Origin of the sequence: Pseudanabaena sp. FACHB-2040 (genome assembly GCF_014696715.1) — a bacterium.
Classification (GTDB): domain Bacteria; phylum Cyanobacteriota; class Cyanobacteriia; order Phormidesmidales; family Phormidesmidaceae; genus JACVSF01.
Map to the genome: position 1 here is coordinate 55658 of NZ_JACJQO010000007.1, position 54596 is coordinate 110253.

Consider the following 54596-nt stretch of genomic DNA (forward strand, 5'->3'; position numbering starts at 1 on the left):
TACCTCCTAATCAGGAAAGCCCAGACAGGAAAGCTATGATAAATAAACCTAAGGCAGGTCAGTGCTGGCCCATCTGGTCTACCTTCTTGATGTGTTTCCCTGACAAGGTTGCTTTCATGCTGGAATCCGTTTCCTCCCCTTTTCAGATCCCTGCTCAAAATGCAATTGAGATCTTGCAGGTGCATCAAATGGCTCAAGACTTCCGCAGGGAAGTGGAGTGCCGGGAGCAGTTTGCCGCCTATTGTGATTGGTACGACCGGACTGCCCTGCAGCATCAGCAGGAATGGGCTGCTATGCAGAAAGATGTGCAGCTGCGGGGCTATTTTAGGAGAAACCGCTCCTAAAGGCTGTGGTTAAACCCTAAGACTCAACAGCTTCTAGCTCGTCTTTTCGCAGGTGCGCCTTGAAAGGTCGTTTGGCCCCTTCTACCTGAAACTCAACATGAACGGGAAAGTTGGCGCTGATAGGGCGGCCTTGATAATCAGAGAGAATTTTCACAATCACTCCCTCCATACCCTTAGCATCAAAGGCTTGGTTCCGATGGAGCGGGTGGTGGTAGAAAACAACAGAGTCTTTAACGCGGACGCGATCGCCAATATTCATATTCACACAGTCGCCTCAGAAGGCCCCACCTGAGTCTGGGTGAGCAGGCCAAATTTTCTAAAATTTTGCAACCCTACTATCTTTGCATAGGTTGGTCCCTGCTCTGCATCGGAACCCCTGAGGTTGGCTATGGAGAGGCGATGAATAGGTTGTGTAGAGGCTAACTTAGGGCAGCAGGCACAGAGACAATCCTTAGATTGACTCTATTTTGACAAGCTGGCCTAGAAAGTACCTAGCGGAGTTTAAAAAGCGCGCAGCACTAGCTGATCTACTCTTTGCCCGCCTAGAGCCTGCACCCGGTAAGTAACGTACCCCTGAGGGTCGGTAGGAGCAGCGGCTAGGTGCCCCTGCCATCTGAGGTAGTGAATGCGGCTAAAGGGCGCTGAGACGATCCGGTAACAGTGAGACCATCCCGGCATATAAATCACATCATTGGGTTCGAGTAGGGCACCGGCCCGATGGGGAGAAAAGGGTTTCATTGTCGTGAGTGACTGGATAACCAGCCTTGAGCGTTTGATTAAACTGTCTGATCAAACTGTAGCTTCAGATACAGAAGAAAGTCAGTCCCTATGGTCAGGGTTTCAAGGCTTTCTTGCGAAGCGTAAACAGAGATTTGATCAGATCTATTTCTATAGTGCGTATTCAGCACCTGCCCTGCCTCTGTCGGGCGGTGTCTGCCATTTGAGAGGTTTGTCTTCTCGAATGCAGTTTGCGGGGAGGGCCTCTGAGGCAGGACTAGGCGGCATACGGCCTGTTGAATCTGATTGGCCTGCACGTGTTCTATAGCTAGACACAAGCCTTAAGACGCAGGCAAAAGCTGAGCAACAAACGGCAGTCGCTAGGTTGAAACCCCTAAGAATCAAGGCTGGCAGGGTGGCGTAAACAAACCCTTAGTCTTCTTCAATCAGCTCGCTCACTTTGGCATACATAGCGGCGATGGTCGGATCGTGCTGCACGGCGATATGGTAGCGCTCTCGCAGGGCGGTGCCGGTGGCTGAGGTCTGGAGCAGGCTGCGCGCTTCTTGCAGGAGCTCTGTCGCTTTTTCAGGGGGTTGAGGCTTTTTTGACATCAGCACTTCATCGATCTGGACGATGAACTGGGAAATGGGCCTGAGCCAGTTGAACCACTCATGGCTAATTACTAGCTGGAAGTACTCTCCCTTGGTTCGGATAGGGCCATTGGTTTGCTCATAGCTCTCGCGCTCAGCTTCAAGCAGTGCTTTATGGAGCTTCAGCAGAATGGGTCTGAGTTCTTGGAGGCGTCGAAAAGCCAAATCGGACGAAAAGTTACCGGCTGTCATTCACAAATATTCGCAAACTCTCCTCTCACCTTTCCATTTTTTTTGGCCCTTTTCAAGCAGGCTCTACTCGTTTAAGGCAACTCTACTTGCTGCCAGGAATTAAGAGATGCGTATATTGGGGAGAGGACTGCTGCCAGCCGCTTTAAGGCTTCAGGGTTAGCGCAGACGCCAGCGCATCAGCCCGCCTAACGAGAGCGCTTCGAGCGCAAACTGGAGTTCGACGGGGGAAATGGCAAAGCCCCAGGCAAATGCGATCGCACCCGTCGAAATTAAGGCAATCTGATAAACCTCTTCGGCAATTTTGAAGCCCAGCCAGATAATCACAACCCCCAGGCCAATCAGAATCAGATGAGAAAGAATCATGGCGTGTTCCCTATCAGCTTGAAGATATCTGTAATTAGAAATATCGAACACTGTCGATATACTTGGCCAGGATATTTAATAAGTATAAATACATATTAGACGTAAAACCTACAGAACGGGCTCAGATTTATAAATGCCTTAGAGGTCGTGAGCCAATCGATCGGCCAGATCAGAGAATGCCTGATCAATCCGACGGTAGTAGGTCCACTGACCGTGGCGGGTAGATTTGACCAGCCCGGCCTCTTCCAGCATGGTCAGGTAGTGGGAAATCGTGGACTGAGCCAAACCAGCCTTCTTCTGAATCAGGCTGACACAAACGCCTTCGGCTTCACTGTAGCCTTCCCCCGGTGCCGAGAAGTGAGTGCCCGGATCTTTAAGCCACTGAAGAATTTGCAGTCGAGTTTCGTTTGCGAGAACTTTGAAGATGTCTTTGGTATCCATATTTAAACACTATATCGATAAAAACCGATATGGTGCCTTGCACCCCCTGTACTGCTACCGCAAAGGTCTTTAGTCGCAAGAAACTCAGCTCCACCGCACTTACCTGATCCCCAAGCTGCGCGGCTACCCGGCTGCGATCGCAAGCCGCCGCCAAAACCCGATGTCCTTTGGCCGCTAGTCCCAGCGCTGCAGGCCGATTGACAATTAGTGGCCCCAATAACCAGAAAGGTCTGAGGCTTCACGCCGCTTTGCAAATCACTCTTCAATCCGATAGCCGAAGTCGTTTAGCTGATTGCGAGACTGCCGCCATTTGGGCACGACTTTGACAAAGACTTCTAGATAAACCTTGCCCATGATCAGCTTTTGAATCTGCTCTCGGGCAGCGGCCCCAATGGTCTTCATCATGCTGCCCTGCTTGCCGATCAAAATCCCTTTTTGGGAATCGCGCTCGACGTGAACCGTGGAGAGAATGCGGGTGATGGTCTTATCTTCTTCTACCCGATCAATGGAAATGGCAACGGAGTGGGGTACCTCTTGCCGGGTGTGCAGCAAGATCTGCTCTCGAATCAGCTCACCCATAATAAAGCGCTCGGGCTGATCGGTGACTAGATCAGGTGGGTAGTAGTAGGGACCTGGCTCAAGCCGCTCAATCAAACCCTGAAGAAGCGGCTCCAGCCCTTCTCCAGTGAGTGCCGAGAACTTAAACAGGGGCCAGCCCTGCTCTGCGGCCAAAACCTCATAGCTCTGGTTAAGCGCCTCGGCCTGCTCTGACTGCTGATCGGTCTTGTTGATGCCTAAGACGACGTTGGCTCGATTGTGCCTCAGCAATTCGACAATAAACTCGTCGCCTCGTCCAGCGGTGACGGAACCATCGACAACGAGGAGGGTGAGATCGACAGATGCGATCGCAACCCGCGCATTTTGCACCAAAATTTTGCCCAGCTCATGCTGCGGCTTGTGAATGCCCGGCGTATCAACAAAAATAATCTGCGCTTGAGGCGTCGAGAGAATGCCCCGCAACCGGTTGCGAGTGGTCTGGGCGACAGGCGAAGTAATGGCAATTTTCTGGCCGATCAGCGCATTCATCAGCGTCGATTTGCCCACATTGGGCCGCCCCACAATGCCCACAAAGCCCGAGCGAAACCCTTCCGGTGGAGTGGGGATAGCGTCAAATCCGATGACGTTAAGTTCGTCAGCCATTCTAATAACCAGTCACGTGGACAACGACTTCTCTGGCCGATCCACGCGCCCTGTGTTCCCAGAGATAAAGCCCTTGCCAGGTACCAAGAGCTAGCCTGCCGTCCACTACGGGAATACTTTCTGAAGTGTGGGTGAGTACCGAGCGGATGTGGGCTGGCATGTCGTCGGGGCCTTCCGTGCTGTGAATGTATGAATTGTCTTCAGGCACCAGTCGAGACAGAAAATTCTCCAGGTCTTTCAAAACATCCGGATCAGCATTCTCCTGAATGATTAGGCTGGCAGAGGTGTGGCGGATAAAGACCGTACACAGCCCCGTTTGAACGCCCGACTCACTCACCACCTCCTGCACCTTGTTGGTAAAGCGGCCCAGCGATTTGCCCTGCGTCTGAATCTTCAAAATCTTCTGGTGGTGCTGTGGAGTTGCCGGGGCAGCGTTGGCGCTACGGGTGTTGGTAGGGGTCATCAAATTGCCTCAGAAGTGCGGAGCGGAGCGTGTGAGATTCCTGTGGGAAATTCCTATTGTCGCAGATTGTCGCAGACGGCCTGTAATGAGGCAGCTTTGCCCAAGCTTTGCCCAAGCTTCGTTTAAGCTTTAACGACCGATCGCAAGCAAAATCTGCGAATTTGGGCATTTTAAATTCAAGTTTACCGAGGCGCTCTTAGAGCCACATGTGCAATCCGGAGCATCTTACTGTGCTACGCCAGGGTGTGACTGCCTGGAACCATTGGCGAGACGCGGCCATTGGCACTAACGATACGCCCGTCTCAAACCCCAAGATTGACCTGCGAGAAGCCAGCCTAGATCACATCCAGCTGCCTCAGATTGACCTAAGGGCAGCAGATTGCTGCATGGCCGACCTGCGCCATGCTGATCTTAAAGGGGCCAATCTGCGGGAAGCTCTGCTCTATACAGCTGATCTAAGCGGTGTAAATCTGAGTCAAGCCATCCTGACTGGGGCCGATCTCCGCGAAGCCCAACTGCAGCAGGCCCAGTTAGATGGAACAGTTTTGGACGCAGCCACCCTGGTGATGGCCAACCTAGAGCAGGCCAGCCTGCGGGAGGCCCATCTATGCGGTGCCGACCTGAGAGAAGCCTGCTTGCGCCAGGTAGACGGCTGCATGGCTGTTCTGCAGAATGCTCACCTCAATCAGGCTGATATGCGAGGCATTGTGCTCTATACCGCTGATCTCAATCAGGCCAACCTCAAACAGGCACAGCTCTATCAAGCCGACTTGCGGGAGGCCAACTTTAACCGAGCCAATCTACAAGACGCTGACCTGCGAGAAGCAAACCTGAGCGCCGCTTCATTCTGCGTGGCTAACCTGGTAGGTGTATCTCTCCATAAAGCCAACCTAGAAAATACAGTCCTCAGTTTGGCTAATTTGTGCATGGCTAATATGAGCCAAACCCAACTTAGTCATGCTGTTTTGATCGGGGCAATTTTGATCAGTGCCAACCTCTACGAGGCCGATGCACGACAGGCCAACCTGTCAGAAGGCGACCTGCGAGAGGCGAGCCTGAACAAAGCCAATTTATCCGGCGCAAATCTACAGCGGTGCAACCTGCAGCGGGCCAACCTGCAAGAGGCGAATCTAGAGGGCGCGAATTTGCAGCAGGCCAACCTACAACAGGCAAATCTGTGGAATGCCAACCTTCAGGGAGCCAACCTCACAGGAGCCATCATGCCCAACGGCAAGATTCATGACTAGAGGCGAGGAAGCCTGCCCTCTGCCCTCTGCCTTTCCACACAACCTCTACTCAAAAGAAAAAGGCTCTAAGGAAAAACCTCAGAGCCTCGGAATCAGGGTGCATCTACCAATCCACCATCCCAGCGAAAATCTTGCCTTCCGGGAAACCGATAAGACTTCATCGAGACTTGAAACTGAGCGTTTAAGATTGGGGTTTGTGTAAGTTTTTGGTTTAGCCCATGACCGTAAGGTTTTCTCCTGATTCTCTGACTGTGCCTGTTTCAGAGAGTCCTCTAGCGCCAGCAGTCTATATCGTTGGGGCTGGGCCTGGGGATCCTGAGCTGCTAACTCTCAAGGCCTACCGTCTCCTGAGTCGGGCAGATGTGATTCTTTATGCAAACTCTCTGGTGCCGGAGCAGGTTTTGAGCTGGATTCGGCCTGAGGCCGAGCGCATTGGCACCGCCAATAAAACGCTGGAAGACATTTTGCCGTTGATGGTAGAGCGAGTGCGGGCTGGGCAGTCAGTGGTGCGCCTGCAGTCAGGTGACCCGAGTCTTTACAGCGCGATTCATGAACAGATGCAGGCGCTAGCCGAGGCCGAAATTCCCTTCGAGGTGGTGCCCGGCATCAGTGCTTACCAGGCAGCAGCGGCCAAGCTCAACGTAGAGCTGACCGTGCCTGGTCTGGTGCAGTCGATCATCCTTACCCGCATCAGTGGCCGCACTCAGGTTCCTGAGAGCGAAGATCTAGCCTCTCTAGCAGCTCATAAAACAAGCCTCTGCCTGTACCTCAGTGCCCGCCATGTAGAGGAGTCGCAGGCAAAACTGCTGCTGCACTACCCGCCCGACACGCCTGTGGCCATTTGCTTTCGTCTGGGCTGGCCGGATGAGCAGATCTGGCTGGTGCCGCTCTCAGAAATGGCTGAGGTAACCCAGCGGGAGAACCTAATTCGCACGACTTTATATGTAGTAAGTCCGGCTCTGGCAGGGGGAAAAGTTCGCTCTCAACTCTACAACCCTAGCCACACTCACCTGTTCCGGCCCCGTTCTGCTACCTAATGGAAACATTGGGCTATTGCTGAGCGAAATTTATAATCAGCAGCGGAGTAGGAGGGGCAAAGCCAGGCATGCCCATCAATCGGTTTTCGTTTCAGAGTTGAGTCGATTCCTGAACAGGCGATAATGGAAGACAGACAACCTTCGATGTCTGGACGTTACTGTAAGCATCATGGACTATCTCGTAGCTGTCCTTCCCGATCGCATCAAAGCCGAAGCTGCCTACTCAGCCCTGGAAAAAGCAGAGCTGTCAATGCAGAATGTTGCCATCTTGGGCAAGGGCTACAAAAGCGCCAATGAATATGGCCTGATTGATCCTGCCGACGAGGCTTGGAAGCAAATCCGGCTGATGATGGTTTGGCTGGTGCCCTTTGGCTTTGTAGCTGGTTTTTGTTTTAACGCCATCACTGGACTAGACACCTTTCCTTGGGCCGGAGCGATCGGTAACGAGGTCATCGGCGGAATTTTGGGCGCAGGCTCGGCTGCGATGGGAGCCTTTTTTGTCGGCGGTGGCGTAGGCGTGACTCTTGGCAGTGGCGACGCCCTGTCTTACCGCAACCGACTCAACGCAGGTAAATATCTCGTGGTGGTTCGAGGCCCTGAAAGCCTAATCCGGCAAGCAACCCCGATTCTGCGTGATTTTCGCCCAGAGAATATTCAGGGGTACTCGGCAAACGGGTAGGTCTTTTTAAGGAGTAACCCTTGACCAAAAAACGCTTCATCATCGAAATGGGTATGGGGATTGACCAGCACGGTCAATCCCCGACAGTGGCAGCGGCGCGGGCGGTGCGCAATGCGATCGCAAACAATGCCCTACTAGGAATTTGGGAGGTAGCTGGACTGAGCCACCCTAATGAAATGATTGTGGATGTGCAGGTGGCAGTCCCCTACCCCGAACAGGTGCAGCAGGAGGAGGTGCTAGCGGTGCTGCCCTTCGGGCAAAAAACGCTGACGCTGGAGCCGGGCGGCATGGTGGTAGCCGGGCGGGCGATCCCTGAGCTGGAAGATAAGAACGACGATATGTATATTGCTGTGGCTGCCGTGACGGTTTCAATTGAAGCCGATTGATTTTCCGGTTCTGATGTCAGGGGCAAATGTTCGTTACAGATGTCGGGCTCCGCGATAGCGCATTTTGCTTTTTATCAGGTGGCGCTGCATGAACTGAGGCATATCGCCTTGGTGACCCATCAGGATAATCGTGTCACCCTGGGCCAGATAGCTGTCGCGGCTGGGGTGAATCAGCACTTCGCCATTGGCCCGACGCAGTGCCACAGTGATAAACGTGCCTTTGCCCCGCACTTCAATGTCACCCACGGTGCCGCCGATTAAAGAGGAGTCGGGCTGCACGATTAGCTCGCTGAGCTGAATGTCGAGTTCGGCCAGCATTTCGTTGAGGCTGTGGTGGCCGTCGGTTTGGGAGAGAAAATCGACGGCAGCCGGATGGATAATCATGTGGGCTATTCGCAGGGCGCTGATGGTGGCGGGCAGCACAACGTGATTGGCCCCAGCTAGCCGAAGCTTGCGCTCGGTTGAGGGCATTTCCCCGCGCGCCAGAATCATCAGGGTAGGGCTGAGTTCGCGGGCGGTGAGGGTAATGAAGACATTGGCTGCATCATCAGGCAACACTGTGGCCAGGGACCGGGCGCGACTGATTTGCACATCGCAGAGCACCTGCTCGTCGGTGGCGTTGCCCTGGTACACCAAATAGCCCTGCTCCCGAGCCTGCTCTAGCCGCTCGCTATTGTTGTCGATCACGACGAAGGGTTGGCGCTCATCGGCCAGCCGTCGGGCCACCATCTGCCCAATGCGGCCATAGCCACAGATAATGACGTGCTTTTCTAGATGGGCAATTTCTTGGGTCATGCGCTGAATGTTAAGTGCTCGATGAATCTCTCCCTCGGTGATCAGCTGCACCACACCAGAGACAATGTAAGTCAGAGAGAAGAACCCAGCGACTATCACTAGCATGGTGAAGGCTTTAAGTTCGGGGGTGGTCAGGGCACGCACCTCGCCATAGCCCACCCCAAACACGGTGATGACCACCATATAGACTGCGTCAATTAGATCCCAACCGGCAAGGACATAGCCTGTAACAGCAGTGAGAACCGTCAGCAGAAAAGTGACGACGCCCGTAGTGATTCGCCTAAGGGAAGATTGCATCAATCTTTAATTGGAAAAAAGACTGAGTAAAGCCCCATTAGATTGAGCCTATGTATCTGAAAGCCCCTTGTTACAAGGGTAGGCCAGATATTGCTCAAAGGGCAGGCCAAGGGGTTTCGAATTTGAGCAATCAAGGTATACTGAATAAAAGCAAACTCGAAACGAGTATGACTTTGTAGGTATTTCTTCAAGTGTCTCTTTGGCGTGGCTTGAAACATTCCCACAGTTTGGGTGCTGACTTAGCCGGGTATAGCCGGATCAAGGCGCTAACCCTTCCTATCTCTACAAAGATCGGGGGAGCCGTTGGCACGGTTTTGACGAAGTGGCGCTGAGGGAAAACATTTCACCCATCAGACCTATGAATCCCTGATTGATGACTCGCTAAGCTAAAAATCTCTACTCTACAGAAGCAATATGACTGCGATCGCATCCCCAAATCCTCTCCTGATTGGGAAAGGTTTGCCCCCCTTCGAAGCTATCAAGCCGGAGCACATTGTCCCTGGCATGACGCAGCTGATTGAGGAGCTGGAGCAGGCATTGACTGATCTAGAAGCAAACGTTCAGCCAACCTGGGCCGGGCTGGTTGAACCCCTAACCAAGATTGAAGAACGCCTGCGCTGGAGCTGGGGCATTATCGGCCATCTCATGGGCGTGAAAAACAGCCCAGAACTGCGGGAGGCCTACGAAGCAGTGCAGCCGCCTCTGGTGCAGCTTGCCAGCCGCATGGGACAGAGCAAGCCGGTTTACGAAGCATTTAAGCAAATTCGCGGCGGGGCTGACTGGCCCAGTTTGGATCTAGCCCAGCAGCGGATCGTGGAGTCGGCCATCCGGGAGGCTGAGCTGTCGGGGGTAGGGCTAGAGGGCGCTGCGAAGGAGCGCTTCAATGAAATTCAGCAAGAACTGGCAGAGCTATCCACCAAGTTCTCGAACAACGTTTTGGATGCGACCAAAGCCTTTAGCCTCACGTTGACCACACCTGAAGAGGTGGCGGGGCTGCCCCCCAGTCTGCTAGCCCTCTCGGCCCAGGCCGCTCGCGAAGCAGGGGAAACCGACGCTACTGCCGAAGCAGGACCGTGGCGAATCACGCTAGATCACCCTAGCTTTGGACCTTTCCTGCAGCACAGCCGCCGCCGGGATCTGCGGGAGCAGATCTACCGAGCTTTTATCACCCGGGCCTCTCAGGGTGAACTCGACAACACACCTAACATCGAGCAGATTCTGGCGCTACGCCAGGAAATGTCTCAGCTATTGGGCTACCCCACCTACGCTGAGTTGAGCATCGCCCGCAAGATGGCTCCCTCAGTAGAAGCCATTGAGCAGCTGATGGAAGAGCTGCGAAGTGCCAGCTACGATGCTGCCGTCTCGGAACTAGACACGCTCAAGACCTTTGCCCAAGAGAAAGGGGCAGCAGAGGCAAATGATCTCAAGCAGTGGGACATGTCTTTCTGGTCTGAGCGAATGCGGGAAGAAAAGTATGGCCTTAATGATGAGGAACTGCGGCCCTACTTCCCGCTGCCTCAGGTGCTCGGTGGCTTGTTCTCGTTGGCTCAGCGGCTCTTTAGCATTACCATTACTCCGGCAGACGGTGAAGCGCCTGTCTGGCATCCTGACGTGCGCTACTTCCGGGTTGCTAACGAAGCGGGAGATTCGATTGCTCACTTCTACCTTGATCCCTACAGCCGTCCCGCTGAAAAACGGGGCGGGGCCTGGATGGATGAGTGTGTGAACCGGGGCAAACTGGGCAATTCAGTGCGCCTGCCAGTCGCTTACCTGGTGTGCAACCAGGCTCCTCCTGTCGATGGCAAACCCAGCCTGATGACCTTCCGCGATGTAGAAACCCTGTTCCACGAGTTTGGTCACGGCCTGCAGCACATGCTGACGACAGTGGACTATCCCGGTGCTTCGGGTATCAACAATGTTGAGTGGGATGCGGTAGAGCTGCCCAGCCAATTCATGGAAAACTGGTGCTACCACCGCGACACACTGCTGCAGCTAGCGCGGCACTACGAGACTGGCGAACCCTTGCCCGAAGACCTGTATCAAAAGATCGTGGCAGCCCGCGCCTTCATGACCGGCAGCGCCATTTTGCGGCAGGTTAACTTTGGCTGGCTTGATATTGAGCTGCACTACCGCTATCAGCCGGGAGGCGCTGAGACGATTCAGTCGGTGCGCGATCGCATCTCTGCTAAGACTACGGTCCTCAAGCCCCTGCCCGAAGACGCCTTTCTCTGCGCCTTTGGCCACATTTTCGCGGGAGGCTATGCGGCAGGCTACTACAGCTACTTCTGGGCCGAAGTGCTCAGTGCCGATGCTTTCTCTGCCTTTGAAGAGGTGGGTCTGGAGAATGATAGTGCGATCGCAGAAACTGGGCGCAAGTTCCGCGATACGGTGCTGTCGCTAGGCGGCAGTCGCCATCCGATGGAAGTCTTCAAATCCTTCCGGGGTCGTGAACCTAGCACCGAAGCCTTGCTGCGCCATCGGGGTCTAGTAACAGCAGCTTAGGGCCACTGGCTCGACTCTACTCAGTATGCAATAGCCTTACTGTAGAGACAGGCACGCCTTCAACTAGCTCAATTCAATCAGTTCAATTAGGAGGAAGATCAGCGGTGTATCTTCCTCTTTTGCATCTGAGCAGGCCAGCAAAATCTATCTTCTACAATGAGGTGCGGGTGAGTTGCTTAAACAACTCGGGGCTGCTGCCCCTAAAATCAGTTGTGAAGTTTGCCCAGTCATCCAACACTTCAAGTAAGGACAGGTTGAGTCTATGACCAAGCGCAAGCCATTTTGGAAGCTGTCAACTCAGCAGTCCCCACCCAACCAGGATGACCCAGGGAACCGCCAGCACGTGCGAGAAACACTGCTGACAGCTGTCGATACTCAGATTCGCGATAATGCTCCGCCTGAAACTCGGCTAACCTTTGAGCGTCTGGTGCGAGAGGGGCAGTCTGAAGATGATGCTCGTCGTCTGATTGCCCGTGTATTGGTTACAGAAATGAATACGCTGGTTCAAGCGCAGGAGCTTTATAGCGAAGAGCGGTATATTGCAGCTCTGCAGCGGCTGCCTCAACGGCCCGGTACGAGTAGTTGAAAGAACAGTTCAACTTTAGCTACCCCTAGCTAGATCCTGTCTTAGGCGGCGCTTCTTAGCTACGCAGCCTTTCATTGATGTAATGATTAAATTCCTGCTTAACCAACCGATAGCAGTCACAGGCTGTAGCCTCTAGCCCTTTTCGGTCAAGAATCGTGATTTTGCCGCGAGTAGCGCTGATGAGCCCGGCTGACTGCAGCTCTCCTGTCACCAAACTAACCGTTGGGCGGCCCGAGCCGATCATCTGGGCTAAGACGTCTCGGGTTAGCAACAGCTCTGAGGTCTCTGTGCAGTCTTGGGCTGCCAACAGCCAGCGGCACAGCCTTTCTTCTACCCGGTGAAAGCGGTTGCAGAGGACTGACTGCGACAGCTGCACGATTTTGAGATAAGTAAAAGCAGCCACGCGTTTTTGCAGCGTGGCAGATTGGTTTAAAATTTCAAGAAACGTGTCAGCCTCCAACCTCAAGGCCTGGCCCTTAATCTGCACCTGCACTTGCCAAGGTGCACCTCCCTCATTGAGGAACAGCGGAATTCCAGCCATCCCCTCATTCCCCGTCACGCCCATTTCAATCTCCTCTCCCAAGGGTGTTACGTTGACCCAAGACAACAGGCCCGCTGTTGGAAAGTAAACCTCTGTGATGGGTTCTCTAATGCCGTGAAGAATGGCTGCATGCGGCAGCTCAACTTCCTCTAATTTGGGCCAAAGAAGCTTATAGTCCCGCAATGGGAGCGAATCTAGAAGGTAATTGTGGAAAATTTCACGTTTTTCTGGGTTAGACATCCTCCTCCTCCTATTTGTTTCGCCTAGGGCGAAATTTCTGCCTAGTTTCATTAGACTCCCTGTGGGGCAATCTCTTCCGTTCGCCAGCGAACGGACTTCCGGCTCATTCAGTCCCTAAACTGTCAACAGTCAAATTTTGGGCTTGCGCCAAAGTTGAGAATGTGTGGTCTCTTTGGCTAAACCGCGAATTCTGTGTGTTGATAGCTCAGCCGATGACTGCGAGCTGCTTCGTTTTGTTTTGAGTGATGCAGGGTATGAGGTTGAGGCGGTGCAAACTTTGGCGGAGGGTGTTCAAGTTGCTCTCAGCAGCCTGCCGGATCTGTATCTATTAGACGTGTACCTACCGGATGGCACTGGATTTGATCTGGTAAAACGCATTCGAACTCTGACCCCAGTTGCTCCGGTGATTATCTGCTCTGCAGACGTCCGTGAAACAACCCGGCAACAGGCGACTGCTGTTGGGGTGCAGGCTTTTATGGCAAAACCTGTAAATCTAGACGTATTGACCGAAACGGTTGCTCGGCTCTTGCCGGGCCATTAAAGCAGGTGTTATCTACAGCTAGAAAGCCTTTGCCATCGGATGCTCATACCGAACGAACAGAACTGACAAAATCCTAATAAAAAAAGACGGGCTGTGAACCCGTCTTTTGCAAGAGTAGATGGTTAAAGCTGTTGGTGCAGATGAGGCTTTGTTTAGAAGGCCGTTAAAACAGCGTCAGGACGTAGATCAAGATGAATAGAACAATCCAGACGATGTCAACGAAGTGCCAGTAGATCTCGGCCATCTCTACGCCAACATGCTTTTCGGCAGAGTAATGACCAGGGCGGCGAGAGCGCCACAGCACGCCCAAGATCAGCAGTAGGCCGATAAAGACGTGGGCTCCGTGAAAGCCGGTTGTGAGGTAGAAACAGTTGCTAAAGAGATTGGTTCGTAAGCCATAGCCCAGGTTCATGTATTCATACACCTGTCCGGCTAGGAAAACGGCTCCCATTGCGGCGGTGACCATGTACCACTTGCGTAGGCCAGCCACATCGCCTTTCTTGATAGCTTCGTCGCCCAGGTGGATTACAAAACTGGATGCCACCAGAATGACGGTGTTAATTGCTGGCAGCAGCAGTTCGACTTCGGTGCCTTCAGGAGGCCACTCGGCAATCGTGCTGCGGAAGACGAGGTAGACCGCAAAGAAGCCTGCGAACATCAAAAATTCGGAGGAGAGGAAAGTAATGAGCCCCCAGACTCGCAGGTCGGGGTGTTCCCCGTGGTGGGCATCTCCGAGGCCAGCCTCATGGGCGGCGGCGGTTTGGCTGTTTTCGAGTGCGCCTTGCATGGTGGTACCGTGAATGAAAAATAGTTGTTGCAGGGGCGTAGAGATGTGGCTAACCACATCTCTACGGGAGGGGGTTATTTGGGCATTGCGATCGCATCTGACAGATCCGGCCTCTCAGCAGGCGGGATCTCCTCGACATGCCCGTAAGCATAAGGACCGCGCGTAATCACCGGCAGCACCGCCCAGTTCTCAATCGGCGGCGGTGAAGAGGTGGTCCACTCCAGAGTCATGGCGTTCCAGGGGTTGCCACTGGCCTTTTCGCCCTTGACCAGGCTCCAGAGAATATTGACGATCAGCGGCAGGACCGAGACTGCCAGGATGTAGGCCCCAATCGTGGCCAGCTGATTACCGTGGGTAAACTGCGGGTCATACATTGCTACCCGACGAGGCATGCCATGACCGCCCAGCCAGTGCATCGGCATAAAGGTGAGGTTGCCGCCAATGAAGTTGAGCAAGAAGTGAACTCGGCCCAAGGGCTCGTTCATCATGCGCCCGGTTATCTTAGGGAACCAGTGATAGATCCCAGCATAGAGGCCCGAAACTGAGCCACCAAACAGTACATAGTGGAAGTGACCCACCACGTAGTAGGTATCGTGGACATGGATGTCAAAAGGCGCTGTGCCCAGAGTCACCCCGCTGATGCCGCCAAAGACAAACATCGACAGCAGGCTGATGGCAAAGAGCATGGCACTGGTGTAGCGGATCTTGCCGCCCCAGAGGGTCGCCACCCAGCTAAAGATTTTCACGCCCGTAGGCACCGCCACAATCAAGGTCGAAACGGTGAAGAAAATCCGCATCCAGGGTGGGGTGCCGCTGGTAAACATGTGGTGCACCCAGACAAACAGGCCAACTACGCAGATCGCCAGCGAAGAGTAGGCAATAGCCTTGTAGCCAAAAATTGGCTTACGGGCATGCACCGGGATCACCTCCGACATAATGCCGAAGATAGGCAAAATCATCAGATACACTGCCGGGTGGGAGTAGAACCAGAACAAGTGCTGGTACACCACCACATTGCCCCCGCCATCGGGCCGAAAGAAAGAGGTGCCAAAGTTGATATCAAATAGCAGCAGGATCATTGCTGCGGCCAGCACCGGAGTGGCAAACAGAGCCAGCAGAGAAGTCGCCATCATGGCCCAGCAAAACAGGGGCAGCTGGTCCCACTTCATGCTGGGCACTCGCATATTGATGATGGTCACAATGAAGTTGACCGATCCCAAAATGCTTGAGGTACCAGCCAAGATCAGGGCCACAATCCACATGCTCTGGGCCACGTTGGAGGTTACCAGGCTGAGGGGTGGGTAGGAGGTCCAGCCCGCCTGAGCGCCGCCAAAAAGGAAGCTGGTAAAGATGAGCAGCGCGGCAGGCACCGTAATCCAGAAGGCTAGGGCGTTGAGCTTAGGAAAAGCCATGTCCCGCGCCCCAATCATCAGCGGCACCAGGTAGTTACCAAAGCCGCCAATCGCGGCAGGCACGATCCACAGGAAGATCATGATCGTCCCGTGATTGGTGATAAAGGCGTTGTAGAGCGTGGGGTTGAGGAAGTCTGAGTCAGGAGTAGCCAGTTCCGTGCGCATCGCCACGGCCATCATCCCGCCTACCAGATAGAAGATGAAGGTCGTGACCAAATACTGAATTCCAATCACCTTGTGGTCAATGTTGAAGGTGAAATAGTCGTACCACTTCCACTGTTTTTGGGGGAAGGAGTAGTCCGTCAGGGCGCTGAGGGAGAGCTTGGCATCGGTAGGGGCTTCTGTCGCTTGAACCATAGCTGAGAGATTACTGCGAGGGATTATTAATGCGGGGAGTGAGCCAGTTGAGAAACCAGTTGAGCGTCTAGATCAAGCCCCTGGCTATAAGCTGCTAAATAGTCGGCGTCGGATCGTTCAGCCGGATTGATAGCAACCGTTTGGCTACTTTGGGGGCTCGTGGCTGTGCGGCTTTCTAGCCAGTGAGAAAAGTCTTCTTCAGTGTGAACGATAACCTGAGTCCGCATGGCACCGTGATAGGCACCGCAAAGTTCGGCGCAGACGATAGAGTAGGTGCCGGGCTTAGTAGGGACAAAGCGCAGCTCAGCAGTTTGCCCCGGCATGGCGTCTTGCTTAAGCCGAAATTGGGGGATCCAGAAGGAGTGAATCACATCCTGGGCAGTAAGGTTAACCTGCACATCTTTGCCAACGGGCACATGAAGTTCCCCATCGGTAATGCCAGAATCAGGATAGGTAAACACCCAGGCAAACTGAAGCCCAGTCACGTTGACAGCCAGATCAGGTGCGTTGCCCTCTTCTTCAGGCGAAGCGCCAAAGCCATAGACCGGAATCTTCTGTCCGCCAATATCACCTTCAGTGATCATCGGCGATCCCACATCCGTAACGATGGCTGCTGGGGCTTGAGCCATCAAAGTCCCGTGGCCGTGGGCATGGTCACCAGGGGCAAAGCCGCCCATCTCCTGAAACACAAAGACGCTGTAAACGCCCAAGGCAATGCAGATAACGGCGGGAATGGCCGTCCAAAAGGCTTCTAGAGGCAGGTTGCCCTCAATGGGTAGACCATCGGTTTCGTCGCCTTTCGGCTGACGAAACTTGATCATGGAGAACACAATAGCGCCCTCGACCATCAGGAAAAGCGCTGTGCCGATCATCACCATGACGTTGAAGAAGTTGTCCACCAGCGGGGCTGTACTTGAAGCCTGCTCGGTAGGCAAGATGTGATGGTTATAGCCGGCCCAGATGCTCACCAGGGTAACCACTACCCCAATCACAAGAGTCCAAATGGGCGCAGGGATCTGTTTCATGACAGTTCTCCCCTAGGGGAGTTTGTACGGTAGGTATTTTTGCTGGCGGCAAAAAAATCATTTGCCAGCACTCTCTCGGATCCTAGAAGTGAGAATCGGAATTTGCGGGGAAACTTTCGATTTGTTTCATCTAAAGGGAGGTTTTCAGGGTGATCCCGTTGAGTTTTGTAAACTCTTGGGCCTGATCCTGGTGAGCGGGGGGTTTGGGTGCTGCAGTTAACGCTATCTGCTACGTCTAGATATTTGAGCAAATACCTGCTCAGACCGAGACTGCGCTGCCTCTGGTTGGGCAAATTAAGGGGTAACCATTTGAGCCAAAGCTCAGGCATGCCTGAATGCTCAATCTTGAAGAGGAGACTGATTTTTATGCCATTTCCATTAGAGCCCAGCCAGGAGGATGTCCGCAAGCAGGCCCTGCTGGCATTGACGGCCCACTTCGTTAAACAGGGACACCCGACTCAGTACGCGCCACAGATGGCGGCGGCTTCCATTTTTCAGGCTGATCTGGAGCTGCGAAATGCCCAGTTTAGCCGCTTGTTGGTCTGGCTGCGGGAGCAGCACCCAGATCTGTACCAAGAGGCTGTGGCTCTCTCGGAATCCGTGCGGCAAGAGTTTGAGAAGCGGGTCAAGGCCGATTACTGAGACGCGCTTTCGAACTGGCAAAGCTAAAGCTGTAGGTTGAGTCAGGGCCTTGGAAGCCCAAGAGTCCTTTGCTGAGGCGGGTTACCACTTCGTACTGCTCAACCTACGAAATACTCCATTCAACGATGTCGTACCACTCCCTATTTGTTGCGCTACCCGCTGGCCGCTACGAACGGCCCCTTCCATATAGCCTACAAAATTGTCGGTATGCTCTCCAGCAAAAAACAGACGTCTGTGGGGCTGGCGTAGAGCAGGCCAGAAGCGAGCAAACTGCCCTGGCCCGTAGTTGGAGTAAGACCCGCCGGTATAGCGCTCTTGGGGCCAAACCGCAGTTTGCGCCGTTTTAACATGGCTGCGACAGCCGGGATAAATCATTTCGTATTGGTCTAAAACGTTCTGGATACGGGCTTCGTTGTTGAGAGGCAGCAGTGCCTCGCCATACTGACCAGAAATATAGGCCGTAAGAATGCCCGATTGTCCAGATTGTCGCGCGGTGGCGTCGGTTGCAAAGCCAATGGGCAAGTCGGTGATGGTTAGCCCAGTGCTCTGGTAGCGGGTGCGCCAGATGCGTTCATCGAACTGGATCATGACCTTGATGTGGGAGCCATAGTTGAGATGTGCGATCGCATCTCTCACCATCTCTGGCAGCTCGGGTGAAAAGCGCACCTGGCGCAGCGGCGGTAGTGGCGTGGCAATGACAACATAATCTGCCGTCACGCTGCCCTGCTCATGGGTCACCTGCACCCCCTGCTCACTTTGCTCAATGGCTATAACTGGGCAGTTGAGCAAAACGGCATCCCCTAGGGCACGAGCAATGGCGGCAGGTAATTGCCCGTTGCCCCCCTGAATCCGGTACATCTCTAGCCGCTGGTCGGGCACTTTGTCGTAGAGGGCGGCCTGCTCCATCAAAAACATCATTGAGAGCTGATCAGGCTCGTCCATCTCGCCCCGCAGGTACTGCTCTGTTAGCTCACGGGCCAGAGGGTCTAAGGCCAGCGTATCCATCCACTGCGCCACGCTCTGCTGATCCCACTGGGCTGCTGCCGTCAGCCAATCTGTTTTTCTAAAGGCACCTCTGGCCAGCAGCTCCAGCGTAATCCAGAAGCGATCGATCTCGTCTACAACACCCTGCCCAAAGCTGTTGGCCAGGGCTGTGTCAGAAAAATCACACCGCTGCTGCCGCACAAAGTAAATCCCCTCCGTGGGCTCAGAGTGTACTGGAGCCAGCCTCAACCCAAAGGTTTGCACATAGTGGTGCATCTGCCGGTGCACGTTAAAGCTGTCGATATACTCACCGCCAGCCTCAGCATACTGATCGTTTGCAAACCCCTCTCGCAGGGTGTAGACCCGGCCCCCCACCCGATCTCGCGCTTCTAGTACCGTTACCTGGTGGCCCTCCCTTTGCAGCTCATAGGCAGCCACTAGTCCAGCTAGCCCTGCCCCGATCACCACGACCTGTTTTTCGGAGGGGCCTGCTAGAGCGGCTGTAGGGGCTATAGTGCCTGCAGCTACCGAGGCCATCAACAGCCGTAAAAATGCTTGGCGTGAAAGTGTAGAACCGACCATAAAAGGGCTCAGCAGAGTCTCAAAATGCAGTACTTAGTAGAGGTTGGATTGCGTCAATAACCAACCTCTACCGGCAATCAGCATAGCTCGCTGAGTCTGGCTGTGTGTACTTTAATGAATGGCCTGCTTTTAAGCTGGAGTAAGTTGAAGATCGCTTGCTTAAAAGTTTTTTAATTTGCCCCACGCCTGAAGGCCGAATTATTCCTCTGACCCACTGCTCTTTAAAAATAAAAAGCCCGGGTTAGACGACTACGTAAGGAGCGAACTCATTAAGTAGCTTGTTTGCCTAACCCGGCCTGAGCTTTGGAGCACACGCGAGTCTACAGGATGAATCAATCATCTGTCATAGCCTCGGGGACGCCAATACATAAAAGTTCAGAAAAGTTCAGGTGATAGTTCAGGACTTGTCAAAGGGGCTGAACTGTTCCACTTATGGAGCTGCCTTAGAAGGGCTTGTTGGGCCGTTTAGATCTGGAGAATTCACTCTTTAATTCCAGATTTTTAAGTTCGGGTTATTGGGATTGCGATCGCAACTAACGCCCCACTCATCTCCCTACTTATTTCAGCCTGCCCCCAATAAAGCGGTTTGCTGTCTTCCTGGCAAAAATTCTTGCGAATTGGCATCGTCGCTTCAATCAGCAGTCAAGTTTTCATGAATCCGGTTGTGGGATACAGCAAAACTAGCCAGGGAGGAGACGTATTTCCGGGCCGTCGTCGCGGTGGGGGGTCTCACTGGGCGCAGTTCGGTTCGAGCCCTGTTTGAGTGACCTATAAGCCTGATCCGGATAGGCTAGGCGACAGCTTGTAATCGGTAATAAAGCCCTCTGGGCTGGCTCAGGGACCATTTACTGCTCATGTGCAAATGCTGTGCCTTACCGACGCATTTTTCCGAGGTTGACTGCATTCAAGGCCAGAGCCAAAGCTTTAGTTGAACGCCTGCCTTGGTCGGCAACGATGGGGGCGCGCTCGGTTTTAGTAGCGACTCTAATAACGACAACTCTAGTCACAGGGGCCAAGAAATTTGGCCTCTTGCAGCCTTTTGAGCTAAATAGCTTTGATACTCTAACTCGGCTGCAGCCTGATCGGGGCACTGACCCAAGACTGCTGATTATCGCGGTGTCAGAAGCCGAGTTACAAGCTTATGGCTGGCCCCTTTCAGATGGAGTCATTGCAGCAACCTTACAGGCTGTGCAGCAGCATCAGCCCCGGGTGATCGGGCTAGACCTGTATCGCAGCACGCCGCAACCTCCTGGCAATGCTGAACTGGTTCAGCAGCTTGAAGCTGACAACCTGATCGGCATCTGGAATGTGGGCAATAACCCTGCGGGTGACGAGGTGCCTGGTCCTCCTGCAGTGCCTGCAGAACGGCTAGGATTTAACGATCTAGCTCTCGATCCGGATGGCGTGTTGCGGCGTAGCCTGCTGTTCGTAGGTTCCTCAGATCAGGCTTATTACTCCTTCGGCCTGCGGGTAGCCCAGCGCTATTTGGGCCAGGATGTTGCTCTGCGCTTTGATGAAGAAGCCTTGTATTTGAGCAGCTTGACTCTACCCCGTCTGCAAGAGTGGAGCGGTGGCTATCAGGCTGTTGACAACGGCGGCTACCAAATTTTGACCCGCTACCGTTCCCGGGAGATGCCGGCCCAACAGCTGACAGTCGCCCAAGTGCTTAAAGGCCAGTATGACCCCGCCTGGATACGAGACCGGGTGGTTTTAATTGGCTCTACGGCTGCTAGCCTAAAGGACGAATTTTACACCCCTTATACGGCTACTCAGCAGCAGGAGCTAACCCAGTCAGGAGTGGTTGTGCACGCCCAGATCATCAGCCAACTGCTAGAGGGTCTGGCGGGTGAACAGGCACTTTATCGGTTTCTGCCAGCTTGGGGCGAGTTTCTGTGGCTTGTGGGTTGGACCCTGGCAGCGGGTGTGGTGGCTTCGAATCTGAGACGACCTCTGGTGCTGCTTCTGGGCGTCGGCTTTGTGGTGGCACTGCTTTGGGGAATTGGCTGGGTTAGCCTGTTCTCTTCGCTCTGGGTGCCGGTTTTTGAGCCGCTAGTGGGGCTGCTAGTGGCGGGGGGATTGGTTTTGATGCAGCAGGGGCTGTACCGCAGCACCCATGACTGGGTCACCGATCTACCTGGCCGAGAGCTGTTTCTAGAACAGGTTCGACGAGCCCTGCAGCTTGAGGGGTCGGAGCGGGTTATGGTGGCTTTTTTAGACATTAACCGCTTCAAGCTGATTAACCAGAGTTTAGGGTACTCGATTGGCGATCGCGTTTTGCTGATGATGGCTAAGCGACTGCGCCAGACTTTGCCAGAGGACACGTTGTTGGCTAGGGTTGGGGGGGATGAGTTTGCACTGCTGTTTCAGCAGCGCCCGCAGGCCGAGGTAGAAGGCAGCCTGAAAAACCTGCAAAAAGCTTTGGCTGCTCCGTTTTGCTTGAATCAGCAACGGCTAGCCATTACTGCCAGCCTGGGGCTAGCTATTACCCAAGGGGGCACTGACTACAAAGCTGAAGATCTGCTGCGCGATGCCCATACCGCAATGTATCGAGCCAAAGCGCTAGATCAGTTTAGCTATGAGGTGTTTTCGCGCAGTATGCAGGAGGCGGCGGCACAGCGCCTGCAGCTAGAGAGTCACTTGCTAGAGGCGCTAGAAAAGCAGGAATTTGTGCTCTATTACCAGCCCATCGTAGCGCTAGAAACCGGCCGCATCACGGGGTTTGAAGCGCTGGTGCGGTGGCGGCATCCCGATCAGGGGTTTGTGGCTCCTAATGCGTTTATCCCGATAGCGGAAGAGACTGGGCTGATCCTGGAGTTGGGTCAGTGGATCTTCCGCGAGGCTTGCCAGCAGCTTGAGCGCTGGCAGCGCCAGGTGCCCCGCTCCGCTTTAAAGATGAGCATTAATCTCTCGCGGCGGCAGTTTGTCCAGTCGGATTTGGTGCAGCAGATTGCGGCCAGCCTCAGAGATAGTGGCGTGTCTGGTCAGCAGATCCAGCTAGAAATTACAGAGAGCATGATTATGCGCGATGTTGAAACCTCGCGGGAGCTGATGCTGCGCTTAAAGGAACTGGGGCTGCAGCTGGCAATCGACGACTTTGGCACGGGCTATTCTTCCCTGAGCTATCTGCACCGCTTCCCTACCGATACGCTTAAGATTGATCGCTCCTTTGTTAGTCGCATGGAGCATAGCCAGGAGGACCGGGAGATTGTCCACACTATTATCACGCTGGGCCATAAGCTGAACCTAACCTTGGTGGCCGAAGGCATTGAGACGGTGGAGCAGATGGTGCTGCTGCGGCAGATGGGCTGTCAGTTTGGTCAGGGATTTTTGTTTTCTAAGCCAGTGACCGGGGAGGATGCGATCGCACTGCTCACCCAACCCCCCTCCTGGCTCAACGGTTCCCTGTCTGGAAGTGCCTAACCCAGTTCGAGGCACAATGGGAGACTAAACCTAAACTAGAGCCTCATGACGCCTTCCTCGCCCCCTGCCGACGATACCCTGCGGCAACTCCTCACCACAGCCCGCACCATTGCCGTGGTGGGTCACTCCAACAAGTTGGATCGGCCCAGCTACCAAATTGCCAAATATCTACGTCGCGTGGGCTACCGGGTTTACCCCGTTAACCCTGCGATCGCAACTATTGATGGGGAGCCCTGCTATCCCTCTCTGTTAGAAGTGCCGGAACCAATTGATATCGTCAACGTGTTTCGCCGTTCCGAGTACTTGCCCGCTACTGTCGATGAAGCCACAGGTGCAGGCGCAAAATCTGTTTGGGCTCAGCTTCGCGTAAAGCACCCAGATGCTGTAGTCAAAGCCGAAGCTGCCGGAATTCTGCTGGTCATGGATCTGTGCATCAAAATTGAGCACCGACGCCTGTCCATCCCGTCAACACTCCAGTAAAGTGCTACGGTGCGAGGCTTCTACAGAATTGTTTACACTTGAGGCGACCTCTCATCCCTTTGCCCCATGATCGTAGACAGCACCCTGCTCGAAACCCTCTTTACAGGTGCAAACCTATTTGTGCTGCCCTTTTGGACCCTAATGGTGCTGGTGCCCAACACTAAGCTGACGCGCTGGGTGATGGGGTCTTATCTGCCCTACGCTGCCCTAGCGGGCCTTTACCTCTTTCTATTTATCACCAGCTTCAACAATGTCGAAGGCATTGAAGCGCTCTCAGACCCCAACCTGAAGCTGCCTGACCTAGCAGCGCTGTTTGCCAATCCGCATGTAACAGCGACAGGTTGGGTGCACTATCTGGTATTTGACCTGTTTGTAGGCCGCTGGATCTACTGGCAGGGCCAGGAAAGTGGCGTGTTTACCCGTCATTCTTTAGCCCTGTGCCTCTTTGCTGGACCGTTGGGCCTGCTGTCTCACCTGCTGACCGATGCCGTGTGGAAGCGGTTTGCCAAAGGCAATGTCAGTGAAGCCTCGGTAGAGGGAGCCTAGATTTAAGTTTAGAAACCCAGTTTCTCCAAGAAACCGGGTTTCTTTAAGAGGGGGTTCTCCGCTAATTGCGGTCAGCTACTCGGGCGTAGCGCCTAGCGTATCGGCCCACTGCTTTGACAAATAATCCTAGGTGAATCAGGGAGGGCAGCATCGCTGACATGCCCATGACCACACCAAAGTAGATATTTCTCAGGCTGTCGCCATCAGTGGGATCGGTCAATGCCTCCTCAAACCGGCTACCGTACTTGGCGGTGCGATCGACCAGCGCTTCCGGACTTTCTAACACCAGACTAATGAGCCAGCCGGAAAACGAAAACACAAAAAGCACCCAGAAGGTCGCAACGATCGCAATAGCGACATCGACACTGAGGTGAGCGACATAGCTGGCTAGAGAAGTTGTTTTTAGCGCCCGCCGAGCAATAAAGACGGTAATGAAAAACGAGGCAGTATCAAAAACAGCCCCCAAAATCCCCACCGGAAAAGACAGCAAGAAGTAGTTTAGGCGATCTGCGCCAAAGGCATTTTCGGGATAGGCGGTAGTGATTGCCAGCCAGTAAGCGCCAAAGTTGAGCAGGGCAAAGAAGGCAAAGAGTTTAGGCAAAAAGCTGATGAAGGAGCCTCGGTTGCGATCGTAATGATCGAGCAACCGAGACAGATACTGTTTCCAGATGGCAATCACAGCCTCGCCTGATCTGGGAGACGGGCTAGGTGCTGATGGAGACATAAAGCTTCTGAAATAGAGTGTTCAATCGACTCTTGGTTAACCCTAAACAAATTCCCTGGGGGTTGCCGTTCGTTGGAGACGCCTTTTCATAGGATTTCTGGGAACCCGAACAGAAATTGTAGAAGGGCTTTTTCCCTAGTGGGGCTCGTCTAGGTGTTCAGAGACTTCCTGATATAGGTTAACGATGTGGTCGTCTTGCAGGCGATAGACCACATTTCGACCCTGCCGCTCGTGGCTAACCATCCGCATGACTCGCAGCGTCCGCAGCTGATGAGAGACGGCTGATTCGCTCATGCCGACAATCTCTGCCAGTTCACCCACCCGCATTTCTTGAACTGCTAGGGCCGAGAGGATGCGCCAGCGGTTGGTGTCGCCCAAGACCCCAAAAAACTCTGCCATTCGCTGGGCTTTTTCCAAGCTCAAAATTTGGCGCTTTACTGCCTCTATTTGGCCACTATCCATGCACTTCGAGATTCCAACCGTTTCCGCAAGTTTAAAGATTATCCGATCTAAATACCTGAATAACTGTTCAAATGTTATGGTTGATGTATGAACACCTGTTCAGGTGTCGTGTTCCTTCTAAGTCATTATGGAGATTACCCATGACTACTGTTACCCAAATGAAATGTGCCTGTAGCTCTTGCCTTTGCGTTATGGACGTGGGTACGGCAATTGAAAAAGATGGCCAGTACTACTGCAGCGAAGCCTGCTCTACTAACCATGAGTCGGGTGCTGGCTGCGGTCACCACGGCTGTTCCTGCCACTCCTAGACCAGAGTCGCTCAAACAAAAAAAGACCACAGAGGCTGAGCTTGCCCTTAAATGAGGCAGCTTGAGAGCAGTTCTGTGGTCTTTAGCGTTTTGGCTAGGAAGCTCTAAAAAACTGGCTGTCAGCGCACTGCTTAAATTGGGGCAGAGGTGACATCACAGGTGCCCTTGAGGGCATTGACGATATTGCAGGTGTTGGCAACCAGCATCGCCTGCACCGTTTCGGCCTCAGAACCCGGCCCACCAGGTCCCGCATCATAGAGAGGCTGATCCACCACAGTAACGCCCGCATCCCTAGCGACTGCCTCTATCAGCTTGGGACTAGTTGTTGCTTCAGCAAAAACGGCGGGTACTTCGGCTGCTCTAATATCCTTGACCAGGCTTGTCAATGTCGAGGCAGAGGGAGTCTCTGCCGTACTCAAGCCGGACAGCACCCCGCCTACCTCAAAGCCATATGCCTGAGCGAAATAACGAAAGGAATCGTGGGTAGTAACCAGCGAGCGATTGGCCTCTGGTACGGTTGTTGTCTGCGCTTGAATCCATTGGTCTAGCTGGACAAACTGAGCCTGAAGCTCGTTGCCCCTTTGTCTGTATTGCTCGGCATTGTCTGGAGCTAGTGTGTTCAGGTGCTCTACTAGCACGGAGACAATAGCCGCATTATTGGCAGCGTTTTGCCAGATGTGAGGGTCGGGCATTAGGGCCGCTGTTTCTTCGTGGGTGTGCTCTGCCTCGTGATCGTGGTTGTGGTCTGCTTCGCTGTGGTCATCATGGGCGTGCTCTGCGTCGCTGTGATCGTGGCTGTGGCCCTGAGCCATGATCGGCTCTGGTACGGCCTCTTCATAGACTGGGATTTTAGGAGCCGGGTTGGCAGTCGCTTGAATTAGGCCGATCACGGCAGGCTCAAACTCGTAGCCGCCGTAGAGAATCAGATCTGCATCGTCAATCGCCGCTCTATCAGAGGGCGAGGGCCTGTAAACGTGAGGATCTTGGCCGTAGTCCAGCAAACAGGTCAGGGCAACGGTATCGCCAGCAAGCTGCTGGGTCAGGTCGCACAGCACAGTGTTAGTCGCTACCACGCTGGGCAGTGTGGCGGTGTTGGCAGGTGTGGCATTGTCCTGATCTGATGGGCCGCTGCTTTGGGCACAGCTAATGGTAGTAAGGGCCAGAGCACCCCAGGCAACTCCCCGAGGCAAAGCCATTTTCATTCTTAGAGTGAGCTTGGAGTTAAGCATTGGGAACGTTCCCTACTTCAAAAAGGGTCTGCTATCATGAAGCTGAGAATGATTATCATTGCTGACTATGCTAGAGACCCAACGGCTATCTGTCAATTACCGGGGAATTCCGGCTCTACAAGAGGTGTCTCTGGTGCTAGAAGCAGGACAGATGGTAGGTCTGATTGGCCCTAACGGAGCTGGCAAGAGTACCTTAATAAAGGCAGTTTTGGGCCTAGTGCCAGGCCGGGGTCAGGTGCTTTTTCGGGGGGCTCCACTGAAGCGTCAGCGTCAGCGGTTGGCCTATGTGCCCCAGCGCAGCCAGATCGACTGGGACTATCCCACTACTGCCTGGAATGTGGTGATGATGTCCCAAACGGTTGCAGCTGGCTGGTTTCACCCCCCTACTCTTCGGCATAAGCACGCTGTTAAAGCGGCCCTAGAGCAGGTGGGCATGCTAGATCTGGCCCATCGCCAAATAGGCCAGCTATCAGGTGGCCAGCAGCAGCGCATTTTCCTAGCTCGGGCGCTGGCTCAGGGAGCAGATTTGTATTTGCTAGACGAACCGTTCACTGGAGTGGACAAGAAGACTGAAGCTCTACTGCTGCGTATTTTTGATGAATTGAGATCTCAGGGTAAAACGCTGTTAGTGAGCTGCCATGAGTGGGGAGAGGCGCTAGATCGCTACGATCGCCTGCTGCTGCTGAACCAAAAGGTCCTAGCCGATGGTCCCCCTGAGGCTGTGATGACGCTAGATAATCTTCAAAAGGCTTATGGCAGCGGTCTGCAGCCTCCTAAGAACAGCCAGTTTCCCTACCTAATAGCGGGTTGATCGCCGGATATCCGGTGAGGTATTTCAGGGCACAGAAAATTTAGTGCATTGCGATCGCAGTTCTCAGTACAAGCGAAGCAATCCCCCCTGAGGCGTTAGCTCTTACTTTTGTTGAGACGCAGCATTACGCGTCAAAATGCCCTGACTGGGGCTGACCATCAGAGCAACTAGAAATAAGGCAAAGACTGCCAGCGCAATGGTTGGGCCGGAAGGAATGTCGAGGTAATAGCTCAGATAAATGCCGATGATGCTGGCAACTGCACCCAGAGCTGCGCCCACAATCATCATCCAGTGCAACTCCTTGACCAGTAGAAAGGCAGTCAGGGCAGGGCCAACCATTAGCGCGATAACCAGAATTACGCCGACAGCCTTCATACCGGTGACGATGGTGAGGGTGACGGCTGCCGTTAGCCCCCAGTTGATCACGGTGACTGGCAGACCCATCGCTTCGGCCCCTGATGGATCAAAGGTAAAAAAGAGTAGCTCTTTGTAAAACAGCTTGACAGTAGCCAGTAGCCCCAGAGTAATTAGCCCCATATGCCAGAGGTCGGCTCGGGTGACGCTGAGCAGATCGCCAAACAGCAGGCTTTCTAGGTCTAGGGTGCTGCGTAGAATAGTGAGCAGCGCCACGCCTAGGGCGAAGAAAGCGGCCAGGGTAAGGGCCATAATGGCATCAGCTTTGATGCGAGACTGAGCTTTGACCCAGGTGATTACGCCTGTGCTGAGCATCCCAAAGATGAAGGCTCCGATGAGCAAGTCCCATCTGAGAAAATGAGCGATCGCAAGTCCTGGCAGCACCGAGTGAGACAGGACATTGCCCAAGAGGGACATGCGCTGCACAATCAGGTAGGTGCCGACGACCGGGCATAGCACCCCCGCCAAAATACCGGCAATCATAGCGTTGCGGATAAATTCGTAGGCTAGAGGGTCAAAAAGCCAGTCCATAGGAATGTGCTGTAGAGGAGCAATTTCTCATTTTGGCTTACTGAGGTGGGGGCTTGGGTAAGTTAGAGTGGGATCAACTTTTTAACAACCGCTGGCGTCGGAGCATCCTAACCCAGTCTCTTGCCGGCCCTACTGAGGCACCCAGAACCCTATGGGAGTCGTTTTGTACTTTTTACGCCACGGTCAAACGGCCTATAGCCTCACGGGGGGCTATTGCGGCACGTCTGCAAACGACCCCGGATTGACCGAGGCGGGTCTAGAAATGGCGCAGGAGTTTGCCCATGCCTATGCCCATTTTCCCTGGACAGCAGTTTACGCCAGCCCGCTCAGGAGAGCCATTGAGACTGCCCGGCCGCTATGCCAGCGAACGGGCCTAGAGATGCGGGTACGCGATGGCCTGCGAGAGGTGATGTATGGCCGCTGGGAAGGCATGCGCCCGGTGGAGGTGGACAAAGAGTACCATGACGAGTACGTGGCCTGGCTTACCGATCCCGCCTGGTACGCGCCTGTGGGCGGAGAGCGAGCAGTGGACATTGCCCGCCGCTCATCTCAGGTGCTCGACGAAATTGAACGAACCCATCAAGAAGGCCACATTCTGCTGGTTTCTCACAAAGCGACCATCCGCATTATGCTGAGTACGCTAATGGGGATTGACGTGGGGCGCTACCGCGATCGCATGGATATGCCCGTAGCGGCAGTCAGCATTGTGGAGCTGGCCTCGCGAGGACCGCTGTTTCACACCATTGCCGATCGCTCCCACTTGGGAGAGCGGCTGCGCTCTCTGCCCAGTACGTGAGGTGAGGCGAGGCCCATGACCCTGAAACTCTATCTCCTTCGCAATGCAGAAACCTACTTTTGCAGCACCGGACGCTACTGCAGCCGCGACGGGGTGCCCCTCACTGAGCGCGGTCAGCAAATGGCCGACTATTTTGCCCGTCACTACCGAGATGTGCCCTGGAAAGCGGTGCTGTGTAGTCCGCTAAATCATGCGATCGCAACCGTCAGCCCCCTCTGCGAAGCAACCGGCCTATCTGTAGACTGTCGCAATGAGCTGCACGAACTTTCCTTTGGAGCCTGGGAGGGCATGTCGCCCCAAGAGGTCAACCAACAGTACCACGATGACTATATCCGGTGGTTGGCCGACCCTGCTTGGAATGCGCCCACCGATGGCGAGAAAGGCATCCGCGTTGCCCGCCGCAGCTCTGCCGTGCTCGAAGAAATCGAAGAAACTTATCCAGAGGGCCATGTGCTGGTGGTCTCCCACAAAGCCACCCTGCGAATTATGCTCTGTACCCTACTCGGCATCGACATTGGCCGCTACCGCGACCGTCTAGCCATGCCAGTTAGCGCCGTGACCCTAGTTGAGGTGCCGCAATATGGCCCCTTTGTGCGGATGCTAAACGACTGCTCTCACCTGCCCCTGCATCTGCGGCCCAAACTAATGGGCAACGGTTCGGACAGTTAATTCGGACAATTAATCAGACAGGGAATCAGATAGCTGAGGATCAGCAGCGGGAGAGCGATTGACCTGGGGTTGCGGGTTGCCCTGTTCATCCAGATAACCTAGGCGAGTCAAAAAACTCTGCAGCGCTGCCGGAAAGTCTTTGAATTCAGACGCAACATTGCCCTCTGAATCGTAATTTACCAGGCCCCAGTCGTTGGCCCGATCGTAGTGGGCCAGCATAAAGTTCCAGCCTTCCTGATACTCACCCAGCCGAATTTTTTGAGCCACATATCCCGCCAACAGACCGTTAAGAGCTGGAGGAGTATCTGCCTGCTCTTGGTAAACGGTATACATGCGCCAGGCCGTTGATCTGAGGTAGTCTCGGAACTGGGGCGTCGTATCGACATACTGACCGTTTTGAAAGCTCAAGATCACGTTAGGAGGAAATGACCCGGCGTAGGAACCGAAGGTGTAGAAAAAGGCATTATCTAAGGTGATAAATTCGATCTGCCCATCCTGATTCAGGTCCCGAAACTCCCCGCCCCCGCCATCTAGAGGGGCAAAGGGAATGGCCTGAAAGCCGCTGCCGTCCCAGGTATAGGTAGTGTAGGCTAGGCAGCAGTGAGCCCCCCCTGTAAAAGCCCCAAGAACAACCTCTGGAACACCGTTGTTATCAAGGTCGATCAGCTCTACGCTGCCAAAATAATAGGTCGTTGCTGCTGTCGTTATATAGGGAGTGCCGTTATAGAAAATCTCAAGCTGAAGGTTGTTTTCCTGATCAGACGGTCGTTCAACTGCCTGATAGCTAACCTGTACGCTAACTGGCCCTAGGGAGAGTTTGTGGTTTTGCAGCTCGGCGGTTTCTCCTGTCACGTCTAAGCGAGTCTCGGCGGCAAGGGTCAAAGGCCGATCCCCAGATGCGGCGATCAAAGATCGGGCCTGTGGAGCCACGGCAACGCCCAAAATTCCCAATATTGCTAAGCCTGCAGCTACTGCAGGGCTCAAAGCTAGCTTTATGTTCATGCTTTCCCGTCTTTTCAGACAGCCTATTTGAACCTGTCATACTCCAAATCAGCTGGGATATCGGAAAAGCTTTTCAGAACTTTAGGGATCAGAGCTTTAGAAGCGGTAGGGCTCAATAGCGCCAGTAGCGTTTGCCTCGAAAAAAAACGCCTAGGGCTGCTCCCACAATTTGGGTGTAGCTAAGGCCCACTAGAAAGGACACATCCCAGGGAAGCACATCCCTAATAAACAGCACTATTCCAATGCAGGCAATCAGCGCCCAAAGGATGCCAGCATCTAGAAAAACGCTGCGGAAAACTTGCTCCATCAACACTACCGACATCGCCCCAACGCCCATCATTGCCAGAAAGGGCAACACCAAAAATAGCAGTGTGAAAAAAGCCGAGAGTCTGCCCCCTAAAAGCGCCGAAGGCAATTGGGAAAATGCTTGAAGTAGAAGGAAATCGAGAATTGTGGCAATCAGGATAGTGAGAGCAGCATTTTGCAGCAGAATCACCCAGGGAAGAGTTTTAAGCCGCCATAAGGGATTACGCATTAGGTTTGAAAAATATCTCTATTGCTACTGCTGATGCATTTAAAGGTAGCGTACTGCCGGGGCGCTCGGTTGGCTTCGGCCTTTAAACGGCATTTGATCTTGAATTCAGACAAAAGAGCGTTGCTGCTGGCCTTTGAAAACAGCAAACCTATAAATTTCAGTACTTTTTTGGTACTTTGACCAACTGGCATGACTAATCCTTTCAAGGCATGGCTCAACCGCTGGCTACCCGATCTAGACCATCGCATCTGGATTCTGGCCGGAGGGCGATTGCTCTCCCAAATCGGGATCGGCTTCACGTTGTTTTATGCCCCGATTTTCTTTGTTGATCAGGTGGGGTTGACGGCGACTCAAGTCGGTCTGGGCCTGGGCATTGGCTCGCTAGCTGGAATGTTGGGCCGCTTCTTGGGTGGGTCAATGGCTGATTCACCTCGCTGGGGCCGCCGCCCGATCTTGCTTGGCTCGGCGTTGGTCTCAGCGCTGGCGGATTTAGGGCTGGTGCTGGCCAATGACTTTCCGATTTTTGTCTTGGGAAATGTGTTGATGGGTTTCGGCATTGGCCTCTACTGGCCTTCTACTGAGGCCGTGGTGGCTGATATTACGCCTGAGGCTAGCCATAGCGAGGCGTTTGCCCTAGTACGCCTAGCCGATAGCTTAGGGCTGGGCGTGGGCGTTATCTTCGGGGGCTGGCTGATTGCGGCGACAGGAGCTTACCGGGCTCTGTTCGTAATTGATGGGGTGACCTACCTGCTGTTCTTTGCCCTAGTCTATTTCACGATTGCTGAAACCTTGGCGGTGCAGGTTGATCGGCCTTCGATCTGGCGGGGGTGGGGGCAGGCTTTATCCAATGCCAGTCTCTTGATTTATGTGCTGGTAAATGTGCTCTTTACGACTTACCTAGCCCAAGTACAGAGCACATTGCCTGTTTACTTCCATCAGTTTGTGGGCAACGACGCAGCGCGGCAGGGGCTCTCAGAGGCAACGCTGAGCCTGCTGTTTACCTGGCATGTGGTGTTGGCGGCAGGGCTTCAGATGCCGGTGGCTCGACGACTCACTGCTCTGAGCCAGACTCGGGGGCTGATGATCTCGGCCTGTCTCTGGGGAATGGGCTTTACCCTAGTGGGGCTAGCCGGTATTTCGGGCACTTTTCCGGTAGCTTGGGCAGCGGCCGCCCTCAGTATTATGGCGCTGGCGATGGTGGCTTATACCCCGATTGCGTCTGCTCTAGTGGTGATGCTGGCCCCTAAATCGCAGCGGGGCATCTACTTATCTATTAATTCGATGTGCTGGGCTGTGGGGTACGCTGTCGGGCCGCCACTGGGAGGCTGGGCGCTTGATCAAGGAGCTGCGATCGCAAACGGCTTCTGGATCACCATGGCCCTCACTGTTGTTCCCGCCTTAGGCATCCTGCACTTTTTGGAACAGCGCCTAGACCAGCGTTTGGAGTAGATGAAGATGGACTACGAGAGGTTCCTTTGCGAGAAGCGCTTTCATGTAAACTTCAGCACCAAGCTGCCTCTACGTAAAATTAATCGGATACGGTGAGATTTGCTTGAAATGGGAATCAGGGTGCTCCTTCGATTAACTCGAGGTTGGCTGTTGTTGCATCTTTGGAAAAATTCCCATGTTTACCGGAATCGACCTGATTGTCATTGCCCTAGTGGGACTGGCCGCTCTTTGCGCCTCAGGCTCCGGCTCAGGCTCAAAGGAGTTTAAGGTCGATCTTGATCCTCTTACCTTTCTGGCGGTAGGGGTGGTTATGCTGGTGTTTGTCTTTACAGCCCTATGATCGTGCCCAGGGTATCTTTGAGGATCGACAGGGGGGCCAATAGGCTAGCGAGCTGATTGTAGGCATCTTCAATGCGATCGCCTTCTAAAACAACCTCGCGAGTTGGATACCGCTCCAGCACTTCCAACAGCGTGATCTGTCCATCTTCTGCTGCTGACAGCACCAGAGCAGAGCGTAGCGCCTGGCGATTAGCCTGATCTGACGGCGGACGAATGGCTGTCCCAACCTGATCTAAAACCAGTTCTCCTGGCCAGCTATTTAAAGCTTGGCTTAGCAGGTTGGGATCGACAGTTAAAGTGCGGGTTAAGACGTCCTGTAGGCCAGCCGGATCTTGATTGGCCGTACGCAATAGCCCACTGACAGAGGCAGGGGCTTCGCCTGTTTCCGCCAAAGTGGCCAAGTCGGCTACAGGTACAGCTCGGCCAAAGCCTCGGTAGCGCAGTAGAACGGTTTCAGCTGCGATCGCATCGCCGCCCGCCAGTCCCACTAGCGCCGAAGTACTCAGTACGGCCAAAGCCACTTTTGCTGCGTGTCTTTTCATAATGTCTACACTTAGGAACCACAACTGATCAGGATGACGCAGGCTCTGCAAGTCAAAATTTTGCAATGTGCCACTTTACTCAATGGTTCCATTGTGCAATGCGAACCTAGGCGATCTAGAGAACGGGCAAAATCTCATTCCCAAGAGAGACGCTGTTGCGGCCTAATTTGTTGAATGCGTTGCCGTTAGCTAGATCAGCAAAAACAAAAGGGGCACCGCCTTAGCAATGCCCCCATATCAAAGCAATAAGTCGATGGGTGACCGCAATCGCCCTAGCGGCGAACTGCTGCTCGCTGCACTGTCTGCAGCGCTTCTACTAGCTGTCGCACCACGGCAATCATCGCCAATTCATTGTCTAGCCGATTTACAGCCGAACCTACGCCAATACCAGCGGCACCCGAAGCGATCGCCAGAGGAGCTGTTACATCCGATAGACCTGAGGCACACAGTACAGGAACGTTCACAGCGCGGGAAATCTCACGGGCAGCGGCTAGGGTGGGAGCAGCCTTTTCAATCAAACCCAGCGTACCGGGGTGAGTGGGTTGGCTGGAGGTTCCTCCCTCCGTTTGAATGATGTCGGCTCCGGCAGCGACTAGGTCTTCGGCCAGCTGCACCTGCTCATCAAGAGCCAGGATGTGCGGCACGGTCACCGATAGGGTGATGTGAGGCAGCAGTTCTCGGGTGCGACGGGTCAGCGCCAATACTTCGGGAGCTTCAAACCGACGGCCTTCGGCGTAAAACGCATCAAAGTTACCGATTTCAATTAAGTCAGCCCCTGCTGCTACGGGCGCTAAAAAGGCTTCGGCTTCAACGGCAGAGACGCAAATAGGCAGGTCTGTCAGCGACTTGGCCAAGCGAACCAGCTCGGCATCGGCGGCAATATCGACCAGAGTGGCCCCACCCTTGTCCGCAGCACTGACAACAGCAGCGACCCGCGCTGAGTCAAAGTTGGTCAGACCGCTGATAATTTTGAGTGCGCGGCCTTGGTTAAAGGCTTGCTTGAGGTTAGACATAGTCATCTCGTCTTGATTGCTGAATCAGTGCGATCATTTTCTCACTCTGGGCGGCAACTTGGGTAAGTTCTGCTATCGATGGCTGACCTTAATGGGCAGTCCTAAGCACAACGACGCCAAATCTGCTTGCCGTATCAGAGTCTGTCGTAATAGAATTAAAGACTGTGTCGAAATTATTGTTGAATTGTCATGCCAAAGCTAAAATCTCGCAAAGCAGCGGCTAAGCGCTTCCGCCTCAGCGGCAGCGGTAAAATTATGCGCCGCAAAGCCTTCAAAAATCACCTGCTGCAGCACAAAGGCCCTGATCGCAGGAGTCGTCTTTCCAAGATCGCGACGGTCTCTGAGGCTGATGCACCCAACGTTGATCTGATGCTGCCCTACCTCTAGGCTCAGCCTGCAGGTTTACAGCTGACCAGTTTTGATTTCATTGTTTTAATTTATTAGCCGCTGAGGATAGCAAGTCATGGCACGTGTCAAGCGCGGCAATGTCGCCCGCAAGCGCCGCAACAAAATTCTGAAGCTCGCCAAGGGCTTCCGGGGTTCTCACTCCAAACTGTTCCGCACCGCCAACCAACAGGTTATGAAGGCCCTGCGGAGCGCCTACCGAGATCGTCGTCGCCGTAAGCGCGACTTTCGCCGTCTTTGGATCACGCGTATTAATGCTGCTGCTCGTCAAGAGGGCATCAGCTATAGCCGTTTGATCGGTCAGCTGAAGAGGGCCAATATCGAAATCAACCGCAAAATGTTGGCTCAGATGGCGGTTCTCGATCCTCAAAGCTTTAGCAAAGTAGTTGAAGTTGCTATCAAGGCTTAACAGCCCCTGTCGACACCGCTACTAGCGCTTCCGTCTCTTCGACACCTATGAGACTTGCTCTGCTTGGATTTGGCATGATTTTGGGGGTGCAGCTCGCTGCGCCCCCAATTGCTGTATCAGCTGACTTAGCAACGATTCGAGCGCGGGGCTACTTAGTCGTCGCAGTCAAAGACAACTGGCGACCTTTAGGCTTTCGGGATGCGGCGGGAGAACTCGTTGGGTTAGAAGTCGATGTGGCGCGGCAGTTGGCCCAAGAAATCTTGGGTGATCCAGAGGCCGTTGTCCTGCAGCCGGTGCCCAATGCTGAACGTCTGTCTGCAGTGTTGGAGGATCGGGTGGATGTTGCGATCGCAGGAGTTTCCATCACGCCCGCTCGCATGCGCCTGGTTAACTTCAGCGTGCCCTATTACCTTGATGGCACTGCCCTGATTACCCGCCAGGCTTCGGTACAGGAACTGGGGCACCTCGCTCGGGGCAGGATAGCGGTGTTAGACAATTCCAGTACTGTGGCAACCGTCCGCTATATTCTTCCAGGCTCAACCTTGGTAGGGGTCACCTCCTACGAAAGGGCGCTAGCGGCCCTACAGGCTGGCGAAGTCGATGCCTTTGCTGGAGATGTTACGGTGCTCAGCGGCTGGGTGCAGGAATATCCGACCTACCGCCTCTTGCCTAGCCTACTGTCTACAGCACCGCTGGCCGTCGTGCTGCCCAAAGGTCGGCAGTACACCGAACTACGCCGATCCATCGACGAAGTTCTAAACCGCTGGCATACAACAGGTTGGCTAGAAGAACGGGCAACCTACTGGGGACTGCCCTAACTCGTGTCAAGATGGAACTGGACCGGATAAGAAACTTCTTTTTGATTAGCTGATGGAGAATAGCAATCTACTCCTAATTTACCTGGCAACGCTGCTAGCCCTGTTGGGGGTCGCTTCGTTTTTTGTTCTGCGCCAGGTGTTTAAGACGCGGCGTATCGAAAACACGCTGTCTCGTTTACAGACCAAGCTCACTAAGGAAAAGGGCACATCTCAGGAATACTATGAGCTAGGCAGTTTGCTCCTCGACAAAAAGCTCTTCACTCAGTCCACAATCTACCTGCAGCAGGCGCTCAAGAACCTGGATAAAGAAGAAACTGAGAATGCAGCCCTGATCCACAATGCTTTGGGGTACACCTACTTTGCCCAAGAGCAGTACGATCTGGCTATCCGCAACTACAAAGAAGCGCTTAAGATCGCGCCCGACTATGTCACGGCCTTGAACAACCTTGGTCACAGCTATGAAAAAAAGCAGCTGACCAGCCAAGCGCTAGAGATGTACGAAGAAGCTATGAAGCTAGACCCCAAAAATACAACTGCTAAGCGCCGGTACGAGTCCTTGAAAAAGCGAATTGTCGCGGCCGAAAAGTAGAAACGTGGCTCGCTAGCTCTTCTCTAGCGCGTTTGGCTAAGCAGTAATAAAGCAGGGGGCGTCCGGAGTTACCGGACGCCCCCTGCTTTATTTAGAGTAATTGGGTGGAGGAGATGCGATCGCACTCCCAAAAGCCCACTTACTGCGCTCCCTTAAACAGCCGCTAGCTGAGCCTCGCTGCTGGCTTGACCGTTGCTGGCAGGCTCAGTGCAGTACACCTCAGCCGAATTGTTAGGGCTTTCAATCAGCTTCACCTTATGCAGCTTGGCTCCAATCTCTTGAATCGGCTGCCGCAGCAAGTCCCGAATGTGGACAGCAATATTTTCAGCCGTAGGTACAACCTCAGCAAAGTAAGGAATGTCCTTATTTAAGAACGTGTGGTCAAAGGGCTCTACTACGTAGTCATCAACCGCCTTTTGCAGCTGCACCAAATCAGCAATCATGCCTGTGCGCGGGTCGATCTCGCCCTGGATTGTGACCTCCAGATGGTAGTTATGACCGTGGCCGTTGGGTCGGGCACATTTGCCATAGATTTCGCAATTTTCCTCAAAGCTGAGGTTGGGCAGCGCTAGTCTGTGAGCGGCGCTGAAGTGGGTGCTGATTGTGAGATACGCTTCCATACCATTACCTGTATATTCGGCCCAAAGCTCTGGATGTTCGAATAGCTGAATTTTGACGATGGGGAGGTGGGGAGCCAGACGGTGCCAGATTGCCCTGGCTATGTGCTCAGTAGTCGGTAGCGTTGTCTGAAACTCAGGCCACGCCTGATTGAGATAAGAGAAATCGAGTTGGCTGGTAACTTCTCGCTTTATGACGTGCTTAACGTCCGAAAGATTGAGAACCATGCCGTACTGATCCAGATCTCCGACCATCGACACGTATAAAACATAGTTGTGTCCATGACCCGGTGCTTGGGCACACAGCCCAAACTGTTGGGCGTTTTCGGCCTCGCTTAACTCTGGCAGCCAGTAGCGATGGCTTGCAGAGAACTGGGCCCGGCGGTTAATAATACACTTCATGAAATGCTAACGAATCCTGCGAAACGTTAAGTAAAGTAAATAGCTTCTCATCCCAGCATAGTCGAATTTGATAGCCAATGGGCCTGTGTTTCTGGGCGTTTTGACTCTGAAAAAGAACTAGAAAAATTACCCCAGAGAACAGGCGAAGTCATCGAAAGAGTGAACTTTTCATACAAATAGAATTGACGAGGATGGCTGAACTGCTCTGTCAGTAAGGGTTTTAGCAGGAAAGGCTGGATTTTGGCCTTAAACTCATGAGTTGCTGACAAAGATGTGGAATAGTAAAATTAGATACAGAACCAAAGATTACCGTTCATCCTGTAGGTGATTATCAGCTTCAGCAAGCAGCTATCCTCAGGACGGAAGTAGGGAAGTACTCTCCCGAAGGAACGCACCCCACTTACCCCATTTATTTAAACGGTTGGTTGGCAGGAGCGAAAAATGAGACTTACCTATCGCGGCGTTACATATGACCACAATCCGCCCTCACTAGAAGTGAGCGAAAGCGAGATTTTGGGTCATTACAGAGGACAATCCCACCGGCTTTCCTATGTTCGGCACATTCCGATTCCTCAGCCTGTGGCTGATCTGAAGTACCGAGGGATTTCCTATCACACCAATTCTAATGGCCAAGTAGAGACAATGCCGCGCCAAATCAAAGAAGCACGGCCTGCTCACCAGATTTCTGCTCGGCCTGCGAATGCAATGGCAGCAGCTCGGCGTGAGCTGCTGGCTGAGGCAGCTCAGACCCATCGTGACAGCATTCAGCGCTCTTTAGAGCATCGGATAGCGGTTGCTCGGGCTCAGGGCAATGAGTCGCTGATTCAGCAGCTAGAAGCAGAAAAGCATCAGTTAGTTGTTTAGAATTTGCACTGTTAGCCGCGGCCTATGGGGCAGGTAAGCCTAAAGCGTTTACGCCCAGTTTTAGAGCCAAAGTTCAAAAATTCAAGTTGTGCTGTAGCTGGAGCAGTTTGGGTGCATTTGTTATCAAATGCACCCTTTTTTTGCGCCTATATCAAACAGCCTGCAGCTGTGGCTGCAGCGCTGCATCGGAACGAATCCATAGAATGGGTGCGCTTTGAATCTCTTTCCCGGAAGGGGCAGCCCAGCAGATCTGGCGGCTTCCTGGCGGCAGCTGACCTTTTGGTTTGAGCTGAGGCGTTAGCCAGAGGATAGGTGCTGCTGGGAGGCCAGAGAGGGGGGGCGGCTGAGCGGGGACAGCAGTTAGGGCCTGATTTCTCGGTAGGATCTCAGCCAGCACAGTGAGCACTGCTAACTTGTTGCGAGTCAACTTGTTTTCAGGAGTCCACAGCGCTGTGGAAAAGCCCCGACGCAGCGCATAGATATAAAGTGAGGCCGCTGCCACCACAGCCTGCTCAAAGGCTTCGCTGTCCCAAGCACTGGCGGTATCTAGGGCAATAACGACCTGCTGACCGGCGGTGATTTTTTCCAGTTCTCGCACTCGTAGCTCGCCATAGCGGGCACTGCTGCGCCAGTGGATTAGGCGGGTAGAGTCGCCCCAGCGGTAGGGTCGCATAGACCGGGTGATGCCCTCAGTAGCAAGCTGTACAGCATTTTCAGCATGCCACTGCTGGCCGCTGTCTTGACCTGCTGTATCGACTAGGGCGCACTGATTTAGGGGCAGAATTTGCGGGTAGACCGTAGCCATTGCGGAAACGGTTTGAGATCGCCGACACCAAAATAGCCCTAGCGGCGCTGCGGTTCTTAGGGCAACGGTTTGCCAACGGTAGAGCCCCCGGCGCTGGGTAGGAACTTCGTAGGTCCAGCGATGCGAGCGGCCGGGTGCGATCGCAGCAACAGCGGTTCGCTGCGGTGGGGCTAGGGCTGCAGGCAGACCGTCCCAAACCTGCAGGAGGGCTTTGGCCTGTCGAGTGCTGTTGGTCAGGGTCAAATCTATCAGCAGGGCTTCCCCTGCTGATACGGGTCGAATAGGCTGGCGCTCAATCTCCAGCCCTGAGAGGTTACGCGGCGGTAGGATGGCTGCGATCGCAAGCAGCCCTAGTAAAACTCCACTCATGACATAAAGCCATCCGGCCAGGGTATTGGTGGCCGCAGCAAAAAAGAAGGCTGCCAGCCCCATCAAGACCCAACCAACGTAGGCCGGAGCAACCCAGTGGGTCTCAAGCCAGTCTGCAATTTTGGCAGGAACAAACACTCCGCTACCCCCGACACTGCTAAGGCCATAATACCCAGTCCAGGCAAAGGGACTGTTGAAATAGCAATGGGCACCCCTGAGAGGTGCCCATTGCTATTCTTAGCGGCAAAACCTACCGGCAAAGCTTACCGCTTTGCCAACTTCTTAGTGATTTTGCGAAGACGAATGGATTCGGGAGTGACCTCCACCATTTCATCAGGGCCAATATATTCCAGTGCCCGCTCCAGGCTCATATCTACAGGAGTTTGAAGCTGCACCAGTTCATCGCCAGTTGCCGCCCGGTGGTTGGTGAGCTGCTTAGTCTTACAGACGTTCAGCTCTAGATCCTGGGCTCGGTTATGCTCTCCCACAATCATGCCTCGGTAGACCTTAGTCCCGGGGTTGATGAAGAACACGCCCCGATCCTCGGCGTTCTTCATGGCATAGAAGGTGGAAACGCCTTCTTCAAAGGAAATCAGCACACCGTTGCGGCGGGTTTCGAGGTCACCGGACATGGGTCGGTAGTCAAGGAAGCTGTGGTTCATGATGCCTTCCCCGCGGGTCAGACGCATGAACTCGCCCCGGAAGCCAATTAGGCCCCGCGCCGGGATCACAAATTCCAAGGTGGCGCGACCGTCGCCCATCACTCGCATGTCCTGCATTTCGCCCCGGCGTTGGCCCAAGCGCTCCATGCAGCCGCCTACTCCATCTTCAGGCACGTCTAGCACCAGCAACTCATAGGGCTCACAGGGATGACCGCTGACCTCACGGTAGATTACCTGAGGCTGGGATACCTGGAACTCATAGCCCTCCCGGCGCATGGTCTCGATCAGAATGCCTAGGTGAAGTTCACCCCGGCCCGAAACCGCGAATTTGTCGGGGGAGTCGGTTTCTTCGACCCGCAGCGCCACGTTGGTTTCTAGTTCACGCATCAGCCGATCGCGAATCTGGCGGGAGGTGACGAAGCTACCTTCCTGCCCAGCGAAAGGTGAGTCGTTGACGGCAAAGGTCATCTGCAGGGTGGGCTCGTCTACCTTGATGAGGGGTAGGGCCAAAGGCTCATCGGGGCAAGCGACGGTTTCACCAATGTTGGCGTCGGCAAAGCCTGAGATCGCAACAATGTTTCCAGCAGAAGCTTGCTCAATTTCAATCCGGCGCAGACCTTCAAAGCCTAGCAGCTTGGTGATCTTGCCCCTGGTAAGGCTGCCGTCTTCTTTGATCAGCGTAGCCTGCTGACCCATGCGGATGACACCATTGTGAATCTTGCCAATCACAATCCGGCCCAGGTACTCAGAATAGTCCAGGGTCGTTACCTGCAGCTGCAGCGGCTTAGCAGGATCGCCAACAGGTGGGGGAACGTGGTCCAAAATCGCTTCAAAGAGCGGCTGCATGTCACTGCTCTCGTCTTCCACGCTGTTCTTAGCAAACCCAGCTAAGCCGGAGGCAAAGAGATAAGGAAACTCGCACTGATCGTCGTCAGCGCCTAGTTCCAGAAACAGATCCAGCACCTTGTCTACGGCACCGAAGGGATCAGCTTGAGGACGGTCAATCTTGTTGACCACCACAATCGGCCGCAGGCCTTTTTCCAGCGCCTTCTTCAGCACAAAGCGGGTCTGAGGCATGGGGCCTTCGTTGGCATCGACAATCAAAATACAGCCATCAACCATGCCCAGCACCCGCTCAACCTCACCACCAAAGTCGGCGTGGCCAGGGGTGTCTACGATGTTGATCAGCATGTCTCTGTAGCGGACAGCTGTGTTCTTAGAGAGAATTGTGATGCCACGCTCTCGCTCCAGGTCGTTTGAGTCCATGACGCAGTCAGGAACGTCCTCTCCCTCCCGGAAGATACCGGATTGTTTTAAGAGTGCATCTACAAGGGTGGTTTTACCGTGGTCAACGTGGGCAATGATTGCAACGTTGCGAATGGGGAGAGTCATGGTAATCACAGGAGTTTGAGCGTTGGGAAAGTCTGATTTTTAACTGATAAGAGAAAATTATTGAGCCTTGGCCAGACCTGTAAGAAGTCTTAACAATTGTAGCTTAATTAACCACACGACTGTGGGTTGTCAGCATAACAGCCTGGCAGCAATTTCCTTTGATTGAAAGGATGCCCAAACTAAATCAGGCGTTACGATGATTAAGGCCAAATGTTGCCTGAATGTCACTGCTCAATGCTGCATCCCCCATCGCCCCACAGTTTATTGCCTATTATTGGGTGGCGAGAATGGGTCGCGCTGCCTGAACTGGGGATTACTGGAATTAAGGCCAAGATTGACACCGGAGCTAGATCGTCGGCAATTCATGCCTTTGACGTTGAGACGTTTCAATCTCAGGGGCAGAGCATGGTCCGGTTCAAAGTTCACCCCCTACAGCGGGACAGTGTTTACGTAGTAACGGCAGAAGTGCCTCTCCTAGATGAAAGGGTCGTCCGCGATTCTGGGGGGCATAGCCAGCTGCGCGCCGTAATCGAAACGCCTGTGGATCTCGATGGTCAGCTCTGGCCCATCGAGCTGACCTTGACCAACCGGGATGTAATGGGCTTTCGGATGCTGCTGGGGCGGCAGGCGATTCGACACCGTTTCTTGGTAGATTCAGGTCGCTCCTATTTGCAAAGTTCAAAGCGTCTGCACGGACCTAAAGTCTAAGAATTTCCCATCAATATGAAAATTGCTATTCTCTCAAGAGATCAGACGCTGTACTCAACTCGGCGGCTGAAGGAAGCCGGGGAGGGCCGAGGGCATGACATGCAGGTGATTGACCACCTGCGCTGCTACATGAACATTACCTCCCACAAACCAATCGTGATGTACCAGGGCAAGCCGCTGGAAGACATGGATGCAGTGATCCCACGCATCGGAGCCTCGAATACATTTTATGGAACGGCGGTCGTGCGCCAGTTTGAGGTGATGGGAGTGTTTACGGCCAACGAATCTCAGGCGATCTCGCGTGCTCGGGACAAGTTGCGCTGTCTACAAATCCTGGCGCGTCAAGGGATCGGTCTGCCGGTTACAGGCTTTGCCCACTCAACCAAGGATATTGAGGGCCTGATTGACATCGTTGGTGGGGCTCCCCTGGTGATCAAGCTGCTGGAAGGAACCCAGGGCATTGGTGTGGTGCTGGCCGAGACTCAGCAGGCTGCTAAGTCTGTGATTGAGGCGTTTAGAGGACTAGACGCCAATATTCTGGTGCAGGAATTTATTAAGGAAGCGGGTGGCGCAGACATTCGCTGCTTTGTGATTGGTGAAAAAGTGGTGGCGGCAATGAAGCGCCAGGGAGGGGCGGGCGAATTTCGCTCCAACCTGCATCGAGGGGGGACTGCCAGCAAGATCCGCCTGACTCCAGAGGAACGCAGCACTGCGATTCGGGCGGCCAAGGCAATGGGGCTGCGGGTCGCTGGAGTGGATTTGCTGCGCTCAAACCACGGCCCAGTAGTGATGGAGGTTAACTCTTCTCCTGGCCTAGAGGGTATCGAGACGGCTACAGGTATTGATGTGGCGGCCAAGATTATCGAGTTTATTGAGAAGAATACTGGTCCCAATAAGCCGGAGAAGGGGCGCGATCGCATCAAATACTAATCCCTGAATACCGAGCAAAATCACAAGGACTACCGGCGTCACAATCTTGACAAAGTAGAGCCACTCTCCTGTCACAAGGGCTGTTTATCTTGATGAATACATCAGCCAAAGTCATTGCAGAGGTGAGTCGAATGGTCAAACCTGTGTCACGGGATTCGCGTACCAACCGCTTCAGTAAGGTCGGGAAATCCCTGGCATTAGTCATGTTAGGGGCTGGGGTAGCGACCGCCAGCACCGAAGGGGTACGCGTGTTCAACAGCCAGAAGGCTCCCGAGTCTCAAAACCAGCCTGCGGCAGTCGAAGCCGTATTTCCAGGTCAGGGGCTGCTGAACCGAGAAACCCCTGCTCCGGTTCAGAACAGCACACCGATTGTTCCCGAAGACTCTAATTTTATTGCCAGTATCGTTAACCAGGTTGGGCCTGCCGTAGTACGAATCGACGCTGCCCGCACTGTGCGAGGGGGCCGCTTGTCTGCGTCGCCGTCAGGGCAAGTCGAGCGAGGTACAGGTTCAGGCTTCATCACCACAGCTGACGGTCAAATCATTACTAATGCCCACGTTATTGATGGGGCCGACACTGTGCAGGTGACCCTGAAAGATGGTCGTCAGCTAGATGGTCGGGTGCTGGGCACAGACCCAGTCACTGACGTAGCAGTTATCAAGATCGATGCCAATGATTTACCGGTCGTGCGCTTCAGCAACTCTGATGCGCTGCAGCCAGGAGAATGGGCGATCGCAATTGGCAACCCTCTAGGCCTAGACAACACTGTTACTGCGGGCATCATTAGTGCTACTGGGCGCTCCAGCAACCAGGTTGGCGTACCCGACAAGCGCGTAGAGTTTATCCAGACTGATGCAGCTATTAATCCTGGTAACTCTGGCGGCCCCCTGCTGAACGTTCGCGGTGAAGTGATTGGGGTCAACACAGCCATTTTGAGTGGAGCCCAGGGTTTAGGGTTCGCCATTCCCATCAATACAGTTCAGCGCATTGCCGATCAGCTCGCTGCCAACGGTAAGGTAGACCACCCCTACCTAGGCGTTCAGATGCTGACGCTGTCACCCCAAACTAAGGAAGATCTCAACCGCAACCCCAACAGCAATCTCACAGTCAGCGAAGACAAAGGGGTACTGATTGCTCAGGTAGTTCCGAATTCTCCTGCGGCTCGGGCAGGGCTCAGAGCGGGTGATGTTATCCGCAGCATTGAGGGACAGGCGGTTACTGAAAGTGCTCAAGTGCAACGAGCTGTTGAAGCCTCTCAAGTTGGGCAACCCCTCTCCCTAGAGATTTTGCGGAGCGGGCAGCAACAGACCGTAAGCCTGCGGCCTGCAGCCCTGCCTGCTGCCCAATAAACCAAGTTTGACTGGAGTTCCTTTAAGTTCAGTGAAGCCGTAGCGTTGCTGCGGCTCTTTTCTTGATCGGTTTTGCTTAGCAAACAATCCTTGCAAAATCGCTTGATCCAGGCAGTTGATCCTTAGCATTAAAGACATCCATCGCAAGACCGCCGGGGGCTGCCATGAATCGTAATCCTTCACCGTTGCCGCTTCCTATTTCTATTCAAGAAAGCAGTCCTCCAGAGTTGCCCAAGGAAGCTGCGGCTCATGCAATCCACAGGTCTTCCCGAAAGGTCGTTCCTTTAATGAGGAAGCAGATTGGCTATTGGGAGGATTTGCTGGGAGATGGTTAGGGCAGAGGGTAGAAGGCAGAAGATTCCAAAGTTCCCTTATCTCCGTTAACCTCCCAACTTCCCCAACTCTCGAACTCCTGACCCAGTAAAATAACGAAGACCCAATCCCTTAGCAGTACGCAAGCATGAGCGGTGACACTCTTTTCGGCAAAATCATTCGCAGAGAGATTCCGGCCAATATCGTTTACGAAGACGACCTGTGCTTGGCTTTTACCGACATCAACCCCCAAGCCCCAACCCACATTCTCGTAATCCCCAAAAAGCCGATTCCGAGCCTCTCAGAGGCTGAAGCAGAAGACAAAGAATTGTTGGGTCACATGTTGCTAACTATTAAGGAAATAGCCCAACAGTCGGGCCTGCAGGAGAATGGTTATCGCGTCGTCATCAACACTGGAAATGATGGCGGGCAAACCGTTTTCCATCTTCACATGCATATCCTTGGAGGACGTCCGCTGCAGTGGCCTCCTGGATAGCTATTTACTTTTGTTCAATGAATTAAAGCTTTGTGTCTTAGGGTTGGGTTTAAGCCTCAAGAAACTTTATTTTATTCTCAGGTGAGTAACCATAAATTCATTCCTGTTATTCATCTGATTGACTGTTTATTCATTTGGCAATCATCACTATGACTACTTCCCTTCGTACCCGCGACAGTGTGGGCGCATGGGAGCGGTTTTGCCAGTGGGTGACCAGCACCGACAACCGCCTTTATGTAGGCTGGTTTGGTGTGCTGATGATTCCCACACTGCTTTCCGCTACTGTGTGCTTCGTTATTGCCTTTATCGGTGCTCCCGCTGTAGACATCGACGGTATCCGTGAGCCTGTTGCTGGCTCTCTGATGTACGGCAACAACATCATCTCTGGTGCTGTTGTGCCTTCTTCTAACGCCATCGGCCTGCACTTCTACCCCATCTGGGAAGCGGCTTCGATGGATGAGTGGCTCTACAACGGTGGCCCTTACCAACTGATCATCTTCCACTTCCTCATCGGCATCTTTGCTTACATGGGGCGTCAGTGGGAACTGAGCTACCGCCTCGGCATGCGCCCCTGGATCTGCGTTGCTTACAGCGCACCTCTGGCGGCTGCAACCTCTGTCTTCCTGATCTATCCTCTGGGTCAAGGCTCCTTCTCTGACGGCATGCCTCTAGGTATCTCGGGCACCTTCAACTTCATGCTCGTGTTCCAGGCTGAGCACAACATTCTGATGCACCCCTTCCATATGCTGGGTGTGGCAGCAGTCTTCGGCGGCTCTCTGTTCTCCGCGATGCACGGTTCTTTGGTGACTTCTTCTCTGGTGCGTGAGACCACCGAGACTGAGTCTCAGAACTACGGCTACAAGTTCGGTCAAGAAGAAGAGACCTACAACATCGTTGCAGCCCACGGCTACTTCGGTCGTTTGATCTTCCAATACGCTTCTTTCAACAACAGCCGTTCTCTGCACTTCTTCTTAGGTGCATGGCCGGTTGTTGGCATCTGGTTTACTGCCTTGGGCATCAGCACGATGGCGTTCAACCTGAACGGGTTCAACTTCAACCAGTCCGTGCTTGACTCACAGGGTCGTGTGATTGCCACCTGGGCTGACGTGATCAACCGGGCCAACCTGGGTATGGAAGTGATGCACGAGCGTAATGCTCACAACTTCCCCCTTGACCTGGCTGCTGGTGAGCCCACCCCTGTGGCGTTAACTGCTCCTGTCATCAACGGTTAATCTAAGGATTAATCCTTGAAAGAAAAGCGTCCTCAAGAGGGGGCGCTTTTTTATTGGCAAGTTTCCGAGGATAGTCGGTGAAAGCCCAGGAATGCACCCTACATCCCTGGGCTATTAGGCTGAGGGCTACTCAATCATCAGGTGTTTGATCAAAACCACCATCCACTGGCAGTCTTTGCCGCTGGGGATGGGGTCGCTCCACTCATTGGGGTCTGCGTAGTGCAGGGTATGGAGATACTTGGTCATGCGGTCGAGGGCTTCGAGGCTGCCGTACAGTACGTTGGTGACTTTCTGGCGGTTGGGTTTGGCCTTGCTCGATTGGGCAGGCGGAACGGTGGGCGGTTGAGCGCCCATTTCGGTTGATTGAAACATGGTGGTTCTGGGTTCCTATTGCGATGTGGATGTAGGAAACCAGAACTCACTTTCCTAGCAGCCCCGTCGGTGTGTGCGGTCGGGGCGGCTGGGGAGGTAAACTAACCTCCAAGCCTCCGAACTGCTTAGGTCAGCTTCGGGGGACTAGTCGCCTGTTTGTGCTGGTAACACTTGCAGGCGGCGCTAAGTCGATGAGTTCCGGGATCGGCTGCCAGTCGCGACAGCTTAATGAATGAGAATACGGTGTGCGCTCAGCAAACGTCAACCGTATAGAGGGATTTTTTTGAGCTGGGGGAGCAGCGAGAGCGCAGGACAAAACTCCCAATCACTACTTACCTTGCTCGAAAGGCTTTCACAAAGCTCCGGCTTATACAATGGCATAAACAGATGATGGATAAGTTCAGAGTCAGGGGTGTTTATCCATTAAAAGCGCCGGATAATGCCCCTAATCCTCAGAATTAGACATCAAAACTGCTGAATGACACCTCGAATAAGCAGAATTAGGCATCAAATGTTCTATTTAACTCCTTAAAACTAGGGCGTTATCCAGCAGATCTGACGCTCAATTACTAGTTCGACGTACACTCTTAGGATACGAATCAACCCTGTAAGCTGACACAGAAACTAATTCCTGAGAAGCAAAATCAATTAAATGAAAACTCAGCTACTTGAAAGCCTGCTTTACGAAGAAGAAAGCCCAACGCTTGACTTTAAAAAAGAGCAATATCCATTCTCGAAGGCAACTGAGGAAGAGAAGTCTGAACTTGTTAAGGACATTTTAGGATTCGCGAATGCATGGCGAAGATCCGAGGCGTACATCTTGATTGGAGTAGAGGAAATACGCGGAGGGAAAAGTAAAGTAATAGGAATACAAAATCATCTCGATGATCACACACTTCAGCAATTTATTAACAGCCTCAGTAATCAGCCAGTTCAGTTTCATTACGAAGCTGTAGCTATTGAGGGCGAGCAAGTAGGTGTTATTCGAATTGAGCAACAGACAAGACCAATATATCTTAAGAAGAAATATGGAAAGCTGGATAAAGAGCGAGTCTACGTGAGGAGAGGGAGCTCAACCGATCCAACAAAACCGGCTACTTTGGAAGAAATTGCACAAATGAGGGTGGAACCTCAAGAGATTGACGCTAATCTTTCGGTTGTATTTTCAAACCCAGATACTGGGAAACTAATTGGCTCACACTTATCAATTAAAGCTGAATTATACAACTTGCCGTCATCTCATAGCATTCCATCTTTGCCTGATCCGCCCAAAAATCCCTATGGACTTGATCTAATATCAAGCTATAGAACAAATCATCAATATTATCGTGAGTTAGCTCACTATATCTACATATACAAGCTATTCCGTCCGGCCCAACTATCTATCTCAAATATTGGGCGTGTCGCTGCACGGAATGTTAGAGTCGAGTTTTCAATTAACTCTTTAATGCAGATAGATTTGGTTGAAAAGGAAGAGCTTCCTAAAATGCCAGAAAAGCAATCTTTAGGACCTGATCTAAGTGGAATGAGGTTTAACAGACCTCAAACACCAGGTAGTGTGTGCGTCAATCAAACTGCTGGCCGATTAACTGTTGAGATTGATTGTGGAGATTTACAGCCAGGAAGGAGAGTATTCTCTGATGTCTTCTACATTGGCAAGGAAACCGAAAATCGCGATAATCTTATTGGAGCAGTTTATGCCGACAATCTTCCTTGCCCCTCTGAGTTGACTCTTACAATATCTGCTTCACTAAGCGAGTCTTCTCTGACAGTAGAAGATTTGATATCTATGGGACAGACTAAATTTTTCAAAATCTAGAGTCAGACCAACGTTGAACAATGCCCATGCACTTGACCGTTGAAAGACGTCGCTTGTATGCAAGATTTATCTGCGGCAGGTGATGGGTAATGTTAGGCTGCCCGACTCCTGGTTGTGACCTGACCGAAAGTTTATTGACTATTGTTTAGGGTTAAGTTCGTTTGAACTTGCCAGTGGTACTGGGCTTTGGCTAATGAATCTTCAATTTCATGTCAATGTTGAAAGCAACGACCAGAGCCTACAGGTTCTGCTTTGAAGGAAGAGTACAGCTGAATTGAAAAGCTACTCTATATTGATCACGACGCCAGTTATGGCATTTACGGTTGCGATCGCACCAAGCCCGTCTCAACTAGACCAACCGAATAGGGTTTTGGTTAGGCAGTAACGGCCTGCCAGAAGAGGCGACCTTCCCGACCGGCTGTATTCATTAAGCCAAGCCGAACCTTGTTCGGAGCAATGCCAAAGAGATGGAGCATGGCCCGCAGCAGTTCGGGAGTGGGGTGAGTGTCGGCCAAGAAACCTGACCACTCCGATTGGGGCAGGCTGAAGAAGGTAGTGAAGAAGCTGGTGAGTTGCTGCTCGTCGAAGCGCATCAGCTTTTCTAGGCCAAAGAGGTAGAGATAGTGCTTGCGCACCTTTTCCTGAGACCACAGAGTCTTCCAAGCAGCGTGGGCGGTCTCTGTAGGGGTTGGGTTGCTAGCGTTGAGGGCCTGTGCGATCGCATCTGCCAGTCCTGGGGCTCGTCGCAGCAGTGCTCCTACCATATAGCCAGAAGCCGGATGCACCATGCCAGCCGCCCCGCCAAAGCCCACGATGGGCTGATCAAAGTCGGGCAGGGGTAGATTCATCGGAAACAGGCAATGCTCAACATGGTGGGCTTCCTTGAGATGAACCCCCCGGTAGGCTAGCCGCTGGTGCAGGCGCTGTTCCAACACCTTGAAGGACACAGCAGGGTTATGGGAGAGCGAGGTTTCCTCGACAAAGTAGACGTCGTTGCCCATATCCATCGCGTAGAGAAAGGTCGGCGGCTCTTGGCGTTCTTTGGCAGAGAGGTGATCAGAGCGATAGTCCATCAAGACAAATTGGCCAGAGCGAACTGGGGGCGATGAGAACCGGCCTACAATGCCGTAGGCGGCTTGAAAGGCTACGGGAATCGACTGAGAGCGCCGGATGAAAACGGGTTTGTGACCGCTGGCATCAATGACGATCCGGGCCTTGAGTTCTTGGCCTCCCTGGGTCGTGATGCGGGAGTGGTCGGCGGTATGCTCAAGGCTGGCGGCCGCGTCTTGGTACCAGGATAGAGAGTTGCGATCGCACTGCCCCAGTAAATGCGCCTGCAGCTTGCGCTTATCAAACAGCCCATACTCTCGATTCAGCGCCATTTCTTCAGGCCCAAAGTAGGCCGTTGAATCAGTCCAGCGGTGGGCCAAAAGATCGGTAAGCCCTAGCGCTTCGAGTTCATCGCACCAGATGCCGTACGTGTTGGGCCACTCTGCATCGGGGCTGGTCGGGGTCAAACCTTGGACAGTTAGACCTGCCTCACAGAGGGCTGCTGCGATGGCCAGTCCCGCAGGTCCAGAACCAATCACCAATGCATCAAACACCTAAAACTCTCCCGGTTAGAAATTACTTGTGGGCTGGAGCCTGACAAGCCGTTGCCAGTGGTGCCAGACCTGCTTGTTGGCAGGTCGTGCATGGTTCCATCTTATCTGCGTTTGATAGCACCCCGAAATGCCCCATAAGGATTACAGGCAGGAAGCCGATAAAATCAAGCGCAACAGACTCGTAATGCTATTTGGAGAGGCATTAGCGCAAATGAACAATTTCCCTACATCCGCCCAGACTCCGCCCTACCCTCGCGACCTAATAGGCTATGGCCGCACCCCGCCCGATCCAAAATGGCCGGGCAATGCGCGAGTTGCTGTGCAGTTTGTGATCAACTACGAGGAAGGCAGCGAAAACTGCATTCTTCACGGCGATGCTGCCTCAGAAACCTTTCTCTCAGAGAGCGTAGGAGCGCAGCCTCTGATGGGCGTGCGCAACATGAACATGGAGTCGATGTATGAATACGGCAGTCGGGCTGGGTTCTGGCGACTGCACCGGCTGTTTACGAAGCGGCAATTGCCGGTCACGGTCTACGGTGTAGCGATGGCCCTAGCCCGTAACCCCGAAGCGGTGGCGGCCATGCAGGAAGCTGACTGGGAAATCGCCAGCCACGGCTATCGCTGGATTGACTACCAGTACATCGGGGAAGAAACCGAGCGGGAACACATTCGGAAAGCGATCGACGTCCACACCCAAGCAATCGGAACCCGTCCCTTGGGCTTTTACCAGGGCCGTATCAGTCCCAATACCCGTCGTCTGGTGGTGGAGGAAGGCGGCTTTCTCTACGATGCCGACAGCTACTCAGACGATCTGCCCTACTGGATACATGACTACGGCAAGCCCCATCTGGTCATTCCCTACACCCTCGACAACAACGATATGCGCTTTGCCACCTATGCCGGGTTTAACGCCGGGGATCAATTTTTTGCTTACCTACGAGATGCCTTTGACACGCTCTACGAAGAGGGCCAGGATGCACCCAAGATGATGAGCATCGGTCTGCACTGCCGCCTAGCCGGTCGCCCTGGTCGCACAGCCGCGTTGGCGCGGTTTCTCGACCATGTGCAGGCCCATGACCGGGCTTGGGTTTGCCGTCGCGTGGAGATTGCGCGTCACTGGCACGAACATCATGCCCCTGCCTAGCGTTAAGGCCCTAGGGCTAAGTCATCGACCGGCATAAGCCGCAATGGGCTCTTTAATAAATCGAATATAGAAGTGCTTGAAGGTAGACTTGACGACGCGGGGTGCGCCAAAGTCAATAGGCATCAGGTGATCGGGCAGCTTCCAGTCGGTGACGCGCAGATCGGCGGGGGTGAAGAGGGGAAATGCGATCGCATCCAGCTCCCCACACACCCCCAACCGCAAAGACTCAGCTACGGTAGGCACGTCTGTCGGGTTTACCCCCAGCACTTCTACCATCGCCCGATCCAGGGCAAAAACATCAGCAGAAGCTCCCAAAACTCCCAGCAGCCGAGGTTCGCCGCCGCTAGGACCATTGCCCTCATGGCCAATAATGCCGTCTAGGATCGTCAGGTCGGGGTCGATCAGGCGGGCCGTTTCCACCAGCATGGTGCCAAAGCGCTGGCGGTCTTTGCCTGCTTCCATATGCCACCAGGCTTTCATCTTGCCGGGAACGCAGCCAAAGAGATTTTTGACGCCCAGGGTAAGGGTAAGCTGCACGTGGGATTTGACCTTGGGCAGATTGATCACCACGTCGGCCTCCATGGCCTCTTTTGACAGCCGCAGGTGGTCAAAGTCGCCGCTGTTAGCAGTGGCGTAGCGGTGCCCATGCAGTTCGACAATCGGTAGACCAATCTCTTCGGCCAAAGGCAGCAGTCCATTGGCTTTAGCCACGCCACGGGCGCTGCCGAAGGCCGGACTGTCGCCTAGAAAGGGTTTTCCGCCCACAGCCTGAACCATCTGAGCCACGCAATAAACCAGCTCAGGCCGGGTAGTGCATTCCTTCGTAGGCCGCGACCCGGTCAGCAGATTGGGCTTTAGCAGCACCCGATCCCCCGGCTTAACAAAGGCGGCCATACCGCCTAGGGGAGCCAAAACGGCTTCCAGATGTTGACGCAACTCGTTACGATCGTAAGTCTGGGCGCGAGTCAGGCTGACTTGGGGAACCATAGCTTCCGTTGACTGCAATTCGTTTTTATTTGTCTTACTAGAGATTAACCTGAGTCTTTGCCATGCTTTCGTTTTGGGCTAAAACCAGCGGCACCTGGATCAATGTCATGACGATTCTGCTGGGAACTGGCGTTGGGCTGCTGCTGCGCGATCGCTTGCCCCAAGCCATGCGGCAGATTATTACCCAGGCAGTAGGGCTAATGACCCTAGTGATCGGCTTTAGCATGGTGCAGAGCTTACCTAGAATCGAAGCCGGACCGATTGACGGCATTATTCTGGCGCTGCTGGCGATGGTAGCCGGGGGGCTGCTGGGAGAATGGGGCCAGATCGAGAAACGCCTGATAGGGGTAGGGGATTTCTTGAAAAAGCAGTTTCGCGGCGGGGGCCGCTTTACGGAAGGGTTTGTGGCGGCTAGTCTGCTGTTTGTAATCGGCCCCATGGCGATTTTGGGCAGCCTCAACAATGGGCTTTCTGGCGATCACACTATCCTGGCCCTCAAATCCACGATGGACGGTTTAGCTTCCGTGGCGCTAACAGGTAGCTATGGCGTAGGGGTTGGCTTTTCGATTCTGCCAGTCTTGGTCTACCAAGCTGGACTGTCGCTGCTGGCGGGCACGTTGGCCACAGCCCTGCCCGATCCAACCAACGACCCCCGTATTCTCATCGTGACGGGGATCGGCGGCATGATTATCCTGGGGCTTAGCCTTAACCTGTTAGAGGTCGGTAAAGTCAGGGTTGCCTCATTTTTGCCAGCGCTGTTAGTAGGGCCGCTGGTAGTTGCGATAGTCAAAGCCTGGCTATAAGAGCCATCACACAGGCCCTATAAAGCTGACCCAAAATCCTCTCAGTCCGGCAGGGTCGCTGCGATAGAGCGACAGTCTAGAGGTGAAGTCTCACCATCCGCTGCAATTCGAGCCTCGCTGGGAGAATAGTCATTGGCCAGCAGATATCGCTCCAGGGCTGCCTGGGCTGCTGAAACTGTGGGCAGGCAATACTGCACCCGAAAGAGAAAAGACAAGTCAGAGCAGGCACTGCCTAAGGGGCTCTCCCAAATCTCAAGCCTGACGCCCGGTTTTTGCGACGTCAGGCGATAGTACACAGAAGTATCGCCTGTCATTGAGGGCATATCGTTAACAGTTAGAGGGGCTTAGTCGGTAACTGCCTCAGAGTGCCCATCCTGTGCGAATAGGCTATCTATCTAAGCCGGGCCAAAATAGGTCTCCACAAAACTGCCGTGCAGCCCGTAGGGAATATGGTGATTTAGCTTGAGCCGGGCAACGGGGTCAGCCTCCAGGTTTTGAGCATCTAGAATGACCAGATCAGAGCAGGTGCGCTCAGCGTTGTAGACCAGAATTAAAATCCAGCCCGCATCCTCTGACTGTCCCTGGGGTTGGGGTACAAAGACCGGCTCTCCAATGAAGCCTCGGGGCGCAGCGCTCCAAATTTGCTCCTGCTGGGTCTCTAGGTCCAGCTTTAGGATGGCCTGCAGGGGTGCATTTCCTGTTGGTGAGTGAGTTGCCCCAATAAATAGATAGCGGTGAGACAACCCCACCCGTTCGGGGTTTAGTGTGGGGAACTCAACGCTGCGGCTAACTAAAGGCGTGGGATCTGCGGTGCCAGCGGCCAAGTCTACAGTAAAGCGCCAGAGTTGACCCTCGGGCACCTGGTCGAAATCAACGTTTAAGTAGTTTTCGCCGCCTTTGAGAGAGGGAAAATCGCTGTAGCGAATGGAGTCTACGACAATACGCCCGTCAACCTCGAATGCATTGGCGTGGTGGAATACAAAGCAGGGATCGGTATCAATAAATTGCACTGGCCCCTCGCCGTTTCTAGGGATCACAACGATCTTGGTGGGGGCTTTTTCATTGAAGGCGATGCACTCTGCTGCACCCTTGAACCCCAACACGTAGGGCAGCGGGTTGAGGGTGACCGGGTTTTGAAAAAAGATGGCGTAATTGGGGGTGATAGCAAAGTCGTGTAGGAAGGCAAAGCCCGGCACGGTGTGGCTATGGCTGGAGAGGGGTTTGCCG

60 protein-coding genes and 1 riboswitch (1 of these 61 cut by a window edge) are annotated in these 54596 nt (G+C 53.7%); of the genes, 31 read left to right on the forward strand and 29 right to left on the reverse strand.

Translation table 11 applies throughout. The features are described from left to right. Window positions 1-116: 116 nt before the first annotated feature. Window positions 117-344, forward strand: coding sequence for a hypothetical protein (locus H6G13_RS11225; RefSeq protein WP_199305855.1), 228 nt, complete (start codon window positions 117-119; stop codon window positions 342-344). 16 nt (window positions 345-360) lie between these two features. Here the strand turns inward: H6G13_RS11225 and H6G13_RS11230 are convergent, their stop codons facing one another. The 7 genes from H6G13_RS11230 to H6G13_RS11260 form a co-directional block, all read right to left on the reverse strand. Further along, complete coding sequence (locus H6G13_RS11230; protein ID WP_190483378.1) at window positions 361-603, reverse strand: ferredoxin-thioredoxin reductase variable chain; 243 nt, start codon at window positions 601-603, stop codon at window positions 361-363. Window positions 604-845: 242 nt separating this feature from the next. Then, entirely contained in the window at window positions 846-1082 is a 237-nt protein-coding gene (locus H6G13_RS11235) for a hypothetical protein (RefSeq protein ID WP_190483305.1), read from the reverse strand. A 411-nt stretch (window positions 1083-1493) separates the two neighbouring features. Then, window positions 1494-1904 (reverse strand): hypothetical protein, encoded by a 411-nt coding sequence (locus tag H6G13_RS11240; protein ID WP_190483306.1) that lies wholly within the window; start codon window positions 1902-1904, stop codon window positions 1494-1496. 156 nt (window positions 1905-2060) lie between these two features. Next, window positions 2061-2267, reverse strand: a complete 207-nt coding sequence (locus H6G13_RS11245; RefSeq protein WP_190483307.1) for a hypothetical protein — start codon at window positions 2265-2267, stop codon at window positions 2061-2063. A gap of 138 nt (window positions 2268-2405) precedes the next feature. Then, the gene (locus H6G13_RS11250; RefSeq protein ID WP_190483308.1) at window positions 2406-2708 is read right to left on the reverse strand and encodes a metalloregulator ArsR/SmtB family transcription factor; all 303 of its coding nucleotides are present in this window, start codon (window positions 2706-2708) and stop codon (window positions 2406-2408) included. Between the two features lie 255 nt (window positions 2709-2963). After that, window positions 2964-3908, reverse strand: coding sequence for a GTPase Era (era, locus tag H6G13_RS11255; RefSeq protein WP_190483309.1), 945 nt, complete (start codon window positions 3906-3908; stop codon window positions 2964-2966). A 1-nt stretch (window position 3909) separates the two neighbouring features. Beyond that, window positions 3910-4371 (reverse strand): secondary thiamine-phosphate synthase enzyme YjbQ, encoded by a 462-nt coding sequence (locus H6G13_RS11260; protein ID WP_190483310.1) that lies wholly within the window; start codon window positions 4369-4371, stop codon window positions 3910-3912. 230 nt (window positions 4372-4601) lie between these two features. On the opposite strand from H6G13_RS11260, the gene H6G13_RS11265 reads away from it, so the two are divergent. The 4 genes from H6G13_RS11265 (at window position 4602) to H6G13_RS11280 (ending at window position 7720) form a co-directional block, all read left to right on the forward strand. Beyond that, window positions 4602-5618 carry a pentapeptide repeat-containing protein gene (locus H6G13_RS11265; protein WP_190483311.1) on the forward strand — a complete coding sequence of 339 codons (1017 nt, stop codon included), beginning with the start codon at window positions 4602-4604 and terminating at the stop codon, window positions 5616-5618. Window positions 5619-5836: 218 nt separating this feature from the next. Then, the gene (gene cobM, locus H6G13_RS11270; protein WP_190483312.1) at window positions 5837-6655 is read left to right on the forward strand and encodes a precorrin-4 C(11)-methyltransferase; all 819 of its coding nucleotides are present in this window, start codon (window positions 5837-5839) and stop codon (window positions 6653-6655) included. A 169-nt stretch (window positions 6656-6824) separates the two neighbouring features. Beyond that, a complete protein-coding gene (locus tag H6G13_RS11275; RefSeq protein WP_190483313.1) occupies window positions 6825-7334 on the forward strand; it encodes a hypothetical protein in 510 nt (169 codons plus the stop codon). A gap of 20 nt (window positions 7335-7354) precedes the next feature. Further along, a complete protein-coding gene (locus H6G13_RS11280; protein WP_190483314.1) occupies window positions 7355-7720 on the forward strand; it encodes a Lin0512 family protein in 366 nt (121 codons plus the stop codon). A 33-nt stretch (window positions 7721-7753) separates the two neighbouring features. Here the strand turns inward: H6G13_RS11280 and H6G13_RS11285 are convergent, their stop codons facing one another. Next, window positions 7754-8812: a potassium channel protein gene (locus tag H6G13_RS11285; RefSeq protein ID WP_190483315.1), complete on the reverse strand. Its 1059-nt coding sequence runs from the start codon at window positions 8810-8812 to the stop codon at window positions 7754-7756. Window positions 8813-9226: 414 nt separating this feature from the next. Between H6G13_RS11285 and H6G13_RS11290 the strand changes: the two genes are divergently transcribed. Continuing rightward, complete coding sequence (locus H6G13_RS11290) at window positions 9227-11314, forward strand: M3 family metallopeptidase (RefSeq protein ID WP_190483316.1); 2088 nt, start codon at window positions 9227-9229, stop codon at window positions 11312-11314. A gap of 262 nt (window positions 11315-11576) precedes the next feature. Next, window positions 11577-11900, forward strand: a complete 324-nt coding sequence (locus H6G13_RS11295; RefSeq protein WP_190483317.1) for a hypothetical protein — start codon at window positions 11577-11579, stop codon at window positions 11898-11900. 55 nt (window positions 11901-11955) lie between these two features. Here the strand turns inward: H6G13_RS11295 and H6G13_RS11300 are convergent, their stop codons facing one another. Beyond that, a complete protein-coding gene (locus H6G13_RS11300; RefSeq protein ID WP_190483318.1) occupies window positions 11956-12681 on the reverse strand; it encodes a Crp/Fnr family transcriptional regulator in 726 nt (241 codons plus the stop codon). Between the two features lie 172 nt (window positions 12682-12853). On the opposite strand from H6G13_RS11300, the gene H6G13_RS11305 reads away from it, so the two are divergent. Beyond that, complete coding sequence (locus H6G13_RS11305; RefSeq protein WP_190483319.1) at window positions 12854-13222, forward strand: response regulator; 369 nt, start codon at window positions 12854-12856, stop codon at window positions 13220-13222. A 163-nt stretch (window positions 13223-13385) separates the two neighbouring features. Here H6G13_RS11305 and H6G13_RS11310 read toward each other — a convergent pair whose 3' ends face one another. The 3 genes from H6G13_RS11310 to H6G13_RS11320 all read right to left on the reverse strand — a co-directional run bounded on the left by H6G13_RS11310 (window position 13386) and on the right by H6G13_RS11320 (window position 16803). After that, window positions 13386-14009, reverse strand: a complete 624-nt coding sequence (locus tag H6G13_RS11310) for a heme-copper oxidase subunit III (protein WP_190483320.1) — start codon at window positions 14007-14009, stop codon at window positions 13386-13388. A gap of 74 nt (window positions 14010-14083) precedes the next feature. Then, window positions 14084-15778: a cytochrome c oxidase subunit I gene (gene ctaD / locus H6G13_RS11315; RefSeq protein WP_190483321.1), complete on the reverse strand. Its 1695-nt coding sequence runs from the start codon at window positions 15776-15778 to the stop codon at window positions 14084-14086. 26 nt (window positions 15779-15804) lie between these two features. Then, on the reverse strand, window positions 15805-16803 hold the full coding sequence (locus H6G13_RS11320; protein WP_190483322.1) for a cytochrome c oxidase subunit II: 999 nt from the start codon (window positions 16801-16803) through the stop codon (window positions 15805-15807). 366 nt (window positions 16804-17169) lie between these two features. On the opposite strand from H6G13_RS11320, the gene H6G13_RS11325 reads away from it, so the two are divergent. Then, window positions 17170-17445: a hypothetical protein gene (locus H6G13_RS11325; RefSeq protein ID WP_190483323.1), complete on the forward strand. Its 276-nt coding sequence runs from the start codon at window positions 17170-17172 to the stop codon at window positions 17443-17445. A gap of 81 nt (window positions 17446-17526) precedes the next feature. On the opposite strand, the gene H6G13_RS11330 is transcribed toward H6G13_RS11325, so the two are convergent. Beyond that, window positions 17527-19011, reverse strand: a complete 1485-nt coding sequence (locus H6G13_RS11330; RefSeq protein WP_190483324.1) for a flavin monoamine oxidase family protein — start codon at window positions 19009-19011, stop codon at window positions 17527-17529. Window positions 19012-19905: 894 nt separating this feature from the next. Between H6G13_RS11330 and H6G13_RS11335 the strand changes: the two genes are divergently transcribed. The 3 genes from H6G13_RS11335 to H6G13_RS11345 all read left to right on the forward strand — a co-directional run bounded on the left by H6G13_RS11335 (window position 19906) and on the right by H6G13_RS11345 (window position 23457). Further along, the gene (locus H6G13_RS11335) at window positions 19906-22431 is read left to right on the forward strand and encodes an EAL domain-containing protein (protein WP_206756518.1); all 2526 of its coding nucleotides are present in this window, start codon (window positions 19906-19908) and stop codon (window positions 22429-22431) included. A gap of 45 nt (window positions 22432-22476) precedes the next feature. Continuing rightward, window positions 22477-22911 (forward strand): CoA-binding protein, encoded by a 435-nt coding sequence (locus tag H6G13_RS11340; protein WP_190483326.1) that lies wholly within the window; start codon window positions 22477-22479, stop codon window positions 22909-22911. A gap of 66 nt (window positions 22912-22977) precedes the next feature. Beyond that, window positions 22978-23457 (forward strand): ABA4-like family protein, encoded by a 480-nt coding sequence (locus H6G13_RS11345; protein ID WP_190483327.1) that lies wholly within the window; start codon window positions 22978-22980, stop codon window positions 23455-23457. Window positions 23458-23518: 61 nt separating this feature from the next. On the opposite strand, the gene H6G13_RS11350 is transcribed toward H6G13_RS11345, so the two are convergent. Beyond that, window positions 23519-24181, reverse strand: coding sequence for a hypothetical protein (locus tag H6G13_RS11350; protein WP_190483328.1), 663 nt, complete (start codon window positions 24179-24181; stop codon window positions 23519-23521). Window positions 24182-24316: 135 nt separating this feature from the next. Further along, window positions 24317-24643: a metalloregulator ArsR/SmtB family transcription factor gene (locus tag H6G13_RS11355; protein WP_190483329.1), complete on the reverse strand. Its 327-nt coding sequence runs from the start codon at window positions 24641-24643 to the stop codon at window positions 24317-24319. A 140-nt stretch (window positions 24644-24783) separates the two neighbouring features. Between H6G13_RS11355 and H6G13_RS11360 the strand changes: the two genes are divergently transcribed. Further along, window positions 24784-24951 carry a metallothionein gene (locus tag H6G13_RS11360; protein WP_190483330.1) on the forward strand — a complete coding sequence of 56 codons (168 nt, stop codon included), beginning with the start codon at window positions 24784-24786 and terminating at the stop codon, window positions 24949-24951. 131 nt (window positions 24952-25082) lie between these two features. Here the strand turns inward: H6G13_RS11360 and H6G13_RS11365 are convergent, their stop codons facing one another. Beyond that, the gene (locus H6G13_RS11365; RefSeq protein ID WP_242028267.1) at window positions 25083-26180 is read right to left on the reverse strand and encodes a metal ABC transporter substrate-binding protein; all 1098 of its coding nucleotides are present in this window, start codon (window positions 26178-26180) and stop codon (window positions 25083-25085) included. A gap of 67 nt (window positions 26181-26247) precedes the next feature. On the opposite strand from H6G13_RS11365, the gene H6G13_RS11370 reads away from it, so the two are divergent. Beyond that, window positions 26248-26991, forward strand: coding sequence for a metal ABC transporter ATP-binding protein (locus H6G13_RS11370; RefSeq protein ID WP_190483331.1), 744 nt, complete (start codon window positions 26248-26250; stop codon window positions 26989-26991). A gap of 102 nt (window positions 26992-27093) precedes the next feature. Here H6G13_RS11370 and H6G13_RS11375 read toward each other — a convergent pair whose 3' ends face one another. Beyond that, complete coding sequence (locus H6G13_RS11375) at window positions 27094-27936, reverse strand: metal ABC transporter permease (protein ID WP_190483332.1); 843 nt, start codon at window positions 27934-27936, stop codon at window positions 27094-27096. Window positions 27937-28087: 151 nt separating this feature from the next. Between H6G13_RS11375 and H6G13_RS11380 the strand changes: the two genes are divergently transcribed. After that, on the forward strand, window positions 28088-28732 hold the full coding sequence (locus H6G13_RS11380; RefSeq protein ID WP_190483333.1) for a histidine phosphatase family protein: 645 nt from the start codon (window positions 28088-28090) through the stop codon (window positions 28730-28732). A gap of 15 nt (window positions 28733-28747) precedes the next feature. Then, window positions 28748-29401 carry a histidine phosphatase family protein gene (locus tag H6G13_RS11385; RefSeq protein ID WP_190483334.1) on the forward strand — a complete coding sequence of 218 codons (654 nt, stop codon included), beginning with the start codon at window positions 28748-28750 and terminating at the stop codon, window positions 29399-29401. Window positions 29402-29410: 9 nt separating this feature from the next. Here H6G13_RS11385 and H6G13_RS11390 read toward each other — a convergent pair whose 3' ends face one another. Both H6G13_RS11390 and H6G13_RS11395 read right to left on the reverse strand, forming a co-directional pair. Then, window positions 29411-30403: a hypothetical protein gene (locus H6G13_RS11390; RefSeq protein WP_190483335.1), complete on the reverse strand. Its 993-nt coding sequence runs from the start codon at window positions 30401-30403 to the stop codon at window positions 29411-29413. A gap of 112 nt (window positions 30404-30515) precedes the next feature. Beyond that, a complete protein-coding gene (locus H6G13_RS11395; RefSeq protein WP_190483336.1) occupies window positions 30516-30938 on the reverse strand; it encodes a peptide chain release factor 1 in 423 nt (140 codons plus the stop codon). A gap of 189 nt (window positions 30939-31127) precedes the next feature. On the opposite strand from H6G13_RS11395, the gene H6G13_RS11400 reads away from it, so the two are divergent. Then, entirely contained in the window at window positions 31128-32387 is a 1260-nt protein-coding gene (locus H6G13_RS11400; protein ID WP_190483337.1) for an MFS transporter, read from the forward strand. Window positions 32388-32562: 175 nt separating this feature from the next. After that, window positions 32563-32727 carry a hypothetical protein gene (locus H6G13_RS11405; protein WP_190483338.1) on the forward strand — a complete coding sequence of 55 codons (165 nt, stop codon included), beginning with the start codon at window positions 32563-32565 and terminating at the stop codon, window positions 32725-32727. Here H6G13_RS11405 and H6G13_RS11410 read toward each other — a convergent pair. Then, complete coding sequence (locus tag H6G13_RS11410) at window positions 32714-33268, reverse strand: alpha/beta hydrolase (protein WP_190483339.1); 555 nt, start codon at window positions 33266-33268, stop codon at window positions 32714-32716. The two genes, H6G13_RS11405 and H6G13_RS11410, sit on opposite strands and share 14 nt — an antisense overlap. Window positions 33269-33540: 272 nt before the next feature. Then, entirely contained in the window at window positions 33541-34287 is a 747-nt protein-coding gene (locus tag H6G13_RS11415) for a DUF561 domain-containing protein (protein WP_190483340.1), read from the reverse strand. Window positions 34288-34470: 183 nt separating this feature from the next. Between H6G13_RS11415 and rpmI the strand changes: the two genes are divergently transcribed. The 4 genes from rpmI to H6G13_RS11435 all read left to right on the forward strand — a co-directional run bounded on the left by rpmI (window position 34471) and on the right by H6G13_RS11435 (window position 36502). Then, window positions 34471-34668 (forward strand): 50S ribosomal protein L35, encoded by a 198-nt coding sequence (gene rpmI, locus H6G13_RS11420; protein ID WP_190483341.1) that lies wholly within the window; start codon window positions 34471-34473, stop codon window positions 34666-34668. A 76-nt stretch (window positions 34669-34744) separates the two neighbouring features. Then, window positions 34745-35095 carry a 50S ribosomal protein L20 gene (gene rplT / locus H6G13_RS11425; RefSeq protein ID WP_190483342.1) on the forward strand — a complete coding sequence of 117 codons (351 nt, stop codon included), beginning with the start codon at window positions 34745-34747 and terminating at the stop codon, window positions 35093-35095. Window positions 35096-35142: 47 nt separating this feature from the next. Continuing rightward, window positions 35143-35913, forward strand: coding sequence for a transporter substrate-binding domain-containing protein (locus H6G13_RS11430; RefSeq protein ID WP_190483343.1), 771 nt, complete (start codon window positions 35143-35145; stop codon window positions 35911-35913). Between the two features lie 52 nt (window positions 35914-35965). Beyond that, a complete protein-coding gene (locus H6G13_RS11435) occupies window positions 35966-36502 on the forward strand; it encodes a tetratricopeptide repeat protein (protein ID WP_190483344.1) in 537 nt (178 codons plus the stop codon). Window positions 36503-36654: 152 nt separating this feature from the next. Here H6G13_RS11435 and H6G13_RS11440 read toward each other — a convergent pair whose 3' ends face one another. After that, window positions 36655-37521, reverse strand: a complete 867-nt coding sequence (locus H6G13_RS11440) for a 6-carboxytetrahydropterin synthase (RefSeq protein ID WP_190483345.1) — start codon at window positions 37519-37521, stop codon at window positions 36655-36657. Window positions 37522-37829: 308 nt separating this feature from the next. Then, window positions 37830-37917: riboswitch (Glutamine riboswitch) on the forward strand. A 45-nt stretch (window positions 37918-37962) separates the two neighbouring features. Here H6G13_RS11440 and H6G13_RS11445 point away from each other — a divergent pair. After that, window positions 37963-38385 (forward strand): DUF4278 domain-containing protein, encoded by a 423-nt coding sequence (locus tag H6G13_RS11445; RefSeq protein ID WP_190483346.1) that lies wholly within the window; start codon window positions 37963-37965, stop codon window positions 38383-38385. Window positions 38386-38536: 151 nt separating this feature from the next. On the opposite strand, the gene H6G13_RS29405 is transcribed toward H6G13_RS11445, so the two are convergent. Beyond that, window positions 38537-39697, reverse strand: coding sequence for a DUF58 domain-containing protein (locus tag H6G13_RS29405; RefSeq protein WP_347277466.1), 1161 nt, complete (start codon window positions 39695-39697; stop codon window positions 38537-38539). Window positions 39698-39822: 125 nt separating this feature from the next. Continuing rightward, window positions 39823-41613 (reverse strand): translational GTPase TypA, encoded by a 1791-nt coding sequence (gene typA / locus H6G13_RS11455; RefSeq protein ID WP_190483347.1) that lies wholly within the window; start codon window positions 41611-41613, stop codon window positions 39823-39825. Between the two features lie 234 nt (window positions 41614-41847). Here typA and H6G13_RS11460 point away from each other — a divergent pair, with 234 nt between their 5' ends. From H6G13_RS11460 to psbA, 5 genes are all read left to right on the forward strand, one after another. After that, window positions 41848-42321, forward strand: a complete 474-nt coding sequence (locus H6G13_RS11460; RefSeq protein ID WP_190483348.1) for an ATP-dependent zinc protease — start codon at window positions 41848-41850, stop codon at window positions 42319-42321. A 15-nt stretch (window positions 42322-42336) separates the two neighbouring features. Next, window positions 42337-43251 carry a 30S ribosomal protein S6--L-glutamate ligase gene (gene rimK, locus H6G13_RS11465; protein ID WP_190483349.1) on the forward strand — a complete coding sequence of 305 codons (915 nt, stop codon included), beginning with the start codon at window positions 42337-42339 and terminating at the stop codon, window positions 43249-43251. A 131-nt stretch (window positions 43252-43382) separates the two neighbouring features. Then, complete coding sequence (locus tag H6G13_RS11470; protein ID WP_242028269.1) at window positions 43383-44600, forward strand: HhoA/HhoB/HtrA family serine endopeptidase; 1218 nt, start codon at window positions 43383-43385, stop codon at window positions 44598-44600. 460 nt (window positions 44601-45060) lie between these two features. Next, window positions 45061-45408 carry a histidine triad nucleotide-binding protein gene (locus H6G13_RS11475; RefSeq protein ID WP_190483350.1) on the forward strand — a complete coding sequence of 116 codons (348 nt, stop codon included), beginning with the start codon at window positions 45061-45063 and terminating at the stop codon, window positions 45406-45408. A gap of 149 nt (window positions 45409-45557) precedes the next feature. Then, window positions 45558-46640 (forward strand): photosystem II q(b) protein, encoded by a 1083-nt coding sequence (gene psbA, locus H6G13_RS11480; protein WP_190483351.1) that lies wholly within the window; start codon window positions 45558-45560, stop codon window positions 46638-46640. A 126-nt stretch (window positions 46641-46766) separates the two neighbouring features. Here the strand turns inward: psbA and H6G13_RS11485 are convergent, their stop codons facing one another. Then, window positions 46767-47012 (reverse strand): hypothetical protein, encoded by a 246-nt coding sequence (locus tag H6G13_RS11485; protein WP_190483352.1) that lies wholly within the window; start codon window positions 47010-47012, stop codon window positions 46767-46769. Window positions 47013-47664: 652 nt separating this feature from the next. On the opposite strand from H6G13_RS11485, the gene H6G13_RS11490 reads away from it, so the two are divergent. Next, the gene (locus H6G13_RS11490) at window positions 47665-48831 is read left to right on the forward strand and encodes an ATP-binding protein (RefSeq protein WP_190483353.1); all 1167 of its coding nucleotides are present in this window, start codon (window positions 47665-47667) and stop codon (window positions 48829-48831) included. A gap of 374 nt (window positions 48832-49205) precedes the next feature. Here the strand turns inward: H6G13_RS11490 and crtL are convergent, their stop codons facing one another. Further along, the gene (crtL, locus tag H6G13_RS11495) at window positions 49206-50435 is read right to left on the reverse strand and encodes a lycopene beta cyclase (protein ID WP_190483354.1); all 1230 of its coding nucleotides are present in this window, start codon (window positions 50433-50435) and stop codon (window positions 49206-49208) included. Window positions 50436-50646: 211 nt separating this feature from the next. Between crtL and puuE the strand changes: the two genes are divergently transcribed. Next, window positions 50647-51579 carry an allantoinase PuuE gene (gene puuE / locus H6G13_RS11500; RefSeq protein WP_190483355.1) on the forward strand — a complete coding sequence of 311 codons (933 nt, stop codon included), beginning with the start codon at window positions 50647-50649 and terminating at the stop codon, window positions 51577-51579. Window positions 51580-51600: 21 nt separating this feature from the next. On the opposite strand, the gene H6G13_RS11505 is transcribed toward puuE, so the two are convergent. Beyond that, complete coding sequence (locus tag H6G13_RS11505; RefSeq protein ID WP_190483356.1) at window positions 51601-52566, reverse strand: DUF362 domain-containing protein; 966 nt, start codon at window positions 52564-52566, stop codon at window positions 51601-51603. Window positions 52567-52628: 62 nt separating this feature from the next. On the opposite strand from H6G13_RS11505, the gene H6G13_RS11510 reads away from it, so the two are divergent. Beyond that, a complete protein-coding gene (locus H6G13_RS11510; protein ID WP_190483357.1) occupies window positions 52629-53369 on the forward strand; it encodes a DUF554 domain-containing protein in 741 nt (246 codons plus the stop codon). Window positions 53370-53410: 41 nt separating this feature from the next. Here the strand turns inward: H6G13_RS11510 and H6G13_RS11515 are convergent, their stop codons facing one another. Further along, window positions 53411-53692, reverse strand: coding sequence for a hypothetical protein (locus H6G13_RS11515; protein WP_190483358.1), 282 nt, complete (start codon window positions 53690-53692; stop codon window positions 53411-53413). Window positions 53693-53764: 72 nt separating this feature from the next. Continuing rightward, window positions 53765-54596, reverse strand: partial view of a carotenoid oxygenase family protein gene (locus H6G13_RS11520; RefSeq protein WP_190483359.1) — the 3' portion only. The gene runs 650 nt beyond the window's last position; the window shows 832 of its 1482 coding nt (coding positions 651-1482); its start codon lies beyond the right edge, outside the window; its stop codon occupies window positions 53765-53767.

Excerpts from the sequence above, each read along its gene's own strand:
- H6G13_RS11225 (WP_199305855.1), top strand. The coding sequence starts at position 117 with ATGCTGGAATCCGTTTCCTCCCCTTTTCAGATCCCTGCTCAAAATGCA.
- H6G13_RS11230 (WP_190483378.1), bottom strand. The coding sequence starts at position 603 with ATGAATATTGGCGATCGCGTCCGCGTTAAAGACTCTGTTGTTTTCTAC.
- H6G13_RS11235 (WP_190483305.1), bottom strand. The coding sequence starts at position 1,082 with ATGAAACCCTTTTCTCCCCATCGGGCCGGTGCCCTACTCGAACCCAAT.
- H6G13_RS11240 (WP_190483306.1), bottom strand. The coding sequence starts at position 1,904 with ATGACAGCCGGTAACTTTTCGTCCGATTTGGCTTTTCGACGCCTCCAA.
- H6G13_RS11245 (WP_190483307.1), bottom strand. The coding sequence starts at position 2,267 with ATGATTCTTTCTCATCTGATTCTGATTGGCCTGGGGGTTGTGATTATC.
- H6G13_RS11250 (WP_190483308.1), bottom strand. The coding sequence starts at position 2,708 with ATGGATACCAAAGACATCTTCAAAGTTCTCGCAAACGAAACTCGACTG.
- era (WP_190483309.1), bottom strand. The coding sequence starts at position 3,908 with ATGGCTGACGAACTTAACGTCATCGGATTTGACGCTATCCCCACTCCA.
- H6G13_RS11260 (WP_190483310.1), bottom strand. The coding sequence starts at position 4,371 with ATGACCCCTACCAACACCCGTAGCGCCAACGCTGCCCCGGCAACTCCA.
- cobM (WP_190483312.1), top strand. The coding sequence starts at position 5,837 with ATGACCGTAAGGTTTTCTCCTGATTCTCTGACTGTGCCTGTTTCAGAG.
- H6G13_RS11275 (WP_190483313.1), top strand. The coding sequence starts at position 6,825 with ATGGACTATCTCGTAGCTGTCCTTCCCGATCGCATCAAAGCCGAAGCT.
- H6G13_RS11285 (WP_190483315.1), bottom strand. The coding sequence starts at position 8,812 with ATGCAATCTTCCCTTAGGCGAATCACTACGGGCGTCGTCACTTTTCTG.
- H6G13_RS11290 (WP_190483316.1), top strand. The coding sequence starts at position 9,227 with ATGACTGCGATCGCATCCCCAAATCCTCTCCTGATTGGGAAAGGTTTG.
- H6G13_RS11295 (WP_190483317.1), top strand. The coding sequence starts at position 11,577 with ATGACCAAGCGCAAGCCATTTTGGAAGCTGTCAACTCAGCAGTCCCCA.
- H6G13_RS11300 (WP_190483318.1), bottom strand. The coding sequence starts at position 12,681 with ATGTCTAACCCAGAAAAACGTGAAATTTTCCACAATTACCTTCTAGAT.
- H6G13_RS11310 (WP_190483320.1), bottom strand. The coding sequence starts at position 14,009 with ATGCAAGGCGCACTCGAAAACAGCCAAACCGCCGCCGCCCATGAGGCT.
- ctaD (WP_190483321.1), bottom strand. The coding sequence starts at position 15,778 with ATGGTTCAAGCGACAGAAGCCCCTACCGATGCCAAGCTCTCCCTCAGC.
- H6G13_RS11320 (WP_190483322.1), bottom strand. The coding sequence starts at position 16,803 with ATGAAACAGATCCCTGCGCCCATTTGGACTCTTGTGATTGGGGTAGTG.
- H6G13_RS11325 (WP_190483323.1), top strand. The coding sequence starts at position 17,170 with ATGCCATTTCCATTAGAGCCCAGCCAGGAGGATGTCCGCAAGCAGGCC.
- H6G13_RS11330 (WP_190483324.1), bottom strand. The coding sequence starts at position 19,011 with ATGGTCGGTTCTACACTTTCACGCCAAGCATTTTTACGGCTGTTGATG.
- H6G13_RS11340 (WP_190483326.1), top strand. The coding sequence starts at position 22,477 with ATGACGCCTTCCTCGCCCCCTGCCGACGATACCCTGCGGCAACTCCTC.
- H6G13_RS11345 (WP_190483327.1), top strand. The coding sequence starts at position 22,978 with ATGATCGTAGACAGCACCCTGCTCGAAACCCTCTTTACAGGTGCAAAC.
- H6G13_RS11350 (WP_190483328.1), bottom strand. The coding sequence starts at position 24,181 with ATGTCTCCATCAGCACCTAGCCCGTCTCCCAGATCAGGCGAGGCTGTG.
- H6G13_RS11355 (WP_190483329.1), bottom strand. The coding sequence starts at position 24,643 with ATGGATAGTGGCCAAATAGAGGCAGTAAAGCGCCAAATTTTGAGCTTG.
- H6G13_RS11360 (WP_190483330.1), top strand. The coding sequence starts at position 24,784 with ATGACTACTGTTACCCAAATGAAATGTGCCTGTAGCTCTTGCCTTTGC.
- H6G13_RS11365 (WP_242028267.1), bottom strand. The coding sequence starts at position 26,180 with ATGCTTAACTCCAAGCTCACTCTAAGAATGAAAATGGCTTTGCCTCGG.
- H6G13_RS11370 (WP_190483331.1), top strand. The coding sequence starts at position 26,248 with ATGCTAGAGACCCAACGGCTATCTGTCAATTACCGGGGAATTCCGGCT.
- H6G13_RS11375 (WP_190483332.1), bottom strand. The coding sequence starts at position 27,936 with ATGGACTGGCTTTTTGACCCTCTAGCCTACGAATTTATCCGCAACGCT.
- H6G13_RS11380 (WP_190483333.1), top strand. The coding sequence starts at position 28,088 with ATGGGAGTCGTTTTGTACTTTTTACGCCACGGTCAAACGGCCTATAGC.
- H6G13_RS11385 (WP_190483334.1), top strand. The coding sequence starts at position 28,748 with ATGACCCTGAAACTCTATCTCCTTCGCAATGCAGAAACCTACTTTTGC.
- H6G13_RS11390 (WP_190483335.1), bottom strand. The coding sequence starts at position 30,403 with ATGAACATAAAGCTAGCTTTGAGCCCTGCAGTAGCTGCAGGCTTAGCA.
- H6G13_RS11395 (WP_190483336.1), bottom strand. The coding sequence starts at position 30,938 with ATGCGTAATCCCTTATGGCGGCTTAAAACTCTTCCCTGGGTGATTCTG.
- H6G13_RS11400 (WP_190483337.1), top strand. The coding sequence starts at position 31,128 with ATGACTAATCCTTTCAAGGCATGGCTCAACCGCTGGCTACCCGATCTA.
- H6G13_RS11405 (WP_190483338.1), top strand. The coding sequence starts at position 32,563 with ATGTTTACCGGAATCGACCTGATTGTCATTGCCCTAGTGGGACTGGCC.
- H6G13_RS11410 (WP_190483339.1), bottom strand. The coding sequence starts at position 33,268 with ATGAAAAGACACGCAGCAAAAGTGGCTTTGGCCGTACTGAGTACTTCG.
- H6G13_RS11415 (WP_190483340.1), bottom strand. The coding sequence starts at position 34,287 with ATGACTATGTCTAACCTCAAGCAAGCCTTTAACCAAGGCCGCGCACTC.
- rpmI (WP_190483341.1), top strand. The coding sequence starts at position 34,471 with ATGCCAAAGCTAAAATCTCGCAAAGCAGCGGCTAAGCGCTTCCGCCTC.
- rplT (WP_190483342.1), top strand. The coding sequence starts at position 34,745 with ATGGCACGTGTCAAGCGCGGCAATGTCGCCCGCAAGCGCCGCAACAAA.
- H6G13_RS11430 (WP_190483343.1), top strand. The coding sequence starts at position 35,143 with ATGAGACTTGCTCTGCTTGGATTTGGCATGATTTTGGGGGTGCAGCTC.
- H6G13_RS11435 (WP_190483344.1), top strand. The coding sequence starts at position 35,966 with ATGGAGAATAGCAATCTACTCCTAATTTACCTGGCAACGCTGCTAGCC.
- H6G13_RS11440 (WP_190483345.1), bottom strand. The coding sequence starts at position 37,521 with ATGAAGTGTATTATTAACCGCCGGGCCCAGTTCTCTGCAAGCCATCGC.
- H6G13_RS11445 (WP_190483346.1), top strand. The coding sequence starts at position 37,963 with ATGAGACTTACCTATCGCGGCGTTACATATGACCACAATCCGCCCTCA.
- typA (WP_190483347.1), bottom strand. The coding sequence starts at position 41,613 with ATGACTCTCCCCATTCGCAACGTTGCAATCATTGCCCACGTTGACCAC.
- H6G13_RS11460 (WP_190483348.1), top strand. The coding sequence starts at position 41,848 with ATGCTGCATCCCCCATCGCCCCACAGTTTATTGCCTATTATTGGGTGG.
- rimK (WP_190483349.1), top strand. The coding sequence starts at position 42,337 with ATGAAAATTGCTATTCTCTCAAGAGATCAGACGCTGTACTCAACTCGG.
- H6G13_RS11470 (WP_242028269.1), top strand. The coding sequence starts at position 43,383 with ATGGTCAAACCTGTGTCACGGGATTCGCGTACCAACCGCTTCAGTAAG.
- H6G13_RS11475 (WP_190483350.1), top strand. The coding sequence starts at position 45,061 with ATGAGCGGTGACACTCTTTTCGGCAAAATCATTCGCAGAGAGATTCCG.
- psbA (WP_190483351.1), top strand. The coding sequence starts at position 45,558 with ATGACTACTTCCCTTCGTACCCGCGACAGTGTGGGCGCATGGGAGCGG.
- H6G13_RS11485 (WP_190483352.1), bottom strand. The coding sequence starts at position 47,012 with ATGTTTCAATCAACCGAAATGGGCGCTCAACCGCCCACCGTTCCGCCT.
- H6G13_RS11490 (WP_190483353.1), top strand. The coding sequence starts at position 47,665 with ATGAAAACTCAGCTACTTGAAAGCCTGCTTTACGAAGAAGAAAGCCCA.
- puuE (WP_190483355.1), top strand. The coding sequence starts at position 50,647 with ATGAACAATTTCCCTACATCCGCCCAGACTCCGCCCTACCCTCGCGAC.
- H6G13_RS11505 (WP_190483356.1), bottom strand. The coding sequence starts at position 52,566 with ATGGTTCCCCAAGTCAGCCTGACTCGCGCCCAGACTTACGATCGTAAC.
- H6G13_RS11510 (WP_190483357.1), top strand. The coding sequence starts at position 52,629 with ATGCTTTCGTTTTGGGCTAAAACCAGCGGCACCTGGATCAATGTCATG.
- H6G13_RS11515 (WP_190483358.1), bottom strand. The coding sequence starts at position 53,692 with ATGCCCTCAATGACAGGCGATACTTCTGTGTACTATCGCCTGACGTCG.